The sequence below is a fragment of the Flavobacterium sp. PMTSA4 genome, from assembly GCF_032098525.1.
Lineage (GTDB): Bacteria > Bacteroidota > Bacteroidia > Flavobacteriales > Flavobacteriaceae > Flavobacterium > Flavobacterium capsici.
This window is the reverse complement of record NZ_CP134890.1, coordinates 1903159-1960829: the sequence shown is the minus strand read 5'-3', so window position 1 is coordinate 1960829 and position 57671 is coordinate 1903159. Positions and strand designations below refer to the sequence as shown.

The window sequence follows — 57671 nt, the reverse complement described above, 5'->3', positions numbered from 1 at the left end:
AACGGGTTTTCCAATAGAAGTTCCAGTAGAAACTTGCGAAACACCAGGAATGGTTGCCAAACCTTCTATTAATGTTGCGGTTCCTTTTTGTTGCAATGATTTGATACTTTCCAGTTCTACCTTCATTACGTTTTGCGATTGCAAACGCTTGAATACATTGGAAACAATTACTTCATCCATGTGTGTGATGGCTTCGTTTAATACAATAGAAAGTTGAATTTCGTTACCCGATAAAGAAATGGTTTGCGTTTGGGTTTCATAACCCATAAACGACACTAAGAGTTTGAAAGTTCCTTGTGGTATGTTGTTTAGCGTAAATTTTCCGTCTTTGTCGGTGCTGGTTTCTTTGTGAATTTCGGGTAAAGAAACCGTAGCGCTTGGAATGGGATTGTTATTGGAATCGGTTACGATTCCTGAGATTTTATTCTGTGCGTTTATCATCATAGTACAACCTACTATGAAGAATAGATATATGAATTTCATGAGTTATTTTATTGATAAATGAATAATTGTCCAAGGATTTTGGACAGCAAGATTTCGTTTAAGCAATAAAAAAAGGTGGCGCACGAAGCGAAAATAAACTTCCTTCGAAATTAGGTTTTATCGTTTCATAAAGGGAAACAATTTTTTGACTAGTATGGTTATAAGTACAAAAATCAAAAACTTCTTTTTTTAATGATGTGAATTGACTGAACGTAAAATCACAAAGTGAACATTTATCCAGGCCATGATGTTCGTGAGTAAAATTGGTTTTTGAATCAGTTTTCTCATGAACACAAGCTTTTTCGGTAACAATTTGATGTAAATGTTCAACCGAGTGAATAGACTGAAACAACAGCGCAAACGCCATTGCAAACACTACGATAAAATTGGTAAGGAGTAGTTTTCTATTCATCAGTACAAAGGTACTTTAATTGAAAAGAAAAACCGCTTGACTTTAACAAACTTTAAGATTTGTAAAATCAAGCGGAACTTTTATAATTTTAGTAAAAACGGATTAAATCAGGTTATTTTTTACTAAGTATTCAGCAATTTGAATAGTATTAGTTGCAGCGCCTTTTCTTAGGTTGTCAGCAACAATCCACATGTTTAATGCGTTTTCTCTGCTTTCGTCACGGCGAATTCTACCAACGAATACATCGTCTTTTCCTTGTGCGTATAACGGCATTGGGTAGGTAAATGTATCTAAGTTGTCCTGAACAGTTACACCATCGGTATTGTGAAGAATAGTGCGTACTTCGTTTACATCAAAGTCGTTTGAAAATTCAACATTAACCGCTTCACTGTGTCCACCAACTACTGGAATACGGATAGCCGTAGCTGTAACTGCAATGGTTTTGTCGCCAATGATTTTTTGTGTTTCGCGAACCAGTTTCATTTCCTCTTTGGTGTATCCGTTTTCTTCAAACACATCACATTGAGGAATTGCATTGCGGTGAATTTGGTATTTGTATGCCATTTCGCCTTTCACACCAGCATATTCGTTTTCTAATTGTTGTACTGCTTTTACTCCAGTTCCTGTAATGGACTGATAAGTAGAAACAATCACGCGCTTGATGTTGTATTTTTTATGTAAAGGTGCTAACACCATCACCATTTGAATGGTAGAACAGTTTGGGTTAGCAATGATTTTATCTTCTTTGGTTAATTCGTGTGCATTGATTTCTGGTACTACCAATTTTTTAGTTGGGTCCATTCTCCAAGCCGACGAATTATCGATAACGGTTGTTCCTGCTTCCGCAAATTTTGGTGCCCAGTCTAAAGAGGTTTGTCCACCAGCCGAAAATAGCGCTACATCCGCTTTCATATCCACTGCTGTTTGAAGACCTACGACCTTATACTTTTTTCCCTTGAATTCAATTTCTTTCCCAATCGATTTCTCAGAAGCCACAGGAATTAATTCGGTTACAGGAAAATTTCTTTCAGCTAACACTTGTAGCATTACTTCGCCAACCATACCGGTTGCACCAACAACAGCAACTTTCATATATACTATTTATTAAAGATTTTTGCCTTGCAAAAGTATATAGAAAAAAGGGTTTACGTTCTATTTTGAATTAAAAAATACGGAATTTTAAAAAGAAAAACCATCCGCCGTCGCGGATGGTTTAAGTTAGAATATGTAGTGTAGCGGATTATTTTTTTAATAAATCTCTGATTTGAGTTAATAATTCTTCTTGCGTTGGACCAGCAGGAGCAGCAGGAGCAGCTTCTTCTTTTTTCTTCATGCTGTTTAATCCTTTTACCATAAGGAAGATTACAAAAGCAATAACAAGGAAGCTAATTACGGCAGCAAGGAATTTACCATATAAAATTCCTCCGTCGGTTTTTAGTTCAGCAAGGTTTTCTACCTGAGCTGCTTTTAAAGCAGGATTTAATAATGCAGGTGTAATTACATCTGATACTAACGAGTTTACGATGGCACCAAATGCAGCACCAATAATAACTCCAACTGCTAAATCCATTGCGTTACCTTTTGCAATAAATTCTTTAAATTCTGAAATCATTCCCATATTTTATCGTTTTAAATGGTTAATAGTATTACGAATTTATATTAAATTTTTAACAATTTCAATTATTCTCTGTAAAATATTCGTTTTACTCTTTGGGAAATACTGGTTAGTATTTCATAGGGGATTGTGTTTAAAAGTTTTGCCAGTTCTTTGACGGTTGGTTTTTCGCCAAAGATGGTAACGGTGTTTCCTTCTTTGCAATCAATATTGGTTACGTCTACCATCAGCATGTCCATGCAAACACTGCCAACGATTGGCGCTTTTTGGTTGTTGACTAGAATATAGCCGTTTTCGTTTCCTAGTTGTCTTGAAATTCCATCGGCATAACCAATTGGAATGGTGGCAATCTTGGTTTCTTTTTTAGCCATAAATCGTCTGCCATAACCCACGCTTTCGCCTTCTTGAATGGTTCTGATTTGTGAGATGATGGATTTTAAAGTACCCACGTTTTGCAGATATTTTTGCTCGTCGTCGTCGTTAGAAATTCCGTATAAACCAATACCAAGGCGAACCATATCAAATTGGGCATCGGGGAAGTTTGAAATTCCGGATGTGTTTAAAATATGACGAATAGGGTTTATTTTTAAAGCCGATTTTAATTCTGTAGACAATTGGTCGAACAATTGAATTTGAGCGATTGAAAAATCTTTGTGCTCCAAGCTGTCGCTGGTTGCCATGTGTGACAAAATGCTTTTTACTTTTACCAAATCGGTATTGCGAAGTAGTTCAATAAGTTCGGGGATGTCATTTTCCTGGAAACCAAGACGATGCATTCCTGTATCCAGTTTTATGTGGATTGGATACTGACTTACTTTCTTTAACTCGGCAGTTTTTATGAATGATTTTAATCCTTTGATGGTATAAATTTCGGGTTCAAGGTTGTAATGAATGATGGCTTCAAAACTTGTTGATTCGGGATTTAAAACCATTATTGGAATTGTAATTCCGGCGTTTTTGAGTGCAATTCCTTCATCTGAAAAAGCCACACCAAGATAATCTACTTTGTGATGTTCGAGCAGTTTGGCAATTTCGAAACCGCCGTTTCCATAACCAAAAGCTTTTACCATGACCATTAATTTGGTTTTTGGGTTTAATTTTGATTTGTAAAAATTCAGGTTGTGACTCACGGCATTCAGGTTGATTTCTAAAACCGTTTCGTGTGTTTTTTGCTCTAGGAGCGAAACGATTTGTTCAAAGTGAAAATCGCGCGCACCTTTTACTAAAATGGTTTCGTTTTCAAATTCTAAAGTATCATAAGCCGCCATAAATTCATTGAGATTTGAAAATGAAATGCTGTTGATGAACTTTCGTTTGAATTTTGAAATGGTTTCTCCGATGGCAATTACTCTTGCTATTTTGTTGGAAATAATAAGTAACGAAACTTGAGAGTATAATTCTTCTTCCGACAAACCACTTTGGAAAATGTCTGAAAGAATGATGGTTTTCTTTTTGTGTTGTTTTTGATGTTCCAGAAAATCGAGCGCGATTTTGAGTGATTGAAAATCGGAGCTGTAACTGTCGTCAATGATGGTGCAGTTGTTGATTCCGGTTTTTACTTTCAAACGCATTTCCATTGGATACAGTTCTTTCATTCGGGAATGAATGATGGCTGGTTTGTATCCGAAATACAACATTAGCATCAAACAATGAACCGCATTTTCAACCGAAGCCTGGTCTTGGAACGGAATTTCGATGTCAAAGGTTTCTTCCTGATAGGTGCAATGAAGCATGGTTTTGCTTTCAATTTTTGAGGTGCTGATGAACACATCGGCACTTTTATCGTCGGAAGACCAAGTGAATTGCTTAATTTTTGGGTTGATGAAACACGAAATGGTTTTGTGTTTGTTGAGGATTAAAACATTTACGTTGGTAAAGAGTTTTAATTTTTCTTTAATCTTTTCACCAACATCCGAGAAACCTTCATCGTGAGCCGAACCGATATTGGTTAAAATTCCAATAGTAGGTTGAATGATTTTTTGAAGTTTTTCCATTTCGTTGGTCGTGGAAATTCCGGCTTCAAAAATTCCTAAGTTGTGTTTTTCTTTAATGCCAAGAATGGACAACGGCACACCTACCTGAGAGTTGTAACTTTTTGGACTGCGGATGATGTTATAATCTGGACTGAGCAGGAAATTGAGCCATTCTTTTACAATGGTTTTTCCGTTGCTGCCTGTGATTCCAATAATCGGGAAATCAAATTGGCTTCTATAATAGGCGGCAAATTTTTGAAACGACTCTAAGGTATTTTCAACTACCAGAAAATTGGCTTTGTCTTTTACATTTTCGGGAATGTAGTTGACCACAAAATGCTGTACGTTTTTGGCAATAAGTTCTTCAATGTAAACGTGCGCATCATGATTTGGACCAGTAAGCGCAAAAAATAAAGTATGAGAATCGTTTTGAAGCGAGCGACTATCGATAGAAATAGAATCGATAACCGCAATATCGTTTTTGCCCACCCAATTTGCTTTGAGTATTGAAATAATATTTCGAATGGCTATAGTCAATGTGGTTGTTTTTTATTCTTCGTCGCTCAGATGTTCTGCGTCTTTAACAATCATGTTTTCACGCATGGCATTAAAATAGGCAGCACGGCTCAGCGGTTCATATTCTTCGGTTTCTCCCAGCATTACCAATTTGTCGTTGTCGTTTTTTCTGAAACTGTAATGTGCCAAATTTCCGGTACGGGTACAAACGGCGTGTACTTTGGTAACATATTCGGCAGTAGCCATCAGCGCAGGCATTGGACCAAAAGGGTTTCCTTTGAAATCCATGTCTAAACCAGCTACAATTACACGAACTCCAGTATTGGCCAAGTCATTGCAAACGGCAATGATTTCGTCATCAAAAAACTGGGCTTCATCGATGCCTACCACATCGCAACCTTGTGCTAAAATTCGAATATTGGCTGCCGCAGGAACTGGCGTTGAACGGATTTCGTTTTTATTGTGAGACACTACCATTTCTTCATCATATCGTGTGTCGATGGCAGGTTTGAAAATTTCTACTTTTTGTTTGGCAAATTGAGCTCTTCGTAATCTTCGGATGAGTTCTTCTGTTTTTCCCGAAAACATCGAGCCACAGATTACTTCTATCCAACCAAATTGTTCTTTATGATTTACCGTATTTTCGAGAAACATTTTCTAATTTTCTTGTGCTTGAAATGAATAGTTTTTATTACTTTGTAACCAAAACATATCATTATAAATTTTATACATTTACACCGATTCAAATGTAGAAAAATTTATTCAAAGGAGTAAGTATTCTTTATTTAAAATATATTGTAAAATAATTAAAAACCATTTTGTCTTAGTATAATTTCTGGATTATGAAAAAAAGAGTAGAAGCAGAATTAATTAGCATTGCGCACCGAATTTTGAAATTAAAAAACAAGTCGGAAGTAGATCAATTGTATAAAGAAACCCAAAAATTATATGAAGCTTTAACGATACTAAAGTTTTATGGTGATAATTATGAAACGTTGAAAGAAGCTATTCCTGTAGATGAAATTGAAGAAAAAGTAGCGGCTTTTATTGATGCTAAAGAGGAAGAAGTGGCTGCACCAGTTGTTGTAGAAGAAGCAGTTGCAGTAGCAGAAGAAGTGGAAGAAACCGCAGTGGAAGAAGCGGAAGAAGAACCAGTTATCGTTGGTGAAGTTGTGGTTGAAGAAGATGAGGTTGAAGACGAGAGTTTTGAAGATAATGATAGTGAAGAAGAACCTGAAGTAGAAGATTTAGTTGGCGAAAAGGCAGATGAAGAAAATTTTATGCCATCTTTTGAGCTTTCGTTTGAGGAAGAAAAAGAAGAAGTAGCCGAAGCAAAACCTTCTAAACAAATTACGATGGATGAAGTGATGGGCGACCATTTTAGAGAACCGGTTTTTGTAAAACCAGACGAAGTAACCAAAGAGGAAACAAAAGCGGAAGTGAAAGAAACGCCTAAGGCGAAAGGAACTTCATTGAACGACTCGTTGTCTAGCACTATATCTATTGGTTTGAACGATAGAATTGGTTTTGTGAAACACTTGTTTAACGACAGCAACGAAGATTACAATAGAGTTTTATCGCAATTGAATACGTTTGACACTTTTGAAGAAGCCAAAAACTTCTTGAATGAAATGGTAATTCCTGATTATAACTACTGGGTTGGGAAAGAAGAATACTTAGAGCGTTTCATGGAGATTGTTGAAAAGAAATTCAAGTAAACTTAAAAGTCTGAATCAGCTTTATCATTTGAAAAGGTTCTCGATACATTCGCCTGCGGCGAACACTCGAACTGACGCAAGGAGTTTCTAATTAATATATTAAAATGGGTAAACTTTTCCTAGTTCCAACGCCGATAGGCAATCTTGATGACATGACTTTTAGAGCGATTCAGGTTTTAAAAGAAGTAGATTTAATATTAGCCGAAGACACGCGAACGAGCGGAAAACTCCTGAAACATTTTGACATCGCTACGCATATGCACAGCCATCATATGCACAATGAGCACAAAACCGTTGAGAACATTATCAAACGCCTGCAAGCCGGTGAAAACATTGCGCTGATTAGCGATGCGGGTACGCCTGCTATTTCCGATCCTGGATTTTTATTGACGCGTGCTTGTGTTGAGAGCAATATTGCGGTGGAATGCTTGCCTGGTGCTACGGCTTTTGTTCCGGCATTGGTGAACAGTGGTTTGCCTAACGACCGTTTTGTTTTTGAAGGTTTCCTGCCGGAGAAGAAAGGAAGACAAACCCGATTCTTAGCTTTAGCCGAAGAAACCCGAAGCATGATTTTTTATGTATCGCCACACAAACTGGTGAAGACTTTAGCGGAATACGTTCAGTATTTTGGTGAAGACCGACCGGTTTCGGTATCGCGGGAGTTATCCAAACTGCATGAAGAAACGGTGCGCGGTACTGCTGTCGAAGTTTTAAAACACTTTGAAGCAAAAGCTCCGAAAGGGGAAATTGTTGTGGTTGTTGGTGGGAAAAGTTTAAAATAAAAGGATGATAAGAGTTTTAGTAATAGTGATGGTTTTTATTTTTTGTTCTTCTTGTTCAGAAGACAGTAAATATGTGCCAATATCACAGGCAACTCCGATTATCTCACTTCCTGAAACGCCTTATGGTTATTCGAATGTAAACTTACCACCTCATTTCACTACCAATGATGGAGGCGCTTTTAACAGCTCGGTAAACGGTATTGATAATACGCCAAGCGATAATCCCATTACGGATGCTGGTGCTACTTTAGGGAGAGTTCTTTTTTATGATACTAATTTGAGTCAGAACAGAACTATTGCCTGCGGAAGTTGTCATCGTCAGGAGCTTGCTTTTACTGATTCTCCTGTTCGTAGTTTGGGTTTTAATCAAGTTCCTACCAGAAGGAATTCGATGCCATTGGTTAATCAAAAATTTTATAACCGCGGTCGCTTTTTTTGGGATGAAAGAGCTGTATCTCTTGAAGACCAAGTTTTACAACCTATTGTAGACCACAACGAAATGGGTTTAACAGAATCAGAGATTATTCAAAGAATTTCTGAACGACCATTTTATAGTAATTTATTTTTACAGGCATTTGGTTCTGTGGGAATAACCAATGACAGAATTTCAAAAGCATTGGCACAATTCATCAGAAGTATTGTCAGCACGCATAGCAAATATGACGATGGTAGAGCGCAAGTGACAACAAGGCTAATCCCATTTCCTAATTTTACGCCATCGGAAAATTTAGGAAAAGAATTGTTTCTGAAAACCGTTGCTCAAGGTGGTGCAGGTTGTATTAATTGTCATACCACAGAAGCTTTTGTGAGTGTTAATTCGGGACCAAAAAACAACGGATTGGATTTGGTTTCAACCGATGACTTTGGTGCTTTTGAAACATTTCCTGCGAATAACAATCTGAACGGCGCTTTTAAAATTCCAACGTTGCGGAATATTTCTTTGGGAAGTCCTTATATGCATGATGGACGATTTCAAACGTTACTGCAAGTTGTGGAACATTATAACAGCGGTGTCAAAAACCATCAAAATTTATCGCCTTTTTTGAAAGGACTCGATGGGAATCCGCAGCAGTTAAATTTAACTCAGGAACAAAAAGCCGCTTTGGTAGCTTTTCTTTATACACTAACCGACCCCAATATTTTGAGTAACAGTAAGTGGTCTGATCCTTTTATAAACCAGCATCTTTAACGTTAGTTTACTTCCAAATCTGTAAACGCGAAGCTTTTTCCGCTGAACAATCCTTTATCCGAAAGTTTCAAATCAGGAATTACGAGTAATGCCATGAAGGAAAGTGTCATGAAGGGTGCTTTTAGTGTGCTGCCTAATTCTTTTGCCATGGCGTCGATTTCCTGATAGAGTTTTCCGGTTTCCCAACCGTTTTTGTCGCTCATGATTCCGGCTACGGGTAAGGCCAATGCTTTTTGTTCGTTGCCGTTTACGGCACAGATGCCGCCAGTGTTTTCGATGATGCGGTTCACCGCGTTGCAAATTTCCTCGTCGGATGTTCCTACTACAACTATGTTATGGCAATCGTGGGCTACCGAACTGGCGATGGCGCCTTTTTTTAATCCAAAGTTTTTGATGAAGGCAACGGCAGGTTTCGTATCGGCGTATCGGTTGACTACTGCCATTTTCAACACATCGTTTTCGGTATCGGAAACTAAGTTGCCGTTATTGATTTTGGGTTGGCAATGGATTTCGTTGGTGATGAGTTGTCCTTCCAACGCTTCAATGACTCTTATTTTGGTGGCTGTGCTTGGTATGGCAAAATCGCTGACTTCTTTTTTGGAAGTTTTGAAATTGTTTGGCGTTTCAAAATTAACGTGTTTTACGAAGGATTGACCATTTTCCGCAACCCGTTCGCCGTTGATGTAGGTTTGCAGTACGTTGAAGTTTTTTAAATCTTCAACTACGATGAAATCGGCGGTGTCGTTTTGTTGGAGCAAACCAATGTTCATGTTGTAGTGTTTCACCGGATTGACGCACGCCATTTGCAATACTTTGAAAACATCAAACCCTTTTGCCACCGCACGCGCGCATAGCAAATTGATGTGTCCTACAATCAAATCGTCGGGATGTTTATCGTCTGAACAGAACATCATGTTTTCGTAGTGTTCGGGGAGCAGGTCGATGAGTGCTTCGAAGTTTTTGGCGGCGCTGCCTTCGCGGATGATGACTTTCATGCCTAGAGACAACTTTTCGGCTGCTTCGTCGTAGGTGAAACATTCGTGGTCGGTAGAAATGCCTGCCGCGATGTATTTTTTAATTGGTTCGCCGCGCAATCCCGGTGCATGACCGTCTACCGGTTTGTTATAATGTTTTGCCCACGCTATTTTTTTCAGTACTTCTTCGTCGTCAAACAACACGCCGGGATAGTTCATCATTTCGGACAGGTAATAAATGTCGTCCATCGCTATGAGTTCTTTGATTTGCTCGGAATCAATCACGGCGCCAGCGGTTTCAAAAAACGTTGCCGGCACACAGGACGGTGCTCCAAAATGGAACTTAAGCGGTACTTTCTTTCCGTTTTCAATCATGTAGTGCACGCCGTCTTTGCCCAGCACGTTGGCAATTTCGTGTGGGTCAGATATAGTGCCGACGGTTCCATGCAACACAGCAATTTTGGCAAACTCCGACGGAACGAGCATGGAGCTTTCGATGTGAATGTGTGCATCGATGAAACCGGGAAGGATGTAGTTTTTGTTGTCGTGTTGCTTCTCGCTGATGGAAACGATTTTTCCGTTCTCTACGGTGATTTCACCAGAGTAGATGCGTTTATTTTGGATGTCGACGATTTGACCTTGTAGTTGCATTTTATTGGTTTTGGGTTTTATAATGTCGTCAGTTCGAGTGTTCGCCAAAGGCGAATGTATCGAGAACTTTTTATTAATTTTTTAACGACTGAAATTGAAATTCAAAAATAATTAATTTATTTTTCAACTAGGGTTTATCTCTCCATTTAAAGAAATTGAAAATATATTTTATTTTCGATTTTTCTTCATACTCTGATAATTTTTCAAAATTTTCGTTAGGATATAAAGTTTTAAAATTATTAAACCTTTTATTTCTGTAATATTGTATTACACATATTCCTAAGAATATGAAGAAAAAGGGAGATTTTATAAGATTTAACAAAGTTTCCATAATATTAATTTTTAATATTTTTTCAAATTTCAATATTCATTTTTTTATTTCGTGTGACATGACGCCGCATGTCTCAATTATTTCTTTTCAAAGGTATTCTTCAACAATTTTTTTTTAAGCATTTGATAAATTTAATTTTAATGTTCAAAAATATATTTTTGGTATATTAAAAAATAGGACAGTAAAATCAGGAGTGTAAATATTTAATTTTCAATAACTTAAAAATTTAATTCATTACGCAATGCTTTTTGATTTAAAATCAAATCAAATAAAAACCCCTCCTTTGGAGGGGTGGTTCGCTTTAGCGAATCGGGGAGGCAAATACCATACTTTTAATCACAAAAAAAACCCAACGGGACAGCACATACCGTTGGGAATTTCACTAACAATCTAACATACAACAAAACAGTCGTATTCTTTTATGCCTTCTTCTAAACTTTAAACTTTTTTTTGTCATTCCGTAGGAATCTCTTCCAATTCCAATGAACATCTTAGAAAAAAATCCGCCTCAATCCGCGTTCCCATCAACCATCAACTACAAACAACAAACAACAAACCACAAACAAAAATCTACATCGCCTCCTTCTCCAGCAAAACCTGCCGTTTCAACACCACATGCTGTTCCTGTCGGCTCTGAGGCACAAACGCCATATAAATCGTAACACTTTCAAATCCCGGTCGGCTAAACGTCACTGGCCAAACACCACTCGGCACGCGCCTGAAAAGAAAATTACCCTTTTCACCCGTTTGAGTTTCAATAATAGTATGACTCGCAATGCTTATTTTCGCTTTACTCAGCGCTTCGCCTTGCTCATTCACTACCGAACCTTGCAGCGCAACCTTGCGCGTACCACGAGTAATAATTTTTCGGTTATCAAAATACAAATCACAAAAACCTTTATTCAAAATTCGATACGCTCTAACCACAACATCCATATCAGCAATAACAACATCAAGAGCCTTTAGCAAGTCTTTAATGCTTCTCGTACTCTGCATTTTGTTCGTAATCTCAAGTCGGCTCTTCGGAATCATAGAACGATACTCAACAATAGCATCTTCAAAATCGGCAAGCAAAGCCGCAGTAATTCCATAAGGTGATAGTTCCGCCAGCAAACCATTCGCTCTTTTACGAATAAATTTACCAACGCTTACTACTTCATGCTCTCTAAGTTTATCAATTTTATAACCTTTAAGGTCAACCTCATTTTTTAAAACAACATCTTTCACATTCACAGCGTACGCCTTCAAACAATAAGCAACATCAAGAATCATTGCCGTAAGCTCACCGCGCATTCTAACCTTTTCAACACGAAAACCCGTAGTATTGCGGTTTTGGTTTTGATTTTCAACACTCACAGTAGCAAGCAATCCTTCCATTTCATCAATCAAACCAGCCATACCAGGCATTTGGGCAATAACAGCAACATCCGTATCTTTCAAGTAATCATACACTACTTGAAGCATCATATATTTATCAGTTTGTCTTCCGGTCATAATAGTATTGTTATAAGTAACCTATTGATTATAATCAAATTACAGTTGCAATAACAAACCTAAATAATATTTTGGCTCGAAATAAATAAAACCCCGATTATTTACATATTTTATCGATGAAATACACTTTTAATATAAATTATAGTATAATTATCTTACTGAAATAGAGATAAAAAGACAAGAAACAGATAATTATTTTCTGGAAATAGCATCTTGCAACGTCAAAAATCCATCTTGCACTATAGAAAATCCATCTCGCTAGTTAGAAATACTATCTTTCATTTTGGAAAACTCATCTTGCAGAGTAGAAAACACATCTCTCACATTAGAAAATCCATCTTGCACACTAGAAAACCCATCTAACACATCCCGAAAAACAACACATGCATTCCGCAACCAAATTTTAATCCAAGTAAAAAAAACTCCAAAACCAGTAACCCAAAAATCCAAACAATATTTTCATACTTTTATACACCCAATTTAAAATTCAAAATTCTAAACTCTAAATTCAAAATTAGAAATGCGTTGGAACGTCAAACCAAAACCTGATGCCGAAAGAGTAAACCACTTAATGGAGGTGTTAAAAGTAGATGAAATCATTGCAACGCTGTTGGTGCAACGAGGTATTGAGACGTATGAGCAGGCACGTGCGTTTTTCAGGCCAAGTTTAGACGATTTGCACAATCCGTATTTGATGAAAGATATGGACAAAGCGGTTTCGCGCATTGAACAGGCGATTGAAAACGAGGAAAACATATTGGTCTTTGGGGATTATGATGTTGATGGAACAACGGCGGTTTCGCTGGTGTCGGGTTATTTGAAAAGTTTTTATCCCAATGTGGCAACTTATATTCCCGACCGATATGATGAAGGGTATGGGATATCCTATAAAGGAATTGATTTTGCGGAAGACAACGGATTTTCGTTAATCATTGCACTCGATTGTGGTATTAAATCGATTGAGCATATCGATTATGCTACAGCAAAAAACATTGATTTTATTATTTGCGACCATCACCGACCGGGCGATGTTTTGCCGAATGCGGTGGCGGTATTGGACCCAAAACGGGAAGATTGCACCTATCCGTATGATGAGCTGTGTGGTTGTGGTGTTGGGTTTAAGTTGGTTCAGGCATTGGCGCAGCATCGAAATCAAACGATAGACGATTTGATGGTTTATCTGGACTTGGTGGCAACGGCGATTGCGGCAGATATTGTTCCGATGACGGGAGAAAATCGGGTTTTGGCAAAGTTTGGATTGGACGTTATCAACAGCAATCCGCGACCGGGAATTAAAGCGTTAATCCAAAATGTAAAAAAGAAAGTACTGACGATAACGGATGTTGTTTTTATTATTGCGCCGAGAATTAATGCGGCGGGAAGGATAAAACACGGTAACGAAGCCGTGGCGCTACTTACCGAATATGATTTAGACCAAGCAGCACAGTTTGCGGCAGAGATAGAACAACATAACAGCGACCGAAAGGATTTGGACAAACAAATCACGGTGGAAGCGCTGGCACAAATAACACAAAACAACGAAACGAACCGCTTTACTACTGTGGTGTATCAGGAAGACTGGCACAAAGGCGTGATTGGTATTGTGGCTTCGCGATTGATTGAAACCCATTATCGACCAACGATAGTGTTTACTAAAAGCGGTGACAAGTTGGCGGCTTCGGCACGGTCGGTGAAGGATTTTGATATTTATAATGCTTTGGAAGCGGTTTCGGAGCATTTGGAGCAATTTGGTGGCCATATGTATGCGGCAGGAATGACTTTGAAAGAGGAAAATTATCCTGCCTTCAAAGAAGCATTTGAAAAAGTAGTGGAACAAACCATTCATCCTGATTTATTGATTCCGGAGGTTTCGATAGATGCTGAAATTAATTTTACAGATATTAATGAACGATTGATGCGGTTGTTAAACCAATTTGAGCCTTTTGGACCGCAAAACATGACGCCAGTTTTTATGACCAAGAATGTGATTGATACTGGTTATGGGAAAACGATTGGTCAGGATGATGAGCATTTAAAGCTTTTTGTGAAGCAAAACAACTCGGAAGGAATTGGGGTTATTGGTTTTGGATTTGGAAATCAATTGCCTATCACCAAAAACCATCAACCGATAGCAATTTGTTATTGTATTGATGAAAATGAATTTAATGGAACCGTATCTTTGCAACTGCGATTGAAAGATATTAAGCCCAATTAGATGAAAAAAAACGATCCTTACGAAGCGCTACGGTATAGAGAATTCAATCTTTTTTTGTTAATGCGATTTGCCATGGTTTTTGCATGGTCGATGCAGTTTGTTATCATCGAATGGGAAGTGTATAGCCTGACCAAAGATCCGTTATCGCTTGGTATCATTGGATTGATGGAGATTATTCCTGCGGTTGGGATGGCATTGTTTGCCGGACACGTGGTTGACCAAAAGGAGAAGAAAAGCTTATTAGTGAAATGTATACTGGCGTTTTCGGTGGTGAGTTTGGGGTTGTTTTTAATTACGGTTCCCAGTATTACTAAGGATTTGTCGCTGCAAACCATCTTATATGTAGTTTATGGTTTGGTTTTTTTAGGTGGATTGGTCAGAGCATTTATCAGCCCAACGATATTTTCGTTACTTTCTTTGGTTGTTCCTAAAAAAGCCTACCCGAATGCTTCTACCTGGAGCAGCTCGATATGGCAAATGGCGGCAATGTTTGGTCCTGCGATTGCGGGATTTGCTATCAGCTTAATTGGTGTCCATTGGTCGATGTGCTTAGTATTAGGGTTTTCGCTGTTTGCTTTGTTGGTTTTAACCAAGATAGAGCGCAAACCAATTATGAACCCAAAAATTGGTGAACCAATATTTCAGAGTTTGGCAGAAGGCGTGAAGTTTGTGTTTAAAAATAAAACGATACTTGGCGCGATTTCGCTGGATATGATTGCGGTGCTTTTTGGTGGTGCAATGGCTTTACTGCCGATATTTGCTCAGGATATTTTAAAAGTTGGTTCGGAAGGATTTGGAATTCTTAGAGCTGCGCCGGCTGTTGGTTCGATTATTACGATGATACTGTCGGCTTATATTTCGTTGAATCGAAAAGCAGGAATGAAACTGCTGACCGCGATATTTATGTTTGGTGTTTGTATTATTGTTTTTGGGTTATCGACTATTTTCTGGGTTTCGGTTTTGGCGATGTTTTTCAGTGGTGTGTTTGATGGTGTTTCGGTGGTTATCAGAAATACGATTTTGCAATTGCATACGCCTGATAATATGCGTGGAAGAGTAGCTTCGGTGAATTCTATCTTTGTGGGTTCGTCGAACGAATTGGGTGCTTTTGAAAGTGGATTGACCGCTAAACTGATGGGAACGGTTACTGCAGTAGTTTTTGGAGGAACTATGACTTTGATAACGGTTGCTTTTACGGGAATTGTTTCGCCATCGTTTAGAAACCTGGATTTGGAGAAAGACGTGGAAGCTTTGCAGAATGGGGATTAATACTCTTTCAACTCCAACTTTTCTCCATCAAAAACGCCATAGGTAAAATAACCAATCCAATCACCAAGGTTGACGTATTCTGAATTTTCGCCTACTTCAAGAATCATTGGTAGATGACGGTGACCGAAAACCAAATAATTGTAATGCTTGGTTTCGAGCTTGCGTTTTGAGTATTGCACTAACCATTCTTTGTCTTCGCCTAAGAATTTTACATCGGCTTCGCCAGAAATCAATTTGTTTTTAACGGAAAGGTATTGTGCCAGTCTCACGCCGATATCGGGATGCAACCAACGGAACAACCATTTTGAAAACGGATTGGTGAAGACTTTTTTCATTCGTTTGTAGCCTTTGTCACCCGGACCTTTTCCGTCACCGTGACCAATAAGAAATGTTTTTCCGTTAAAGGTATATTCCTGATTGTCGTGATAAACCGGAATGTTGAGTTCTTTTTCAAAATAATCGTGCATCCACAAATCGTGATTGCCCACGAAGAAATAAATTGGGATACCGCTGTCGCGAATTTCGGCTAGCTTACCTAATACACGAACGAAACCTTTAGGCACTACGGTTTTGTATTCGAACCAAAAATCGAATAAATCGCCCAAGAGGAAAATGCATTCTGCATCTTTTTTTACTTCATCCAACCAAGCGACAAACTTTTGCTCGCGCGGAAAACTCGCTTCGGGCGTTGGCGCACCAAAGTGTTGGTCGGAAGCAAAGTATATTTTTTTATTGGGAGAAATGTTCATCAAGGAATAAAATTATTGATTATCGGAAGCATACCATTCGGCAAAAGAGCTTTCGGTTTCTTGTAATTTTAAGGAATGGAGTTGAATGTCTTTGGGTAAACGACTTTTTATTTTTTGAGCAAAATCAATCACCATGTTTTCGCTTGTTGGCTGGTAATCTACCAAGATTACATGATGACCGCGTTCTTTCAGTTCGTTGGCCAATTCAACATGAGGTGTGTTTTTGTTGAAAACGGTAGCGTGATCAAAAACATCTACAATTTCTTCGCGAACAATGGTTTTCAGGTCAGAGAAATCGATAACCATACCGTATTTTACATTAGAAGTATCTGAAATTGGTTTTCCGATTACAGTTACTGATAATTTGTAACTATGACCGTGAACGTTTTTACATTTTCCATCGTAACCATAGAGTGCATGACCGGTTTCGAAAGAAAACTGTTTGGTAATTCGGATGTTGCTCATAAACTGATTTTGAACTACAAATTTAGTAAATTGAATGTAAGTATTGGGGATTTTATTTTTTCTCTTATTTGAAATGGAAAAAGAGTATATTTGCTTTCCACATTTGGGGATGTAGCTCAGTTGGTTAGAGTGCTTGACTGGCAGTCAAGAGGTCGTGGGTTCGAATCCCATCTTCTCCACAAAAAAAGCGAAGTAGAAAAACTTCGCTTTTTTATTTTTTTATGTTAGTTTGTTTTGCGTTTTATAAACTCACCATTGGATGCAATAACAATTTTTTGAACTTGATTGTTTTTTTCTAATAGCACATCATAGTGTTTTTTAGTTACATCACCTTCTTCTTGTGAATAAGAATATCGGTCTTTAATTATTCTCCAATTAGGGTATTCTTTTAGTATTTTATTCAATACGATGTTGGGTAATCTAACATTATCATATTTTTCAACCACTTTAATAAGTTTCCCTTTTTCGTTATAAGTTGCTACCAAAGATGCATCTTTAATATCCATATAAACTAAAAAATTATCATAGCCTTCAAGATCTTTACCCAAATCGTACGCTATGAATGTATTTTGGATATAATTTATTTTACTGTCTTGATTTTCAATTTCGGGAAGATATACACTGAAATCTTCGCCTACTTTTTTGATTACTACCGCTGGTAACTTAATGTTTTTAGAAGTATCATCAAATTTACCAGTATAATTCGTTTCTTGACTAAAAGTTGGGATAGCAAATGCTAACACAACTAATACACTAATAATTGACTTCATGTTTTTTAAAATTTTAAAATTAATAAAATGAAATAGCAATTATTAAAAAGATAAGGTTTGTTGATTTTCTTCCCCTTTTTGTTGTTTTTTTTTAAAATTGAGCTACTTCGAAATTACAGCATCAGTAGATGTAAAGTTTAAAAAAAGCAGAAGTTTTAAGTTGCTCTAATTTAGTCAATTAATTAGTTAGGCAATGTTAAAAAAAGGAGTTGTTTTTAACAAAAATGAATTAAAAAATAGTAACAATAGATAGCGATTCGAAGGTTTGATATTATTTAACGTGTTAAATTTATCGGGATTATTTTCCGTCTTTTAAATCTTCGGCTACTTTTTCAAGGTCTGCATACCATGATTCTCCAAAACGTCTAATCAAAGCTTCTTTTACAAATTTATAAACAGGAACTTCGAGTTCTTTTCCTAATGAACATGCAGGATTGCAAATGTCCCAACGGTCATAATTGACCGCAGCAAACTCGGTGAAGTCTTTTACTCTGATAGGATATAAATGGCAAGAAACTGGTTTTTTCCAATCAATTATTCCTTGGTTATACGCCTGTTCAATGCCACAAAGTGCTGTTTTGCCATCAAAAATAACATAGGCACAATCTTTATTATCGATTAGAGGAGTTTCTAAATCTTGCTCGGTACCAACAACCCAAGTTCCTAATCGTTCTATAGCTTCAATGCCTTCTTTTCTTAAAAAGGGTTTTACTTTTGGATAGATTTCTTCCAGAATTTTAGTTTCTTCTTTGGTCAAAGGTGCGCCAGCATCGCCATCAACACAACATGCGCCATGACAAGCCGAGAGATTGCACACAAAATCTTTTTCTAAAATATCTTCCGAAACGATGGTTTTACCTAATTGAAACATGAAACTCGAGTTTTCTGAGTTGCAAAAATAGCCATTTTACAAATGCTAAATCTATTTTTCCTTTTTTGAAATGATTACTTTTGCAAAAAGTTTTACAATGAATATAGATTTTAGAGAAATAGTGACGGCAACAATGGTACTTTTTGCTGTGATTGATATTATTGGAAGTATTCCGATTATTATAGATTTGAGGTCAAAATTTGGACATATTCAATCAGAGAAAGCGTCTTTAGTTTCAGCCGGAATTATGATTGCTTTTTTGTTTGTTGGTGAAGAAATATTAAAACTTATTGGAATTGATGTCAATTCGTTTGCGGTTGCTGGTTCTTTTGTTTTGTTTTTTCTTGCTTTAGAAATGATACTTGGTATTCGTTTATATAGAGATGAACAAGCCAGTTCGGCTTCTATTGTGCCGATTGCTTTTCCTTTGATTGCTGGTGCAGGAACAATGACTACTTTGCTTTCGCTACGTGCCGAATTTCAGTCGGTGAATATTATTATTGCCATTCTTTTGAATATTATTTTGGTTTATGCCGTTTTAAAATCATCGTCTAAAATTGAACGCATGTTGAGTAAAAACGGAATAGCCATCATCAGAAAAGTGTTTGGTGTGGTTCTTTTGGCAATTGCTGTTAAATTATTTGCCGCTAATGTTAAAGGTCTGTTCATATAGTCCTAATTTTTATATTTTTGTTCCATAATACTGTCAAATGAAATTATTTACAAACATATTAATCATACTTGCTATAGGATTAATTATATTCAACGTTACCTTGTTGGATTTTCAAAAACCATTTGAAGGCGATAGTGCTGTAGCTTTAATTGGAATTGCTGCTGCTTTTTGTGCCGTTTTAATTCTTCTAATTTTTAGAATGTCTAAAAAGATAGAAGACAAAATGAAAAACTAATCTATGTTTGATGTTCTAATTATTGGCGGCGGAGTTTCGGGTATGTCGTGTGCTTTGATTCTTGGTTCTGCCAAAAACAAACCTTTTGCTTCAGACAAAAAGATTGGAATTATTGCTCATCAAAAGGCTTCTTCACTTCAAAATGCGGTGTTCAATAATGCTTATGGAATTACTCCAGGAAAACGAGGTTCTGAATTACTTGATTTTAGTATAGAACATTTGACTAATCAATATGGACATGTTAGTCAAATTACAAATGAAAAAGTAATGAAAATTGAAGGTAAAGCAGGAAGTTTTACAATTATTACCAATAAACAAACCTATATTTCCAAAATAATTGTGATTGCCATTGGCGCATCCAATCCTTTTACAATTGAAGGTTTAGAAAACTATATTATTCCACATAAAAAGTCAAATCCAGAGAAAAACAAAATTCAATTGGTGAACGATGACCATTTGGTTACCGAAGGAATTTATGTTTGTGGAACTTTGGCTGGACATCGTAGTCAGTTTTCAATTGCTGCAGGAAGCGGTGCAGCTGTTGCCACCGATATTTTAACTCTTTGGAACAACGGAATTCATGTTCAGGTGCATGATTCGGTTGGGAAATAATCTCAAGAACACATTGCTTTAAGTAAAAAACTTCATCATTGAGGTTCAAAGCTACTTGGTTTAAGAAAAAAACCTTTTCGATGAAGTTCAAAACTGTTTTGTTCGAGTAATTAACCTCGTAGATTAAGTAAATATCTTCTTTGATGAAGTTAAAAACTCTTTTGTTCAAGTTAATAACCTCTTTGTTGAGGTTTAAAACTGCTTTTAAGAAGTAAATAACCTCAAATTAAGAGCAGACAGGCTTAATTAAGAAGTAAAAGCTTAATTTAAGGAATTCATGCTTAATTAAGGTTATGATGCTTAATTTTTTCACGAAAACTTTAAAGATAAAATACTCTGGATTATTACTTTAGAATAGCTTTTATCATCGCATCATCTTTCAAAAACACTTGATAATACTGAGTTTCTCCAAATAATTGACGCGCAAATTCGGCAACAATATATTTTTTGACATACTCTTTATTGTTGCTTAAATCAACATCAAAACCTGTATCAGACATGTATTTTTCAAACTTTGAAACCAAAGTAGTATCGTCTTTGGCAACTTTCAGGTATTGGTCTAACGAAAGATTAGCATATTTTTTTCGGTCTTTGTCTAATTGTTCGAAAACAAAATGTCCGATAACACCAGTATTCATCAAATAGGCAACGCCTTCTTCACCTTTTTTAACTTCTAAAGGCACAAAAATATCAGGAACAATTCCGCCGCCGCCATATACAATTCTGCCTTTTTTGGTTTTGAACTTTAATGAATCGGCAATTTTGATTTTATCTTTTTCATACAATTCACCGCTTTCAAAACGAGTGTCAAATTCGTGATTGTATTTTTCGCCTTCACCTTTTGTATAGGGTTTTTGAATGGAACGACCACTTGGCGTATAATATCTTGCCGTTGTTAAACGAACCGCCGAACCATCATCAAAATCCATTTCGCGTTGTACTAATCCTTTTCCAAACGAACGACGACCAACAATGGTTCCACGGTCATTATCCTGAATAGCGCCAGCTAAAATTTCACTTGCAGATGCTGAGTTTTCGTCAATTAAAACATAGACTTTACCTGTTTCAAAAATTCCATTTTCGGTAGCAAAGGTTTTGTCAATATTTCCTTTTTTGTTTTTGGTAAAAACAATTAAATCGTCGTCTTTAAGTAATTCATCTGCAATGTCAACAGCGCGTTCTAAATATCCGCCGCCATTATTTCGTAAATCGATGATTAAAGTTGTAATTCCTTTTTTCTTCAAATCGGATAACCCTTTGTAGAATTCCTCATAGGTGGTTTCAGCAAATCGATTGATTTTGATGTAGCCAGTAGTTGGATTTATGGTTGTAGCAACGTCAACACTTTTGATGGCAACAGTTTCGCGAATGACGTTAACTTTTAATTTTTTATTACTGTTTTTTCTAAAAATGGTTAATGCAACACTAGAACCTTCATTGCCTTTCAATTTATTGTATAAACTATCGGAAGGAAGATTTCTACCAAATAATTTTGTTTTATCGGCATATAAAATTCGGTCGCCAGCTTTGATACCTGCTTTTTCCGCTGGACCATTTGGCAACGGGCTAACCACTGCAACAGTATCATTGTGCATGTAAAAATTGATTCCAATACCAACAAAGTCGCCTTTCATGATTTCAGCTTCCGAAGATTGAATGCTTGGCGGAATATAAATGGAATGTGGGTCAAGTTTTTCGAGAATGCTGTTTACGGTTAAATCAACTATAGAATCTGAATTGACATCGTCAACATATTCGTTGTCAATAAAATTGATTAATCGGTTTAGTTTTGCCTGACTGGCATTTTTTGGAGAAAGTTTTCGGTTAGGAAAATTAAGCATACCACCAATCATTATCCCAAAAGCGATGCAGGAAAACAATAAAATTGGTAAATATTTTTCTTTCGATTTCATTTTTTAAACTTCTAAACTTTCAATTTGTTCAACAACAACACCTGCTTTTCTTAAAAAGTCTAAACCTGAATCATCGCGATATCCATTTTTAAAAACAACTCTTTTTATTCCCGATTGATGAATGAGTTTGCTGCATTCTTTGCACGGAGAAAGTGTGATGTATAATGTTGCATTTTCGCTAGATTGCGAACTTTGAGCTAGTTTAGAAATAGCATTAGCTTCAGCATGCAAAACATACCATTTTGTTAAACCTTCATCATCTTCGCAGCAATTTTCAAAACCGCTTGGTGTTCCGTTATAACCATCAGAAATTATCATTCGGTCTTTAACAATTATAGCACCAACTTGTTTTCGCTTGCAATAGGATAATTTACTCCATTCGGATGCTATTCTAAGATAAGCAACATCATATTTGTGTTGTTTTTTTTCTTTCATTTTTATCGAAAATAATTCAAATGTAATTATTATAAAGCAAAGATACCGAAAGGATTTGCTCTTAAAAAAGATTTAAGATAATTTAAGAAAAAATTAGTTTCCCCAAATTTCATTTTGCAAAATCATTGGTACTACAACGCCAATAATGAATGCTGAAACTATTAGAATCCAATCGCGTTTAGAGAATTTCAATATCGTTTGAACGACGTATGCCAAAAGTAATGCTGATACTACAACTATAATTTGAGCCGCTTCAATACCAAGAGCAAATTCACAAAGCGGTAACAGTTTGTCGCTAGGTTTTCCTGAAACCATCACATTAAAATAATTTGAAAATCCTAATCCGTGGATGATTCCAAAGAAAATAGTAACGAAGGCAATGAAAGTTAGATTGTCTTTTTTAAATGATTTTCCTGAAGCAATAATGTTGTAAAGTGCAGCAATCAATATGGTTATAGGAATCAAAAACTCAACATATTGTGATTTTACAGAAACAACATTAAAAACTGAAAGGAATAATGCCAAAGTATGACCAAGAGTAAAAGTGGAGACTAAAATCAATAGTCGTTTCCAATTTTTAAACTCATAGGAAACTGTAAGCGCTAATAAAAAAAGCACATGATCGTAGGCAGAAATCGATAAAACGTGTTTCAAACCAATGTTGAAGTATATCCAAAAATCAGACATAAGTAGATAAAAAAGTAGTTTAGGTTAGGTAAACTTACGATTTATTTTAAAATGATTAAAAATTAGGACTTAAAAATTATTTCAAACCTTAAAAATCGTTTCCTTTACAGTAGAATTTGAATTATATTTGCAGAAATAAAACCATAATTATTATGTCATTTTCAGATTTATTTGATAGCGAGTTTAAAGCAAGAAATAAAGGTCATTTTTCTGCCATTGTTAGAGTAGCAATTGCTGATGGTGATTTGAGCAAAGAAGAAAAAGAGTTTTTGGATAAACTTGCAGTAAGATTAGAAATTTCAGCAGCTGAGTATGAGGAAATTTTGGAAAACCCAATGAAATATCCAATTAATCCGCCTTATTTACATACGCAACGTTTAGAGCGTTTGTATGATTTATCAAGAATGGTTTATGCCGATCATATACTTGGACCAAAGCAAAAAGAAATTTTAACTAAGTTTGCTTTAGCATTAGGATTCACGCCAGGAAACGTTCCTTTCATTATTGATAAAGCGTTGTCACTTTTAGTTATGAATGTTGACTTGGATACATTTGTTTACGAAATGACACACATGAATAAATAATAAAAAAACTCCCGAAATTTTCGGGAGTTTTTGTTTACTTATATTTTGCCATAAATTCTTCGGCTTTTTCTACCATATTATAACTTCCGCAGAAAAAAGGAACTCGTTGATGTAATTCTTTTGGTTCAATTTCCATGATTCTTCCAAAACCATCAGAAGCTTTTCCGCCAGCTTGTTCTGCTATAAACGCCATTGGATTACATTCGTATAGCAAACGTAATTTTCCAGTTTGAGCTTTAGAACTTGTTGGATAAAGATAAATTCCACCTTTTATCATGTTTCGGTGAATATCAGAAACCAAACTTCCGATGTATCTCGAAGTATAAGGTCTGTCTTCTTCTTCTGTTTGACAATATTTAATATAATCTTTTACTCCTTGAGGAAAATGAACATAATTACCTTCGTTTATAGAATAGATATTTCCATCTTTTGGAAATTGCATGTTCGGATGCGATAAATAAAATGTTCCAATAGCTGGATTAAGCGTAAATCCGTTTACTCCATGACCAGTTGTATAAACAATCATAGTTGAAGTACCATAAATCACATAACCCGCAGCTACTTGTTGCGTTCCTGGTTGCAGAAAATCTTTAATAGAAACGGGTGTTCCAACTGGAGTAACACGTCTGTAAACCGAAAAAATAGTCCCAACAGAAACATTTACATCAATGTTTGATGAACCATCAAGCGGATCAATTAATACAACATATTTGTTGCTGTGACTTTTATCAGAACCAGCAACAGTTATAAAATCATCATTTTCTTCTGAAGCAATTCCGCAAACAATTTCACGGTTGATTAAAGTTTGAATAAAAATTTCATTGGCATAAACATCCAATTTTTGTTGGTCTTCGCCTTGAATATTTTGATCGCCTGCAGCTCCAATGATATCAACTAAACCCGCTTTATTAACTTTGTAGTTTACTACTTTTGCAGCTAATCTAATTGAGTTAAAAATTCGAGATAATTCTCCTGAAGAATATTGAAAAGCATTTTGATTTTCGATGATAAACTCACCTAAGGTTGTATTACGTTCTTCCATTACGACATCGTTGTAGTTATGTGCTGCAAATATCGTTAAAATCCCCAAAGAAAAAATCTATTTCTAAAAGAAATTATAAATCGTACTTTTGCGTAAATTTTCCAAAATGATTATCCGTAAAGCAAAAAAAGAAGATATGAAATCGGTTCTTGAACTCATTCAAGAATTGGCTCATTTTGAGAAAGAACCTGAAGCTGTTGTGGTTACGGTTGATGATTTAATTCGTGATGGTTTTGGCTCAACTCCTTTGTTTCATTGCTTTGTGGCAGAATTGAATGAAGAAATTGTTGGTATGGCATTGTATTATTATCGCTATTCAACTTGGAAAGGAAAAACCATTCATTTAGAAGATTTAATTGTCAAAGAAAAAATGCGTGGTTCAGGACTTGGATTCGCTTTGTATTCAAAAATTATTAAGCAAGGAAAAATAGATAATGTTCGCAGAATTGAATGGGCAGTTTTGGACTGGAATACGCCAGCAATCGAGTTTTATAAAAAATCAGGCGCAAAAGTTTTTGACGATTGGCGAATTGCTCAAATGGATGAACAAGGAATCAATAATTTTTTGGAAATAAACAGAAATAAGTAATACAGTTTTATAAATTTTAATAGAAAAATGAGAATTTTCAAATTTGGTGGAGCATCAGTTAAAGATGCTGATGGAATAAAAAATGTGTACAGTGTTTTAGAAAAAGTAGGTCATGAGGACACACTTTTAGTAATTTCTGCAATGGGAAAAACAACTAATGCTTTGGAAGTTGTTATCAAAAATTATTTTGATAAATCTCCAGAATTACATTCTTCATTACAAGAAGTTAAAAAGTACCATAACCAAATTTTAATGGATTTGTTTGACGATGAAGATCACGAAGTTTTCTATGCAGTAAATAGTCATTTTGCCGATTTAGAATATTTTATCAGAAGTAATAAATCGCCAAATTATAATTTTGTTTACGACCAAGTTGTGAGTTATGGAGAAATTATTTCAACCACAATTGTAAGTCATTATTTTAATCATACAGGTTTGAAAAACAATTGGATTGATGTTAGAAATTTTATCAAAACAGACAACAACTATCGTGATGCAACCGTTGATTGGGATAAAACACAAGGTTACATTTCTAAAGGAGTAAAGAAAAAAGCCTTGAATATTACGCAAGGATTTTTAGGTTCTGATGAAAATAATTTCACTACAACCTTAGGTCGTGAAGGTTCCGATTATACGGCGGCAATTTTTGCATATTGCCTAAATGCTGAAAGTGTAACTATTTGGAAAGATGTTCCGGGAGTGATGAATGCCGATCCACGATTTTTTGAAAATGCTACTTTGCTTAATCAAATTTCGTATCGCGAAGCTATTGAGTTAGCGTTTTATGGTGCAACAGTAATTCACCCAAAAACATTACAACCATTACAAAGAAAAGAAATTCCATTATTCGTAAAATCGTTTATCAATCCGCTATTGCCGGGAACAAGTGTTTCAAAAGGAGCCGATTTAGAACCGCATACACCTTGTTTTATTTTAAAGAAAAATCAATTATTGATTTCACTTTCATCTATTGATTTTTCATTCATCATGGAAGAAAATATCAGTGAGATTTTTAAATTATTTCACGATTATAAAATAAAGGTAAATTTGATTCAAAACACAGCCATTAGTTTTTCGGTTTGCGTTGAAGATAAATTTGGAAATTTTGATGAATTGAAAACTATTTTGTCCAAAAAATTCAAAGTTTCGTATAATGAAAACATGTCGCTTTATACTATCAGACATTTTGATGAAAAAGCAGCAAAAATGGTTGAAAAGGACAAAACAGTTTTACTAAAACAAATTTCTAGAGAAACTTTGCAGTTGGTTACTAAAGAGTAAATCATACTTAACTTGACTTTTTTTCGTTTATAATATGTATGCAGAAAAAGATTTTCTATTGGTTTCTTTTAATAAATTGTTTCCAGCTTTCGGCTCAGGAAATCAATTCATTATATAAAACCAAGAAAATAGCTGTTTCGCAGGATACAATTGAAATCGAAAAAGTAAGTATCAATCCAGAGTTTTTTAAATTAGAAACTAAAAATGGCGTTGCTTTAGACAGTATTTTTTATAAAATTGATTTCCAAACTGGTAAAATTATTTTAAATAAAAATGCTCCAGTTTCAGATACAATAATTGTTCGTTATCTAAAATACCCTGATTTTTTAACAAAAACATATAGTGTTTACGATGACAATTTAATTGTTCCAAATGAAGACGGAACACTTTATAAAGTCAATCGTGAGGTTAAAAAATTCATTCCTTTTGATGGATTGAATACATCGGGAAGCATAACTCGTGGTGTTACCGTAGGGAATAATCAAAACACATCGGTTTCATCAAATCTCGATTTACAAATCACAGGAAAAATATCCGATAAAGTTTCGCTTCGTGCTTCTATTCAAGACAGCAATATTCCTTTGCAAGATGGCGGTTATTCTCAAAAATTAGATGAATTTGACCAAATTTTCATCGAACTTTTTACAGATAAATGGAACATTCGTGCTGGAGATTTATTTCTTGAAAACAGACAGTCACGCTTTTTAAATTTCAACAAAAAAGTGCAAGGACTTTCTACTCATTTTACTTTTGGTGGCGAAGAAAATAAAACTGATGTTTTTGCTGCTGCGGCTATAGTTCGCGGACAATATGCTAGAAGTTCATTTACTGGTCAAGAAGGAAATCAAGGTCCTTATAAATTGCGAGGAAACAATGGCGAATTATATGTTTTGGTGATTTCGGGTTCAGAGCGAGTTTATGTTAATGGAATTTTGAAACAACGTGGCGAAAACAATGATTATGTTATCGATTATAATGCGGGTGAAGTAACGTTCACATCTTTATTTCCAATAACTTCTGAAATGCGTATTGTGATTGAATATCAATATTCCGATAGAAGTTATACTCGTTTTGTAACGTATGCTGGAGCAAATCATGAAGCTAAAAAATGGAGTTTAGGCGGTTATTTGTATTCTGAAAATGATGTAAAAAACCAACCGTTACAACAAAATCTTTCCGCCGAACAAGTGCAGGTTTTGCAAAATGCTGGTGATGATGTAAACTTGATGAATGCGCCATCAGCTTATTTAGACACTTATTCCGAAAATAAAATTCTATATAAAAAAGTTATTATTAATGGTGTTGAGGTTTTTGAGTATTCCAACAATCCAGATGACGAATTGTATAATGTTAAGTTTTTATTGATTGGAAATAATCTTGGTAATTATATACTTTCGAATTCGGCATCTATTGGTAAAATTTTTCAATATGTAGAACCGATTAATGGCGTTCCACAAGGAAATTATGAACCCGTAGTTCGATTAGTAGCGCCAACAAAAATTCAAATAGCAACGGTTTTGGGTAAATTTAATCCAAACGAAAAAACACTAGTAGATTTTGAAGTTGGTGTTAGTAATAATGATTTGAATTTGTTTTCAAATATTGATGATGATAATAACAAAGGTTTAGCAGGAAAGTTGAATTTCAAACAACGATTATTAACCAAAAAATGGAATATCGATGCTTTTGGAAATTATCAATTCATTCAAAAAGATTTCCGAACCATAGAACGATTATTTAATATTGAGTTTAATCGTGATTGGAATTTGACCACGTTTTCGGGGAATCAAAGTTTGCTAGTCAATGGTTTGGATTTTATTCTTCCAGAAAAAGGGAAATTGACGTATCAATATGAAAACCTCAATTTTAGCAACAGTTTTTCTGGAAATAGACATAGCGTTAATGGGTTTTTTAAGTTAAATAATTGGAATATTTCTCAAAATGGAAGTTACTTAAAAAGTAGTGGAACGATAGCTAATTCTACTTTTGCTCGAAATCAATCGCAAGCCAGATACCATTTTAAAAAGAATTGGATTGGCGGAGTTTTCAATTTGGAAGACAATCAGGAAAAGAATAAAATTACCAACCAACTTTCGGCATTAAGTCAACGTTTTTCTGAATATGGAGCGTTTGTTGGTCGTGGCGACAGTACTAAAGTTTTTGTAGAATTGGGTTATCTACATCGTGTAAACGATAGTTTGCAAAATGGTTATCTACGAAAAGTAAATCATTCGGATTCCTATTATTTAAAATCAAAATTAATTCAAACCGATAAAAGTGATTTGTCTGTTTTTGTGAATTATAGAAACTTAAAATATACAGATGAAACAAGGTCAAATGAACCGTCATTAAATTCAAGAATTTTGTATAACGACCGATTTTTTAATCAGTTTTTGCAAACTACAACAGCATATGAAACTACTTCAGGAACAATTCCTCAACAAGAATTCACCTATTTAGAAGTCGAACCAGGACAAGGAGTTTACACTTGGAACGATTATAATGTCAACGGAATTCAGGAACTAGAAGAATTTGAAGTAGCGCCATTTTCTGACCAGGCAAAGTACGTCAGAGTGTTTTTGCCAAATCAAATTTTCTTGCGAACACATCAAAATAAATTTTCTCAATCATTAACCATTAATCCAAATATTTGGCAAAATGAAACGGGTTTCAAGAAAATTGCTTCTTATTTCTACAATCAAACATCCTTTTTAATAGAAAGAAAAATTCAACGTAATGGAAGCAATTTCGATTTAAATCCATTTTCAAATTCTGATGAAGATTTGCTAGGATTAAACACAAGTTTTAGAAATAGTTTGTTTTACAACAGAGGAAAACAAAGACATTCAACAACTTATACGTTTATTTCCAACAGAGTGAAAAGTTTGCTTTCTGTTGGTTCACAAGAAAGCGAAAATAACTCGCATCAGCTTCAATACAATCATTTGGTTAAGAAAACATGGTTGTTTTCATTTTCAACAAAAAGAACAGAAACTTTATTAACTTCTGAGAATTATTCAAGTAGAAATTTTGAGGTTTTAGCATATCAAATCAATCCAAAAGTTTCCTATTTGTTCAATAATAATGCGAGTTGGGATATTTTTTATGAATATCAAAACAAAGAAAATCAAATTGGAAATCTGGATAAGTTGAATCAAAGTCGATTTGGAACTTCCTTTTCATATGCAAGCGACAAACGTTTTACAGTTAATGGAGAAATTTCTATTTATCAAAATCAATTTACTGGCGATGCGTTATCGCCTGTTGCTTTTCAAATGCTTGAAGGATTGCAACCAGGCAAAAACACCACTTGGCGTTTGTTACTTCAAAAGAATTTGACACAGTTTTTAGATGTAAATGTCAACTATCAAGGAAGAAAAACCGAAACCAGTCAAACCATTCATACAGGAAATATTCAGTTGAGAGCTTATTTTTAGCTTAATTTGATTCAGGGTTGGTTTTTGTAAAAGATAAATTATTACTTTTAATCAAGTAAAACTTTTAATTATGAAAAAACTAATTTTAATGTGTGTGGTATTTGTGTTTTCAAATGCCGTTTTTGCTCAAACTGCAAAAGAAAAAGTTGCAAAAGAAAAAGCTAAAACTGAAAAAAAGATTGAAAAAGCGAAAGAAGATCAGGAAAAAAAGGTCACTAAAGCTCAAAAAGATCAAGACAAAAAAGTAAAAGAAGCAAAAGAAGAAATTTCCAAAGCAAAAAAAGAAACCGATAAAAAAGTTTCTAAAGCTAGAAAAGAAGTCAAGTCTAATAATGCTTCAGCGACTGGACAAGTAAACTCTGCAGAAGGAAAAGCTAAAGCTGCAGCTAACAAAGTTGAAGCTAAAACTAAGGTTAAAAAATCGGAAGCTGAAGAAAAAGAGGATTTAAAAGAAACTGTTTTGTCAAAAGCTACCGAGAAAAAAGTAAAGGATAAAGTAACTGGAACTTATAAAGGTAAGAAAGTTTACACAGGTCCAAAAGGTGGAAAATATTACATAAATAAAAACGGAAATAAAACGTATTTACCAAACGATTAATTATTTTCAAATTAATTTTAAGTGCAAAGTTCAATTTTGGATTTTGCACTTTTTTTATGTTTTCAAAAATCAGTTTTTGAATCACAAAAAGTGTTAAAATTTCATCGAAAGGATTTTCTTATTTACCTTTGTTTTAGCGGTTTAAGGGAGTTTTTTATTTTGTAAAATATTGAATATCAATAAATTATGATTTTGTAATTTTTAACCAAAAAACAGGTGATTTGTTAAAAACTAAGTCGATTTGTGAATAAGTTTGACTTTCATTTTACGTTTCAAATAACAATCTTTGTAACACACAGAATTTAAAAAATCACCCAAATAAAATTAGAAAAGATGACGTCAGTTGAGCCAATTTTACAAGAAAACAAAAATCGTTTCGTAATATTTCCAATAAAACACCACGATATTTGGGATTGGTACAAAAAAATGGAAGCAAGTTTTTGGACTGCTGAAGAAATTGATTTACATCAAGATTTATCAGATTGGAACAACAAACTAAGTGCTGACGAAAAGTTTTTCATTAAGCATATTTTGGCATTTTTTGCAGCTTCAGACGGAATTGTAAATGAAAATTTAGCAGAGAATTTTGTAAATGAAGTTCAATATCCAGAAGCAAAATTCTTCTATGGTTTTCAAATCATGATGGAAAACATTCATAGCGAAACCTATTCGTTATTGATTGATACTTACGTAAAAGACGAAGCTGAAAAAGCTGAACTTTTCAATGCTTTAGAAGTTTTTCCAGCTATTAAAAAGAAAGCGGATTGGGCTTTACGTTGGATAGGTTCAGATTCTTTTGCTGAAAGATTAATTGCTTTTGCAGCGGTGGAAGGAATCTTTTTTTCAGGAGCATTTTGTTCTATTTTCTGGTTGAAAAAACGTGGTTTAATGCCAGGATTAACTTTTTCTAACGAATTAATTTCTCGTGATGAAGGCGTTCACTGTGATTTTGCGGTTCATTTACACAACCATCATTTGGTAAATAAAGTGTCAAAAGAAAGAATCAGAGAAATTATTGTTGACGCTTTAAACATCGAAAGAGAGTTTATTACTGAGTCGCTTCCTGTGAGTTTGATTGGTATGAACGCTGCCTTGATGACACAATATTTAGAATTTGTTGCAGACAGATTACTTGTTGAGTTGGGTTGCAACAGAGAATACAATGCATCCAATCCTTTTGATTTCATGGATATGATTTCGCTGCAAGGGAAAACAAATTTCTTTGAAAAACGTGTTGCTGAATATCAAAAAGCTGGCGTTATGTCAAAAGATACGGATGACCAAAAAATTAGTTTCGACGCCGATTTTTAATTATTTCAATTTTTAGATTTTTTATGAGGCGAAAGCTTCATAAAGTTAAGGGATTAACAAAAACAAAACACTAACTCGAAAATAGAGAAGGGATTTTCTATTTTCAAAAAACCAAAATTATGTACGTAATAAAAAGAGATGGACACAAAGAACCCGTAATGTTCGACAAAATCACAGACAGAATTAAAAAACTGTGCTATGGTTTAAATGAAATGGTTGATGCAGTAAAAGTAGCCATGAAAGTAATCGAAGGATTGTATGATGGTGTAACTACTTCTGAATTGGATAATCTTGCGGCTGAAACAGCTGCTTCTATGACAGTTTCTCACCCAGATTATGCACAACTTGCGGCTCGAATAGCTATTTCTAATTTGCATAAAAACACCAACAAATCATTCTCTGAAACGATGGATGAAATGTTTCATTATGTTAACCCAAGAACGAATTTGAAAGCGCCTTTGCTTTCGGAAGAAGTCCACAAAGTAATTCAAGAAAATGCAGAATTTTTAGATTCACATATTATATATACCAGAGATTTTAATTATGATTATTTCGGGTTTAAAACCTTAGAGCGTTCGTATTTGTTAAAAATCAATGGAAAAATTGTTGAACGTCCACAACATATGTTGATGCGTGTTTCGGTTGGAATTCACTTGAATGATTTAGATGCTGTTTTAGAAACCTATGACTTGATGTCTAAAAAATTCTTTACACACGCAACGCCAACATTATTCAACGCAGGAACACCAAAACCACAAATGTCATCTTGTTTCTTATTGTCAATGAAAGATGATAGTATTGATGGAATTTATGACACGTTAAAATCAACAGCAAAAATTTCGCAATCAGCTGGAGGAATTGGATTATCAATTCACAATGTTCGTGCAACAGGTTCATACATTCGTGGAACAAATGGAACTTCTAACGGAATTGTTCCAATGTTGAGAGTTTTCAATGATACTGCTCGTTATGTTGATCAAGGTGGTGGAAAACGTAAAGGAAGTTTTGCGGTTTATATTGAAACTTGGCATGCAGATATTTTTGATTTCTTAGACTTAAAAAAGAATACCGGAAAAGAAGAAATGCGTGCGCGTGATTTATTTTATGCCATGTGGACATCCGATTTGTTCATGAAACGTGTTGAAGAAGATACTACTTGGACGTTGATGTGTCCTAACGAATGTCCAGGATTGTATGATGTTTATGGTGATGAATTTGAAGCACTTTATACTTCATATGAGGCGCAAGGAAAAGGAAGAAAAACTATTCGTGCTCGTGAACTTTGGGAAAAAATTCTTGAATCGCAAATCGAAACAGGAACGCCATACATGTTGTATAAAGATGCAGCAAATAGAAAATCGAACCAAAAGAATTTAGGAACCATTCGTTCTTCAAATTTGTGTACCGAAATCATGGAATATACTTCTGAAGATGAAATTGCAGTATGTAATTTGGCTTCGATTTCGTTACCAATGTTTGTAGAAGATGGAAAATTTGACCACGAATTGCTATATAATGTTACTAAACGAGTAACGCGTAACTTGAATAAAGTTATCGATAGAAATTACTATCCAGTAAAAGAAGCTGAGAATTCAAATTTACGTCATCGTCCAGTTGGATTAGGCGTTCAAGGTTTGGCAGATGCTTTTATCATGATGAGAATGCCATTTACAAGCGATGAAGCAAAACAATTGAATCAAGAAATTTTTGAAACAATTTATTTTGCAGCGGTAACAGCTTCGATGGAATTGGCAAAAGAAGAAGGACCATATTCTACCTTTGAAGGTTCACCAATTTCACAAGGTGAATTCCAATACAATCTTTGGGGATTAAAAGACGAAGATTTATCCGGTCGTTGGGATTGGGCAAGTTTACGTAAAGAAGTAATGAAAAATGGTGTTAGAAACTCGTTATTATTAGCGCCAATGCCAACTGCTTCAACATCTCAAATTCTTGGAAATAATGAAGCGTTTGAACCATATACTTCAAATATTTATACTCGTCGTGTATTATCAGGGGAATTTATTGTGGTAAACAAACATTTGTTATACGATTTAGTGGAAAGAGGTTTGTGGAACGAAACGTTGAAGCAAGAAATCATGCGTCATAATGGTTCGGTTCAAAATATCGACCAAATTCCTGATGATTTGAAAGAATTGTACAAAACAGTTTGGGAAATGTCAATGAAAGATATTATTGATATGTCGCGTCATAGAGGATATTTTATTGACCAATCGCAATCGTTAAACTTGTTTATGCAAGATGCTAACTATGCAAAATTAACATCAATGCATTTCTATGCTTGGAAATCGGGCTTAAAAACAGGTATGTATTACTTGAGAACGAAAGCAGCGGTTGATGCTATTAAATTTACATTAAACAATGATAAAAAAGCAGAACCAATCGCAGAAAAACCTGAAGCAGTTGCTGTAGAAGTTGTTGCACCGGTTGAAAATGGAGAAATGACTGCTGAAGATTTTGCTGCAATGATAGAAAGAGCAAGAAATGCAGCCGGAACCGGTGGCGATGATTGTGAAATGTGTGGCTCATAATTAGAAATGAATAAAAATAAGTAATAAAGAAAACAGCTATCATTAAGGATGGCTGTTTTCATTTAATTACCTTTGGCATAAATAGAAAAAAATGGCAAAAGAAAAAAAAGGAGTTTATACTGGAATTATTGAAAAAGACGAACACGGCAATTATTTTTGCGGTGAATATTTGTTGGATTATCAATATACCATAAAAAACTTTAAGCTTGGCGATGAAGTAAACATCAAATCGGTGATTGAAAACCCAAGTGATAAAAGCTATAATTTATATCCTAAGAAATCCAAAAACTTCTTTTTGTCAAACGATAAGGAATAAAAATGTTTTCGCTAAAAAGAACCACTTCTGATAATTCTGATTTTAATGCATTAGTTGCACAATTAGATGCTTATTTAGCTATTCTTGACGGTGAAGACCATGCTTTTTATGCACAATTTAATAAGTCTAGTTTATTAAAAAATGCTTTGGTTTGTTATGAAAATACTATTCCCGTAGGCATTGGCGCTTATAAAGAATATGATGCAAATACCGTTGAAATAAAAAGAATGTTCACTTTGCCAGAAGCTAGAGGAAAAGGAATTGGTTTTAAAATTCTAAATGAATTGGAAAATTGGGCAATAGAAGAAGGTTATACAATAGCAATTCTTGAAACAGGACATTTGCAAAAAGACGCTATTCATCTATATCAAAAATCGGGTTATGAAATAATTGAAAATTATGGTCAATACATTGGAGTAGAAAATAGCGTTTGCATGAAGAAATCGTTAAAATAAACTACTTTAACATTTAACATCTAATATCTGAAATCTAATATTTATGATGAACTGGGAACAACTTTTATCTTTAAAACGTCAAGGCGACAAAGGAAAACGTTTACGAATAGAGCAAGACGACACACGTTTAGGTTTTGAAGTAGATTACGACCGAATTATTTTTTCGTCACCATTTAGAAGTTTACAAGATAAAACACAAGTCATTCCGTTATCAAAAACCGATTTTGTGCACACACGTTTAACGCATAGTTTAGAAGTTTCAGTTGTTGGTCGTTCAATAGGACGATTAGTTGGTAAAAAAATCATTGAGAAATATCCACATTTACACGATGTTCACGGTTTTCAAGCGAATGATTTTGGTGCAATTGTTGCCGCGGCATGTTTAGCACATGACATAGGAAATCCGCCTTTTGGACATTCGGGAGAAAAAGCCATTGGCGAATATTTTTCCATTGGAAAAGGACAACAGTTTAAAAGTCAGTTAACCGATAAACAGTGGCAAGATTTGATTGATTTTGAAGGAAATGCAAACGGTTTTTCAGTTTTGACAAGTTCACGACCAGGAATTGACGGAAGTTTGCGTTTAACTTATGCAGTTCTGGGTGCTTTTATGAAATATCCGAAAGAAAGTTTGCCAAAAAAACCAACTAAAAATATTTCAGATAAAAAATATGGTTTCTTTCAAAGTGATGCCGTTTTTTTCAAAGAAGTTGCTGAAGAATTAGGTTTAATTCGAAATAAAACAGGAAACGATATTGGTTTTGAACGTCATCCGTTGGCTTTTTTAGTAGAAGCTGCCGATGATATTTGTTACACTATTATCGATTTTGAAGATGGAATTAACCTTGGTTTAGTTTCCGAAGATTATGCTTTGGAATATTTAATAAAATTAGTAAAAGACACCATTGATACAAAGAAATACCAAACCTTAACAACCAAAGAAGATCGAATTAGTTATTTGCGTGCTTTGGCAATTGGAAACTTAATTAACGATGCCGTTCGTGTTTTTCTAGAAAATGAGGAAGCAATTATGCAAGGTAAATTTCACTTTGCATTGACGGATAAAAGCAAATACAAGGCACAAATGGATGATATTATTAAATTGAGCGTAAAAAACATTTATCAAAGTAGAGAAGTGATTGAAAAAGAGCTTTCGGGCTACCAAATCATAAATAATTTATTGGATAAATTCATTACTGCTTACAATAATAATCACGAAGGAAAATCTACGAACTACGACAAATTATTATTAAAAATTCTTCCAGAAAAACATCATCTCGAGAAAGATAATCTTTATGAGCGATTGCTTCACATTTGTCATTATATTTCGTTGTTAACAGATGGGAAAGCCTTGGAATTGAATAAAATAGTTACGGCTTAAAAATCGTAAACTAAACCAACGCCAAGCATTTGTTTTAATTGAATTTTTGGACCAATAGTAATTTGTTCGCCATTCAGTTCTTCTGTTGCTTTAATATCATCGTCATAAATAATATGAGCTCCAATATTGGCTTTTACATATTCGTTTACCACTAAATCAAATTTGAATTGCCAATCAACATCAATATTTCCAAATTTATTGATGTAATCAGAATAAAGACTAACTCTATTTTCCCAAATGATGTTTTTGAAAACTTCTTTTTTGTATTGACTAGTTACCAAAAAACCAAGTTCCATTCGGTATAATTCACCTTCAGTCAGCAAATTTCCGTCAACATCATAAGTTGCTTTTTTAACTCCAAACGCTCCTTGATTGGCTAATTTTTGGTCTAAAACTAAAGTGGTTTTCATAGTCAAAGGCGAAATATATACAGAGAATTTTTCAGCTTTATTGTTGTATTCAGAACCAGTACCTAAGAAAAAATATGCCGGAGCAAAAGGTTTTGAAATTGCATTTGTAGTGTTTGGATATGCATAACCATTTGTAAATTGAGTACTAAAATTAAATTTAGCAGTTGTATACCAATGAGTCAAAGTATCTTTTCTGTATCCCAAAGTTGAGTTGAATTTTATAGCATCATCAGTTTTTCTGAGTTCAATTCCATCTTGTTTATTAACTCCGTATCTAATGATTAATTCGTTTACCCATTTTAGATTATTCTTATTGTATTTTCTAATAAAATCGCCTTTTAATAAACCCGAAATTGAACTCACACCTCCAGCATTCCAATTTACAAAAGCAATTTGTGAAATGTCTAAACCAACGGTATTTTTTTGTTTCCAAAACGAGATGGAATCTTTTTTTGGAATAGTTTGTTCTTGAGAAAAAGTTGTAGATGAAATGATTAAAATTAGGAGAAATAAACTTGACTTAAAAAATTTCATTGCGCTAATACTTAAATTTTTGGCAAAAATCGGTTTTTCAATATTTAGAAAAAAGTAATTCTAAACTTTTAACGTCAATTTTACATATTTTTTGCAATTCTTCTATAGTTCCGTGTTCAATAAAAGCATCGGAAATACCCAGATTTTTGATAGAATTTGTATAATTATTAGCTATTGCAAACTCACAAATGGCAGAACCAAATCCGCCTTTTACAACACCATCTTCTATTGTAATAATATGATGGAAATTTCCAAAAATTTCATGTAAAAGCATTTCGTCCAATGGTTTTACAAAACTAAAATCATAATGGGCAAAATCATTTTTATTTGAAAGATTTTCAATAGCTTGTGATGCATTAGTTCCAATAAAACCATTAGACAAAACAGCAACTTTAGTTCCTTTTTTCAATAAATGTGCTTTACCTATTTCTATTTTTTGAAATTTTGATTTTGAAATTTTAAAGTTTGGAATTTTTCCTCTACCACGAGGATAACGAATTGCTATTGGATGATTTAATCCTAATGAAGCTGTGTAAAGTATATTTTGTAAATCTAATTCGTCTTTTGGTGCATAAATAATCATGTTAGGAATGCATCTCAAATAAGCCAAATCAAAAACACCATGATGAGTTGCACCATCTTCACCAACAATTCCAGCTCTGTCTAAACAGAAAATAACAGGAAGATTTTGTAATGCTACATCATGAATTACTTGGTCATAAGCACGTTGTAAAAAAGTGGAATAGATGTTACAAAAAACAATCATACCTTGAGTTGCCATTCCTGCGGCTAATGTTACCGCATGTTGTTCGGCAATGCCAACATCAAAAGCTCTATCTGGAAAAGCATCCATCATAAACTTCATCGAACTTCCGCTTGGCATTGCGGGTGTAATTCCGACGATGTTTTTATTTTTTTTGGCTAACTCAACTAAGGTTAACCCAAAAACATCTTGAAATTTCATTGGTAGATTTTCTTCCGATTTTGGAATAATTTCACCTGTTATGGCATCAAATTTTCCTGGAGCATGGTATTTTACTTGATCTTTTTCGGCTTGTTGTAAACCTTTCCCTTTGGTAGTAATAATGTGCAAAAATTTTGGGCCTTTTACTTTTTTCAATCGTTCCAATTCAGAAATCAAAGCATCAAAATCATGACCGTCGATTGGACCAGAATAATCAAAATTCAAAGATTTAATCATATTATTCTGTTTCGGATTTTTACCTTCTTTAACTGAAGTTAAATAGTTTTTCAAAGCACCAACACTTGGATCAATTCCAATGGCATTATCATTTAAAATTACCAGCAAATTAGCATCAGTAACACCAGCATGATTCAATCCTTCAAAAGCCATTCCGCTGGCAATGGAAGCATCACCGATAACCGCAATATGATTTCTTTTTTCACCTTTCAATTTTGAAGCAATTGCCATTCCTAAAGCAGCAGAAATTGAAGTAGAAGAATGACCAACGCCAAATGTGTCATAAATACTTTCACCACGTTTAGGAAAACCTGAAATTCCGCCTAATTGTCTGTTAGTATGAAATCGTTCTTTTCGTCTGGTTAAAATTTTATGTCCATAGGCTTGATGACCAACATCCCAAACCAATAAATCATTTGGGGTATTAAAAACATAATGCAAAGCAATTGTTAGTTCAACAACTCCTAAACTCGCACCAAGATGACCTTCTTTTACCGAAACAACATCAATAATAAAATCGCGTAATTCCTTTGCTAATTCAGGCAATTGAACAGTTTCCAATTTTCGTAAATCGGATGGATTATTGATGCTTTCAAGTAATTTTTTTGACATGAGACAAATGTACGAATTGAAATCGTATTTTTGTTTTATGGAAAATCCTTTTACAGACGAATATTTTATGAAAAAAGCGTTGCAAGAAGCCGAAATCGCTTTTGAAAAAGGAGAAATTCCTGTTGGTGCTGTAATTGTAATTGATAATAAAATCATAGCAAGAACTCATAATTTAACCGAATTATTGAATGACGTTACGGCACATGCTGAAATGCAAGCCATAACTTCAGCGGCAAATTTTATTGGCGGAAAGTATTTAAAAGGTTGTACACTTTTTGTGACTCTTGAACCTTGCCAAATGTGTGCTGGTGCTTTGTATTGGAGTCAAATTTCTAAAATTGTTTTTGGCGCTCGAGATGAACAACGCGGATTCATGAGTTTAGGAACGCAATTACATCCAAAAACAGAAGTAAAACAAGGTGTTTTGGCAGAACAAGCTTCTGAATTAATGATAAAATTTTTTGCGTCAAGAAGGAAATAATTTAGACAGAATTTTTTTCTTAAAATAAAATCTTTTCGATATACTTTTTTTCTACTTTTAACGTTATGTATTTAATTGAGGGAAAGTTACTCAAGAAAAAGTTCTAATCATTAATTCTCTATTTTAACCATGAAAAACTGTAAAGTGTTCTGCTTGTTGATTGCACTTGTTATGTGGCAATCCTGTTCCAAAAAATCAGCTGCTGATTTTGATTCCGATTTCGCTCTTTTCAAAGAATACATCACAGGTTTTTCTTCAGGTTATGTCTCGGTTCATTCTGATTTTAGAGTACAATTGGCGTTCAATAAATCCGATTGGAAACCTAATCAGGAGTTAGATGACGATTTATTCGAAATTTCTCCAAGTGTTAGCGGAAAAGTAGTTGCGCTTTCGAGTAATACTATTGCTTTTGTTCCAAAAGAGAAGTTAGAACAAAATACTTTGTATCAAATCACCTTAAAGCTTTCAAAAATCACTAATAAAGTTCCAAAAGAATTATCCAATTTTAATTTTTCTGTAAAAACCATCAAGCAAGATTTTATTGTTAACACATTGGATTTACAATCCTACAATAATGACACCTATTACCTGAATGGTGTTATAAAAACAGCGGATAAATTGAGTTTTGAAGAAGCTCAAAAACTATTAAATGTTACTCAAAATGGTGAAAAGCTGAAAATCACTTTTGACAAACCGGCAAGTTCAGATATGGAGTTCAAGTTTACTATCGAAAACATCAAACGCTTTGATGATGATAGTAAAATTAATATTGCTTGGAATGGTGATGATGTAGATATTGACCAAAAAGGCGAAGTTGATTTTCTGATTCCAGGTAAAAATCAATTCAAAGTCTTAAAGATTGATATTGGCGATGCTAATAATCAATCGATTTTAATAAATTTTTCGGATCCATTAAAAAAAGATCAAGATTTTAAAGGTTTAGTAGCGATAGAAAATACCAATAATTTGAAGTTTTCAACTATGGGTAACGTATTGAAAGTTTTCTTCAATAATGAACCAGAAAAATCAAATGTTGATAAATCATCTTCTAAAAATACTGTCGAAGTAGTTGCAGATTCTGCAGCGGTAGATACTGCGGTTGCATATGTTGAAAATTATGAAGAAGAAACAGAAGAAAAATCGTTTTCTGGAAGCAGATTGGTTGAAGTTTTTCAAGGAATTGAAAATATTGATGGTTATAAAATGAAACAGAACTATTCTGAGAATATTCTTTTTGAGCAAATAAAACCAGGCGTTAAATTTTTGAATAGCGGTTCAATTTTGCCTAGTTCAAATAATTTGAAGATTAATTTTGAAGCGGCAAATTTGAATGCAATTGATGTAAAAGTTTATAAAATATATAAAAATAACATCTTACAGTTTCTTCAGGATAACGAATTAAACGGAACTAGAAATTTGAAACAAGTAAGTCAACCTGTTGCAAAGAAAACCATTCTGTTGAAACAAAACAACCTTTTAGATTATACTAAATGGAATACTTATGCACTTGATCTTTCAAAAATAATAAAGCCTGAACCCGGAGCAATTTATCGAGTTGAATTTTCTTTTAAAAAGAAATATTCCATGTATAAGTGCGGAAATGGTTCAAGCGAATCGAGCAATGAACGCGAAAGCGATTATGAAGAAGAAGATGAAAATGATGTCAATTACAGCTATAACAATTATGATTACTATTATGAAGAAGATTATGAATGGCGAGAAAGTTTAGATCCATGTGAGGATTATTATTTTTTCAGCAACACAAAAGTTGGATTAAATGTTTTAGCATCAGATATTGGAGTTATTGCAAAACGTGGAACGGATAAATCAATTGCAATCGCTGTTAGTAATATTGTTACCACTGAACTAATTTCGGGAGCAACTGTCGATTTATATAATTACCAACAGCAAAAAATTGGTAGCAGTAATACAGATTCTGATGGTTTTGCTTCTTTTCAGTTGGATAAATACGCCTATTTTGCTGTAGTTACAAAAGGAGAAAACAGTACTTATCTGAAATTAGATGATGAATTATCTTTATCGGTAAGTAATTTTGATGTAGCTGGTGAAACACTTCAAAAAGGATTGAAAGGATACATTTATGGCGAACGTGGCGTTTGGCGACCAGGTGACACGCTGCACTTGGCGTTTATTTTAAATGATAATGCCAATAAACTGCCTTCAAAACATCCGGTAAAATTAAAATTGAATGATCCAAGAGGAAAAACTACGTTCCAAAAAGTTGTTCCTATGAATTCTATGAATCATTACAAATTTACAGTTCCAACAGAATCTAGTGCACCAACAGGAAGTTGGGAAGCTGTTGTAAGCGTTGGTGGAGCAAGATTTTACAAAAATATCAAAATTGAAACAATCAAACCAAATCGTTTAAAAATTAAAAACAGTTTCAATGAACCAATTCTTTCTGCTTCAAAAGAAAATACAAATACGATACAAGTTTTGTGGCTTCACGGTGCTGTAGCTAAAGATTTAAAAACGGAAGTTCAAGCCAAATTTTCGCAGCAAGTAACTTCGTTTAAAGGTTTTTCGAATTATGTTTTTGATGATCCAACACGACAATTTTCGACTGAAGAAATTAATATTTTTTCAGGAAAAGTTAATGATAAAGGTCAAGCAATTGTTCCAATAAAACCGAATATTAAAGAACAAGCTCCAGGAATGCTTAAGGCAGCTTTTATAACTAAAGTTTATGAAAACGGTGGCGATGTTAGTACTGATGTCGCTTCAACAAATTATTCTCCATACGTTACATATGTTGGAATAAAATCTCCACAAGAGAACCGATATGGAATGTTAGAAACTGACAAAAACAATCGTTTTGATATCGTTACGGTTGATGAAAAAGGAAAACCAAAAGCGGGTTCTAATTTAGATATTAGAATTTATCGTTTACAATCACGTTGGTGGTGGGATGCTTCAAATGATAATTTATCAAATTATAGCACTTCAAATTCAACATTAGCATATAAAAATTTTAAAATCAACACCAATAGCACTGGAAAAGGTAGTGTAGCTTTTTCAATTCCCGAAAATGATTGGGGAAGTTATTTAATTAGAGTTTTAGATTCTAATGATGGTCACGCAACAGGAATTCGGTTTTATATTGATTCGCCTTATTGGAGTGCAAGATCAAGAAATTTGGATGGAGAATCGGCTACAATGTTGCGTTTTTCAACAGATAAAACAAATTATAATGTTGGTGAAAAAGCTAAAATATTTTTCCCATCAAGCGAAGGTGGAAGAGCTTTAATTTCTATTGAAAACGGAACAAAAGTGCTTAAAACACTTTGGGCGAAAACAAATAAAGGAGAAACATCAGTAGAATTACCAATTACAGGTGATATGGCGCCAAATGTTTATATCAATATCACTCTTTTACAACCTCACGCTTCTTTAAAAAATGATTCACCAATAAGAATGTATGGAGTCGTTCCAATAGAAGTAGTGGATAAAAACACTGTTTTAGAACCACAAATTTCAATGCCAGAAGTTTTAAGACCTGAACAAACAATTGCTGTAAAAGTTTCTGAGAAAAACAAAAAAGCAATGTCCTATACCATTGCAATTGTAGATGATGGTTTGTTGGATTTAACCCGATTTAAAACACCAAACGCATGGGATAATTTCTATACTCGTGAAGCTTTAGGTGTTCGTACTTGGGATATTTTTGATGATGTGATTGGAGCATATGGTGGAAAAGTGAGTCAAGTTTTTAGCATTGGTGGTGATGCCGATTTAGGTGGTGGAAAAGCCAAAAAAGCCAACCGTTTTCAACCTGTTGTGATGTATTTTGGACCTTTTGAATTAGGTAAAGGTGAAACGAAAACTACTAAAATTAAAATTCCAAAATATATTGGTTCTGTGCGAACAATGGTTGTTGCTGCAGATTCTAAAACAAGTGCTTATGGAAAAGCAGAAAAAACAACTCCAGTTCGCAGTCCATTGATGGTTTTAGCATCGTTACCTAGAAAAATTTCACCATCCGAAAAAGTAACTATTCCAGTAACGCTATTTGCAACAGAAAAACAAATTAAAATGGTTTCATTGCAAATAAAAACCAACAATGCAGTTAAAGTGGTTGGGAAAACGAATCAAGTTGTGACTTTTTCTGAACCTGATGAAAAAATGGCCTATTTCAATTTGGAAGTTGGAAATGCTACCGGAATTGGAAAAATTCAAATTATTGCTACTTCTGGTAAAGAAAAAGCGAGTTATGATGTAGAAATTGATGTCACCAATCCAAATCCAGTTACAACTGATTTTAAAGACGTTATTGTAGAAGCCAATAGTTCAAAAACTATTTCTTGGGAAAGTTTTGGTGTTGCAGGAAGCAATCAAGCAAAGTTGGAAATTTCTTCAATGCCAACTATTGATTTTGGGCGAAGAATGCAATATTTAATTCAATATCCACATGGTTGTGTAGAGCAAACAACATCATCTGTATTTCCTCAACTATATTTGAATGATGTTTTGGATTTAGACAGTTCACGAAAATTTGCAATTCAAAAAAACATCACTGCAGGCATTCAACGATTGAGTAATTTTCAATTACCAAATGGAGGTTTCTCTTATTGGCCAGGAAATTCAGAAGCAGATGATTGGGGAAGTTCATATGCCGGACATTTCTTGATAGAAGCAGAGAAAAAAGGGTATGTGATGCCAATTAATTTTAAAAACAAATGGATTTCATACCAACAACGAATGGCAAAACAATGGAGATTTGACAAGCAATATGGCAATGATTTAGCGCAAGCCTATCGTTTATATACTTTGGCAGTTGCTGGTTCACCCGATTTAGCATCCATGAATAGATTGCGAGAAACAGTTGGAATTTCTAACGAAAGTAAATTACGTTTGGCAGCAACTTATGCTTTAATTAAACAAGATTCAGCTGGATTAGCTTTGTTAAGTAAATCATTTATTGATGAACAAACCGACGAATATTATTATTCCTATTATGGCTCAAGAGAACGAAACCGTGCGATGGCTTTAGAAACTTTGATTTTATTAGGTCAAAAACAGAAAGCCTTTGAAATGGCAACTAAATTGGCAAAAAGTCTTTCGAGTAATCAATGGATGAGTACGCAAACTACGGCTTATGGACTATTTGCTATGTCGAAATTTGCTTTGAATAATGGTACAAAAGGAATTATTGCACAATATACCAATGGAGGAAAAACAGTAGAAATTAATACCCAAAAAACGATTTCTCAACGTGATTTAGTTGTAATATCATCCAAAAATTCTGTTACGATTAAAAACAAAAAGAATAATACTTTGTTCGTTAGAGTTTTGAATAGCGGAATACTTCCTTTTGGAAAAGAGCAAGTTATACAAAATAATGTTAAAGCTAGTGTTGCTTTTGTAGACAGAAAAGGGAATTCAGTTTCTGTTTCTAAAATAAAACAAGGCACAGAATTCATAGCTGAGGTTACGATTTATAATCAAAAAAATGAAAGAGTTGATAATATAGCTTTAACGCAAATTTTGCCTTCTGGTTTTGAAATTGTCAATACACGTTACACCGAATTTGGTGAAGCAACTACCAATAATGCCGATTATATTGACATTCGTGACGATAGAGCGAATTATTATTTTGGTTTAAAAGCTTATGAAACACGTAAGTTTAAAATACTATTGAATGCGTCTTATTTAGGAAATTATTATTTACCAGGTTTACAATGCGAAGCCATGTATGATAATACGTTTTTAGCTAGAAGCAAAGGTCAATGGATTGAAGTAGTAAAATAAAAAATTAAAAACCCTTTCGGAGTATTCCGAAAGGGTTAATTTACTAGAAATGAAAACCAAAATCAGTACTTTTTGGAATAAAATAAAAGTTTACTTCAAAAACAATCCTAAGAAATGCATCGCTGTTATTCTTTTGTTGTTGGGTTACTATTTTTCGTTGCCAAGAACACTTTTTGAAGAACCTTATTCAACTGTAATTGAAAGTAACGAAGGCGAATTATTAGCGGCAAAAATTGCTCGTGATGGTCAATGGCGATTTCCTGCAAAAGATAGTATTCCAGATAAGTTTAAAAAATGTATTGTTTATTTTGAAGACGAACATTTTTATCATCATTCTGGGTTTAATCCTGTTGCAATGGCCAAAGCTATTCAGCAAAACAGAAAAGCAGGGAAAGTTGTTCGTGGCGGAAGTACATTAACCCAACAAGTTATTCGTTTGGCAAGAAAAAATAAGAAGCGAACTTATTTTGAAAAAGCTATCGAAATTATTTTGTCAACACGATTTGAACTTCGTTGTTCAAAGGAAGAAATTTTGAATTTATATGCAGCTCATGCACCATTTGGTGGAAATGTAGTAGGTTTAGAAATGGCGTCTTGGCGTTATTTTGGGGTACAATCACATCAATTATCCTGGGCAGAAACCGCAACTTTAGCAGTTTTACCTAATGCACCAAGTTTAATTTATCCGGGTAAAAATCAAATAAAATTGCAGAAAAAGAGAAATGCGCTTTTAAAGAAATTATTTGATGAAAAAGTTATCGATAAACTAACGTATGAGCTTTCCATTCAAGAACCATTGCCGCAAAAACCATATGATGTTCCGCAGATAGCCCAACATTTATTGCAAAAAGTAGCCAAAACCAATGAAGGGAAACGAATAAAAACTACAATTTCTTATTCAATTCAAAATAGAGCAAATCAAATAGCACAATACTATTACAATCAATACAAACAAAACGAAGTTCATAATTTAGCTATTTTAGTTATTGATGTTAAAAACAGAAATATTGTAAGTTATGTTGGAAATTCGCCAACGGATAATGAACATAATAAAGATGTTGATATTATCAGTGCACCAAGAAGTACGGGAAGTATTTTGAAACCCTTTTTATTTGCTTCTATGATTGATGATGGGGAATTGTTGCCTAATACTTTGGTTGCAGATATACCAACACAAATTTCAGGTTATACACCGCAGAATTTCAATAATTCTTTTGATGGTGCAGTTCCAGCGCAACGTGCTTTGGCACGTTCACTAAATATTCCAGCGGTTTTAATGTTGCAAGAACATGGTGTAAATAAATTCTATGAATTATTGCAACAATTCAAGCTTCGAAACATTAATAAATTGCCCGATCATTATGGCTTATCTTTAATTCTTGGTGGTGCAGAAAGTAATCTTTGGGATTTATGTCGAACTTATTCTAATCTAACAGGAACGTTAAATTATTTCAATCAATCGAATGGGAAATATCGAAGTAATGAATTTGTAGAATTGAATTATAGAAATGGTTTTAAGCAAGATTTCGGAACTTCTGGTTTTCAAAAAGAGATATTAAGTGCTGGTTCTATTTATTTAACTTATAATGCCATGAAAGAAGTTAATCGACCTGAAGGCGATGAAGCATGGAAGTTTTATGATTCGGCTTTGCAGATTGCATGGAAAACTGGAACAAGTTTTGGAAATCGCGATGCTTGGGCAATCGGGACCAATTCAAGATATGTTGTTGGCGTTTGGGTAGGAAATGCCAATGGCGAAGGAAGACCAGAATTGACTGGAGTTACTAATGCTGCGCCAATACTTTTTGATGTTTTTAATTTATTACCTAGAAAAAATTGGTTTCAAGCACCATTAAACGATTTAGAATCTGCCGAAGTATGTAAACAAAGTGGTTATTTAGCACAAGATGATTGTCCGAAAATGAAACAATTAATTACAAAAGTTGGTAAAAAAACAGCCATTTGTCCTTATCATAAATGGGTTCATTTGGACAAATCGGAACAATTTAGAGTAAATAGTGATTGTGAATCAGTAGAAAATATGGTCAATAAAAAATGGTTTATTCTTCCGCCTGTAATGGAATGGTATTATAAATCGCAACATATTGATTATAAAACGTTACCACCATATCGTTATGATTGTCAACAATACCAACAAGCATCGATGGATTTTATTTATCCGAAACCGAATAGTAAAATTTATTTGGCAAAAGATTTTTATGGAAAAATTCAACCTGTTATTCTCAAAATTGCACATTCTAATAGAGAATCAAAATTATTCTGGTCATTAGACAATCAGTTTTTGGGCGAAACACAAACGTTTCATGAAATGCCAATAAAACCCGAAACAGGAATACATTACATCACCGTTACAGATGAATTTGGGAATGAAATCAAACGAAAAATTGAAATTATTAACGAGTAATTTTTGTTAAGTTCTGTTGTTTAGAGAAATTGTTCTTTACTTCAGAGAATTGGTTTCCTTTTTTAGAGAATTAGTTCCCTTATTTAGAGAACTCACGTCGTTAATTAGAGAACTAATTCGTTTCGGAAGAGAACTAACTTCTTAATTTAAGAGAACTACTTTCCTTAATTAGAGAATTACTTCCCTTTTTTAATAAACTAGTTTCGTAAGTAAGAGAACAAGTTCTCTTCGGAAGAGATGTTGTCTTTTTATTAAAAAATAGGCACAAAAAAACCGCCAATCTTTCGAAAAGCGGTTTTTATTTTTTCTATATTTTCTTTCCTTCTTCGTCGAAGAAATGATATTCTAGATACGTGTAAGCGTCACGAGGTATGATTTTCACCCATTTTTTATGTTCAAAAAGCCATTTTGAACGTAAAGATGGAAAACCTTTTTTAAGGTATGCTGCCACAAAAGGATGCACATTTAGTTTTATCTTTTTATGGTCTTTAATAATTTTTTCAAGATCAGAAGTAATGTTATCAATTATCGAAATCGGTGCTTCCACATCACTCGATAGATTGTTTGGGTTTTCTTCTCTTGTTTCAATATTGACTTCTGGTCTTACGCGTTGACGTGTTATTTGAACTAATCCAAATTTACTTGGCGGTAAGATTTTATGTTTGGCTTTATCGTCATCCATTTCTAGTTTCAAGAAATCATACAACACTTTTCGATTGTCTGGATTTTGCATATCGATAAAATCGACAACAATAATTCCACCCATATCTCGAAGTCGTAGTTGGCGAGCAATTTCTGCTGCTGCAATCATATTAACTTCTAAAGCTGTGTCTTCTTGGTTAGAAGCTTTGTTTGAGCGATTTCCACTATTTACGTCAATAACGTGAAGAGCTTCAGTGTGTTCTATAATTAGATACGCACCTTTGCTCATGGAAACAGTTCTTCCAAAGGATGTTTTTATTTGTCGCTCAATGTGATATTTTTCAAAAAGCGGAACATCTTTGGATTGATAAAGTTTAACTATTTTTTGTTTCTCCGGAGCTATTTCGGCTAAATAGTCCTTTGTTTCTTGGTACAACTCCTGATCGTCTGTTAATATACTAGTAAAAGTATCATTAAAAACATCTCTTAATATTGAAGAAGCTTTGTTTAACTCTCCTAATACTTTTGACGGATGATGAGCAGTTGGTAATTTTTTACACATTGCAGTCCATCTATTCATTAATGACTGCAAATCTTTTTCTAATTCGGCTATACTTTTGCCTTCGGCTACTGTTCTCACAATAACCCCAAATCCTTTTTGTTTAATTGATTGAACTAGTTTTTTCAAACGGTCTTTTTCTTCTTTTGATTCTATTTTTTGAGAAACAGAAACTCTATCCGAAAAAGGAACCAATACTACATATCGACCAGCAAAGGAAAGTTCTGCACTTATCCTTGGACCTTTTGTAGAAATAGGTTCTTTGACCACTTGAACTAAAACTGATTGGTTTGCACTGATTAAATCAGCAATAGAACCATTTTTATCAATCTCTTTTTCAAATTGGAAATTTTTTAGGGAGAAATCTTTTAGTTTACCTGCGCTTACAAGTTTTATGAATTTCATATAAGAATTGAAACTTGGACCTAAATCATGATAGTGTAAAAAGGCATCTTTTTCGTAGCCAACATTTACAAAAGCAGCATTTAATCCGGCAACTGGTTTCCTTATTTTGGCAATAAAAATATCGCCAACTAAGAAGTTGCTTGTTTCTTGTTCTTTATGTAATTCAATGAGTTTTCCATCTTTTAATAAGGCAAAATCTACAGCACCTTCACTAGATCTAATAATTAGTTCTTTATTCACGGTGTAAATTTTAATCTGCAATGTCAGTTGTTAATTGTTAGCTGAAATAAATTTCAACTTTCAACTTCCAGCTTATTTTACAGATGGATTAAACATTTTTAAACAGGTATTATTACCCGATAGGAAAATTAAATTCCAATTTTTAAAACATTTTTTCAACTCATTTGATAAGTTGATACATTCTGTTTTAGCAATAGGAGGTTTTGAAATTTTCCAAATTTCAATGAACGGTTTTAAAAAAAGAAAAGTAGTTAGAGAACTACTTTTTCTTTTTGTGACGGTTAGCTCTCGCTCTCTTTTTACGTTTGTGAGTAGCTACTTTATGTCTTTTTCTTTTTTTACCACTTGGCATACAATGTAGTTTTTGTGATTAATAAATATGTTATACTGCGATTTCAGTATTTGTTTTTACAGACTCTACAAATACTTTAGCAGGTTTAAATGCTGGAATATTGTGTGCAGGGATTTTGATTGTGGTGTTTTTAGAAATGTTTCTTCCTGTTTTTTCTGCTCTAGTTTTGATAATAAAGCTTCCGAAACCTCTTAAATAAACATTATCTCCAGTTTCTAAAGAGTTTTTTACCTCTTCCATAAATGCTTCAACTGTTGCTTGAACATCACCTTTTTCAAGACCTAATTTTTCTGAAATCTTAGCTACGATATCTGCTTTCGTCATTTTTCTTTCGTATTTAAATATTATGTGAAATTTTTTGAGGTTGCAAATATATGAATTAAAAAAACAATATTTCAAGCATAATCTATTAAAATTTAATCAGATAAAGAATTATTTTTGCTAACCACATTTTAAGTATGAATTTTTCTAACACTTTAATACATTGGTATTTACAAAACAAACGCGATTTGCCATGGAGAAATACGGTTAATCCTTATCAAATTTGGCTGTCAGAAATCATGCTTCAACAAACGCGAGTTGCTCAAGGATTGCCCTATTTTTTAAAATTTATTGATCGTTTTCCAACCGTTTTTGATTTAGCAAATGCTGATGAACAAGAAGTGTTAAAACTTTGGCAAGGATTAGGGTATTATTCCAGAGCAAGAAATTTGCATAAAACGTCTCAAATAGTGGCTCTAAATTTTGAAGGTAAATTTCCGGATAATTATAATGACTTATTAGAATTAAAAGGAATTGGCGAATATACAGCTGCAGCTATTGCTTCTTTTGCATACAATGAAAACGTTCCTGTGGTTGATGGAAATGTTTTTCGTGTTTTGTCTCGTTACTTTAATATTGAAACTGATATTGCTTCTTCTGGAGCAAAAAAAGAATTCACAGCTTTAGCCAAAGAATTATTACCCGATGGAAAAACAAATTTATTCAATCAAGCAATAATGGAATTTGGAGCTTTACAATGTGTTCCAAAAAATCCAAATTGTGAAAATTGTGTTTTGAATTCTAGTTGTTTGGCTTTGAAGTTTAAAAAAGTATCCGATTTGCCCATTAAATTAAAGAAAACAAAAGTCCAAAAGCGTTTCTTTAATTATTTGATTTTTAAAGATGCGATTGGAAATACAATACTTCAAAAAAGAACTCAAAAAGGAATTTGGCATAATCTATATGAGTTTTCTTTGATTGAAACACTTGATGAGACAAGTGATTTGGAAGTAATGGAATTAATAGAAAGACAAAATTTTATCAAAAATCAAATTGAAAATATAAAGTTGTTGAATCCCATAAAAATAAATCATAAGCTTTCTCACCAACATTTATCTGTTTCATTTTGGGAAGTTCAAGTTGAAGGGAAAATTGAAAACGGAATTGACTACAAATCAGCGCTAAACTTTCCGTTTCCAATAGTCATTTATAATTTTATTTCAAAAAATTGGAAATAAATCTCAAAAAAAGTATTAAATTTGAGAGTATAATGTCTGTATAATGAGTAGTGGAACCTTGAATAAAGTAATGCTAATTGGTCATCTTGGTGACGAAATTAAGATGCACTATTTTGAAGGAGGAAATTGCATTGGAAGATTTCCTTTGGCTACTAATGAAGTTTACATTAACAAACAAACCAATGAAAAAATAACTTCTACCGAATGGCACAATTTGGTAGTAAGAAATAAAGCTGCTGAAATTTGTGAAAAATATTTATCAAAAGGTGATAAAATTTATGTAGAAGGAAGAATTAAATCGAGACAATGGCAAGCTGAAGATGGAACAACAAAATATACAACAGAAATTCAAGTAACTGAATTTACTTTTTTGACAACCAAAAAAGAGATTGAAGGTTCAAAAAATAATCAAAACATTGAGTCAAAAAACACTACTTTTGACACACCAAATCCCGAAAACGATTTACCATTTTAAAATATGTCTAACTAATATTTGTCTTATTGGATCCGGAACCCAGTCTTAGTTATATGCAAAGCATTGACACTAATTTAATTTTAGGAATTATTGGTGTTTTAATTTTATTATTTCTTTCTGCAATGATTTCGGCAGCCGAAGTAGCTTTGTTTTCTCTCAGTCCAAACGACATGAATAAATTATTTGATGAAAATCCCAGAAAAGGTGATTTGGTTTCAAATTTAATTCAAAAGCCCAAAAAACTCCTAGCAACATTACTTTTAGCAAATAATTTTCTCAACATTGGCGTTGTAATATTATTTTCTATGGTTGGAGATTCGCTTTTTGTCGGAATCGCTTCGCCAATTATAAAGTTTATAGTTGAAGTAATTTTGATTACTTTTTTAATATTGCTTTTCGGAGAAGTATTGCCAAAAATTTATGCTAGTAGAAATAACGTGAAATTTTCGGTTAAATTAGCAACACCATTATTTATATTAGATAAAGCGTTATCGCCAATAAGTTTACCAATGAGAAACATTACTGTTTTTTTGCACAACAAGTTTGGCAATCAAAAAGGCAGTATTTCGGTGGATCAATTATCACAAGCATTAGAGTTAACCTCGGACGATGATACAACTCAAGAAGAGCAAAAAATTCTAGAAGGAATCGTTTCTTTTGGTAATACCGATACCAAGCAAGTAATGAGCCCAAGAATTGATATATTTGGTTTGGATATTGAAGAAACTTTTGCTGAAATTTATCCAAAAATTGTTGAAAAAGGGTATTCTAGAATTCCAGTTTTTAATGAAAATATAGATGATATAAAAGGAGTTCTTTTTGTTAAAGATTTGATTCCACATATTCATAAAAAAGAGTTTGACTGGAAAAGTTTGATTAGAGAACCATTTTTTGTTCCAGAAAATAAAAAATTAGATGATTTGCTTAAAGATTTTCAATCAATGAAAAGTCACTTAGCAATTGTTGTAGATGAATATGGAGGAACTTCTGGACTGGTTTCATTAGAAGATATTATTGAGGAAATAGTAGGAGATATTTCAGATGAGTTTGATGATGAAAACATCAATTTTTCTCAAATTGATGATAAAAATTATCTTTTTGAAGGAAAGATTACACTGAAAGACTTTTATAGAATTATTGATGTAGATGAAGATTTATTTGAAAGTAAAAAAGGTGAAGCAGAAACTTTAGCAGGCTTTATTTTGGAGAATCTTGGAAATTTTCCAAGAAAAGGTCAAAAAATTCATTTTTCAAATCTTTATTTTACCATTGAAACAGTTGATAAAAGAAGAATAAAACAAATAAAAGTAACGTTAGAATAATGAAGATACAATTTAAATACATTTCGCTGATAATAATTACTTTTCTTTTCTGCAGTTGTAAAGATGAAGTATTGCCAAAACCAGCAAGTCAATTAAGATTGGATTATCCAATGGCTCAATATTCAATGTATGAAGATAATTGTCCATTTATTTTTGATGTTAACGATGATGTTGATGTAGAAGAAGATAAAAATTGTGGTTTTAGCATCAATTATCCTAAAATGAAAGCTACAATTTATTTGACCTATAAACCTGTAAACGGAAATATCAATAAGTTGCTACGCGATGCACAAAAATTAACTTTTGAGCATGTAATTAAAGCGGATGATATTCTAGAGCAACCATTTATAAATCAAGAGAAAAAAGTTTACGGAATGTTTTATAGAGTAAACGGAAACGCCGCTACAAATGCACAATTTTATGTAACTGATAGCATTCATCATTTTGTAACTGGTTCAGTTTATTTTAAAGCAAAACCTAATTTTGATTCAATAATGCCTGCAACAAGTTATGTTCGTGATGACATGCAACACTTAATGGAATCATTACAATGGAAATAAAAAAAAATCCAGCTAATTGCTGGATTTTTTATTTATGCTTTTACTTTTAAATCGGAGACTTTGTATGTCTTACCGTCAGCAGTTTTTTCGACTATTTCTTGAAGTTTTTCTGGTGATACAACCGCTGCATCAAAACTAACAGTAGCTTCTTTTTTTTCAAAATCTACATTAGCTTCTTGAACACCTTCAGTTTTGTTTAATTTCTTTTCTATGGTTTTGGCACAACCAATAGCACAACTCATTCCATCAATTTTAAAAGTAGCTACTTCAGGTTTTGCTACAACATTTGGTTTGCTAGATTCAGTTACTGAAGCTGTGTTTGTTTCAATTTCTGCTTTATTGCCAGTTTCTTTACAGCTTATTAATAAAAATGAACTTAAAGCTAAAGTAACCAATGAACTTGTTAATTTCATAAAAATAATATTTTTAGTATTTGTCTTTGTAAATTTTAGGACAGTACAAAAATAATTAAAAATTAAAGTTATTATTCTTAAAATAATTACAAAATTTGAAACTTGAAAATAAAACAATGAAATCACTACAATTAAAATGGGTTTATTTAATAGTTTTAGCTCTTATTTGGGGAAGTTCATTCATACTTATTAAAAAAGGATTAATTGAGTTAACTCCGTTTGAATTAGGTTCGCTTCGAATTATTTTTTCGGCAATATTTTTATTAATTGTAGGATTTAAAAGTTTGCCATCAATTCCTTTACACAAATGGAAGTATATTGCTTTAACTTCAATGCTTGGAACATTTTTTCCCGCTTATTTGTTTGCAATTGCACAAACGCAAATAAGCAGTTCAGTTAGTTCTATTTTAAATTCATTAACTCCATTAAACACTTTAATTCTTGGCGGAATAGCTTTTGGAGTTAATTTTAAAAGAACTCAAATTTTTGGAGTTTTTATAGGTTTATGCGGAACATTACTTTTGATATTAAACGGAGCAGTGCATCATCCAAATCAGAATTATTTTTATACTATTTTGGTTATTGTTGCTTCAATTTGTTATGCAACAAATGTTAATCTGATAAAAAAACATTTATCAGATGTAAAACCTTTAGCAATTACTACAGGCAATTTTTGTGTTTTACTAGTTCCTTCTTCTATTGTATTGTTTTTTACAAATTATCAGGATATTGTCAGTAATGTTGAGGTTCAAAAAGCAACACTTTATATCGTTATCTTAGGAATTATTGGAACCGGTATTGCAAATATTGTTTTTTACAAGCTAATTCAAATTTCTTCGCCAGTTTTTGCAACTTCTGTAACTTATTTAATTCCTGTTGTGGCTTTCTTTTGGGGTTTGTTAGACGGTGAATTTTTAACCCCAATACAAGTTTTAGGTGCTTTCATCATCTTGATTGGAGTTTATCTTTCTAGTAAAAAATAAAAAAAGCCGTATCAATGGATACGGCTTTTTTTAAATTCTATATTTTTTATTATTTGAAATCTTCGTCTGTAACACCTTCGTTAACTTTAACGTCAGTCAATACAAAGTTTAATTCAAATCCTTGGTTCATAGTTATAGAGTATGGGATTTTAACTCCTTTTACATCTTTATAATCACCAAAGTTAGTAGTAACAGTCATCTTTTTATCGCCTCTTTCAACTGTTTTAGCTTCTGCAACTTTTAAACCTGATTTTACATCATAGTAGTATGAAGTATTACCATCTTTAACAATGTAAGCATCACTTCCGTTGTATGGTTCAATTCCATCAAGAACTAGAGTTGTTTTTTTCATTAAAGCCAACTCATCAAAAGTTCCTGCAGTTGCTTTTTCTTCTGCATATTCTTCAGTTGTCATTTCTTTTCTTTGACCTTGTTGAACAGAATATCCGCCTTTTTCATTCACAACTTGTTTTGATAATTCACCCATTCCATCCATAGAAATTGCCATAGACGAATTTCCTTTTGCATCTTTTTTAGAAACCATTTTGATTGGCGCTGGTGCTTGAGGAATTGAAGCTGAACCTGTCATTGATAATGTTTTAACAGCAGCAACAGCTTTATCACCACCAATTGCTTTGATATAATTGTCTAAAACTGTTTTTACAGTTACTCCAGCTGGAGCAGATTTTTTCATTGCAGGTTTTTCGGTTGGATTTCCATATTTATCAAAATAGAAAATTGGAATTTTTAATTTTTCTAAAGCAGGTAATACTTCTGTTGCTTTACCAACAACTAATATTCTTAAGTTGTCTTCTAACATATATTTTTTAGCAACTCTTAAAACATCATCTGCAGTAACTGCATTAATGTTTTTAATATAGTTTTCATAAAAATCAGCAGGTAAACCTTGAGTTTGAATGTTTAAAGCGTAACGTGCAACAGTTGCAGGTTTTTCAACTTGCATAACAAATCTTCCTATGTATCCAGCTTTTACATTTTTCAAAACATCATCTGCAACTTTTTCAGTTCTAAAACGTTTTAATTCTTTTAACGCTTCAACTATTGCGCTATCAGTAACAGCGTTTCTTACTTGAGTGCTTGCTACAAATTTTCCATCATAATATTTCTCTGCATTAACAGAAGAACGTGCGCCATAAGTCCAACCATGAGCTTCTCTTAAATTCATGTTTAAATAACTATTAAAGTCACCACCATAAATTTGATTTGCAACAATTACCGGGAAATAATCAGCATCAGAAACTTTTAAACTAACTGTATTTACAATTGCTAATTCTGATTGAACAGCATTTGGCATGTCAACAAAGTTGATTTGCGTGTATTGAACATTTTTTGGATTAGAATATGTTAATGCTGGAGCAGTAGCTTTTACCCATGAACTAAATAGTTTTTCAACTTGTTTTTTAATTTCTTTAGGGTTTACATCTCCAACAATTACTAGATAAGCTTTTTCAGGAACAAAATAAGTTCTGTAGTTATCTTTTACATCAGCAAGAGAAACATTGTTGATTGTTTCTTCAGATAAATATTCTCCAGCTGGATGATCTTTACCATAAACTAAAACATCTTCTACTCGGTTTGCAACAGCAGAAACGCTTTTCTCTTGAGTTTTTAATCCTTCAATTAATTTGTCTTTTTCTTTGTCAAATTCTTCTTGAGTAAAATTAGGCATTAAAGCACCTTCAGCCATCAACTCTAAAATTCTTTTAGAATGTTTAGATAAACCACTAGCAGATGCACCAGAAGAAAAGAAGTTGATGTTAGCACCTAAAAAGTCAATTTCTTCATTGAATTTATCTTTAGGCGTTTTTGTTGAACCGTTACCAAGTAAACTGCTTGTTAAATTGTCAACACCTTTTTTATTACCTTCAGCATATGGTGAGTTGTCTATAGTTAAACTATAAGAAACTCTAGGTAATTTGTGGTTTTCTACAATTAATACTTTTAAACCATTTGGTAGTGAGAAAGTCTCAGGTTTTTTAATATTAATTTTTGGAGAAGGACCAGGTTTCGGCTGTGTTCTGTCTTGTGCTTGCATAGTTATTGTTAAAAACAAGCTTGATAATATAATTGCTATTTTTTTCATAATAATTTTGGTCTTAGTTTTGAGCTTTGTCTTTTGCTGGAACATAATCCAAAATCAATCTCTGATTAGGATTTAAATATTTTCTGGCTACGTCTCTAATTTCT

49 protein-coding genes and 1 tRNA gene (2 of these 50 only partly in view) are annotated in these 57671 nt (G+C 33.6%); 27 read left to right on the top strand and 23 right to left on the bottom strand.

The window, feature by feature from the left end:
- From RN605_RS09085 to RN605_RS09060, 6 genes are all read right to left on the bottom strand, one after another.
- Positions 1-483, bottom strand: partial view of a TonB-dependent receptor gene (locus RN605_RS09085; protein WP_313324341.1) — the beginning only. 1725 nt of this gene lie to the left of the window's left edge; only the first 483 of its 2208 coding nucleotides appear in the window; it begins with the start codon at positions 481-483; the stop codon falls past the left edge of the window.
- Positions 484-541: 58 nt separating this feature from the next.
- Positions 542-895, bottom strand: a complete 354-nt coding sequence (locus tag RN605_RS09080) for a hypothetical protein (RefSeq protein ID WP_313324340.1) — start codon at positions 893-895, stop codon at positions 542-544.
- Between the two features lie 102 nt (positions 896-997).
- Positions 998-1987, bottom strand: coding sequence for an aspartate-semialdehyde dehydrogenase (locus tag RN605_RS09075; protein WP_313324339.1), 990 nt, complete (start codon positions 1985-1987; stop codon positions 998-1000).
- A 148-nt stretch (positions 1988-2135) separates the two neighbouring features.
- Positions 2136-2513, bottom strand: coding sequence for a large conductance mechanosensitive channel protein MscL (gene mscL / locus RN605_RS09070; RefSeq protein WP_313324338.1), 378 nt, complete (start codon positions 2511-2513; stop codon positions 2136-2138).
- A gap of 62 nt (positions 2514-2575) precedes the next feature.
- A complete protein-coding gene (locus tag RN605_RS09065; protein ID WP_313324337.1) occupies positions 2576-5020 on the bottom strand; it encodes a bifunctional UDP-N-acetylmuramoyl-tripeptide:D-alanyl-D-alanine ligase/alanine racemase in 2445 nt (814 codons plus the stop codon).
- A gap of 12 nt (positions 5021-5032) precedes the next feature.
- A complete protein-coding gene (locus RN605_RS09060; RefSeq protein WP_313324336.1) occupies positions 5033-5653 on the bottom strand; it encodes a thymidine kinase in 621 nt (206 codons plus the stop codon).
- Positions 5654-5841: 188 nt separating this feature from the next.
- On the opposite strand from RN605_RS09060, the gene RN605_RS09055 reads away from it, so the two are divergent.
- From RN605_RS09055 to RN605_RS09045, 3 genes are all read left to right on the top strand, one after another.
- Positions 5842-6717 carry a hypothetical protein gene (locus RN605_RS09055; protein ID WP_313324335.1) on the top strand — a complete coding sequence of 292 codons (876 nt, stop codon included), beginning with the start codon at positions 5842-5844 and terminating at the stop codon, positions 6715-6717.
- 104 nt (positions 6718-6821) lie between these two features.
- The gene (gene rsmI, locus RN605_RS09050) at positions 6822-7499 is read left to right on the top strand and encodes a 16S rRNA (cytidine(1402)-2'-O)-methyltransferase (RefSeq protein WP_313324334.1); all 678 of its coding nucleotides are present in this window, start codon (positions 6822-6824) and stop codon (positions 7497-7499) included.
- Between the two features lie 4 nt (positions 7500-7503).
- Positions 7504-8688 (top strand): cytochrome-c peroxidase, encoded by a 1185-nt coding sequence (locus tag RN605_RS09045; RefSeq protein WP_313324333.1) that lies wholly within the window; start codon positions 7504-7506, stop codon positions 8686-8688.
- 2 nt (positions 8689-8690) lie between these two features.
- Here the strand turns inward: RN605_RS09045 and ade are convergent, their stop codons facing one another.
- Both ade and RN605_RS09035 read right to left on the bottom strand, forming a co-directional pair.
- Positions 8691-10313: an adenine deaminase gene (gene ade / locus RN605_RS09040; RefSeq protein WP_313324332.1), complete on the bottom strand. Its 1623-nt coding sequence runs from the start codon at positions 10311-10313 to the stop codon at positions 8691-8693.
- A 901-nt stretch (positions 10314-11214) separates the two neighbouring features.
- On the bottom strand, positions 11215-12138 hold the full coding sequence (locus RN605_RS09035; RefSeq protein ID WP_313324331.1) for a carboxypeptidase-like regulatory domain-containing protein: 924 nt from the start codon (positions 12136-12138) through the stop codon (positions 11215-11217).
- A 520-nt stretch (positions 12139-12658) separates the two neighbouring features.
- Here RN605_RS09035 and recJ point away from each other — a divergent pair.
- Both recJ and RN605_RS09025 read left to right on the top strand, forming a co-directional pair.
- The gene (gene recJ, locus RN605_RS09030) at positions 12659-14353 is read left to right on the top strand and encodes a single-stranded-DNA-specific exonuclease RecJ (protein WP_313324330.1); all 1695 of its coding nucleotides are present in this window, start codon (positions 12659-12661) and stop codon (positions 14351-14353) included.
- A complete protein-coding gene (locus tag RN605_RS09025) occupies positions 14354-15622 on the top strand; it encodes an MFS transporter (protein WP_313324329.1) in 1269 nt (422 codons plus the stop codon).
- Here RN605_RS09025 and RN605_RS09020 read toward each other — a convergent pair.
- A complete protein-coding gene (locus RN605_RS09020) occupies positions 15619-16371 on the bottom strand; it encodes a UDP-2,3-diacylglucosamine diphosphatase (protein WP_313324328.1) in 753 nt (250 codons plus the stop codon). The two genes, RN605_RS09025 and RN605_RS09020, sit on opposite strands and share 4 nt — an antisense overlap.
- Before the next feature lie 12 nt (positions 16372-16383).
- Complete coding sequence (locus RN605_RS09015) at positions 16384-16836, bottom strand: 6-pyruvoyl trahydropterin synthase family protein (RefSeq protein ID WP_313324327.1); 453 nt, start codon at positions 16834-16836, stop codon at positions 16384-16386.
- Positions 16837-16941: 105 nt separating this feature from the next.
- Here RN605_RS09015 and RN605_RS09010 point away from each other — a divergent pair.
- Positions 16942-17015: transfer RNA gene (locus RN605_RS09010), tRNA-Ala, on the top strand.
- 45 nt (positions 17016-17060) lie between these two features.
- Here the strand turns inward: RN605_RS09010 and RN605_RS09005 are convergent.
- Positions 17061-17606 (bottom strand): hypothetical protein, encoded by a 546-nt coding sequence (locus tag RN605_RS09005; protein WP_313324326.1) that lies wholly within the window; start codon positions 17604-17606, stop codon positions 17061-17063.
- A 298-nt stretch (positions 17607-17904) separates the two neighbouring features.
- Entirely contained in the window at positions 17905-18477 is a 573-nt protein-coding gene (locus RN605_RS09000; protein ID WP_313324325.1) for a DUF3109 family protein, read from the bottom strand.
- Between the two features lie 97 nt (positions 18478-18574).
- Between RN605_RS09000 and RN605_RS08995 the strand changes: the two genes are divergently transcribed.
- From RN605_RS08995 to RN605_RS08985, 3 genes are read left to right on the top strand one after another with little or no spacing between them, the layout of a single operon-like run.
- Entirely contained in the window at positions 18575-19150 is a 576-nt protein-coding gene (locus RN605_RS08995) for a MarC family protein (protein ID WP_313324324.1), read from the top strand.
- Between the two features lie 37 nt (positions 19151-19187).
- On the top strand, positions 19188-19385 hold the full coding sequence (locus RN605_RS08990) for a hypothetical protein (RefSeq protein ID WP_313324323.1): 198 nt from the start codon (positions 19188-19190) through the stop codon (positions 19383-19385).
- A 3-nt stretch (positions 19386-19388) separates the two neighbouring features.
- Positions 19389-19997: an FAD-dependent oxidoreductase gene (locus RN605_RS08985; RefSeq protein WP_313324322.1), complete on the top strand. Its 609-nt coding sequence runs from the start codon at positions 19389-19391 to the stop codon at positions 19995-19997.
- A gap of 344 nt (positions 19998-20341) precedes the next feature.
- On the opposite strand, the gene RN605_RS08980 is transcribed toward RN605_RS08985, so the two are convergent.
- From RN605_RS08980 to RN605_RS08970, 3 genes are all read right to left on the bottom strand, one after another.
- A complete protein-coding gene (locus RN605_RS08980) occupies positions 20342-21910 on the bottom strand; it encodes a S41 family peptidase (RefSeq protein ID WP_313324321.1) in 1569 nt (522 codons plus the stop codon).
- A gap of 3 nt (positions 21911-21913) precedes the next feature.
- Positions 21914-22345: a deoxycytidylate deaminase gene (locus tag RN605_RS08975; protein ID WP_313324320.1), complete on the bottom strand. Its 432-nt coding sequence runs from the start codon at positions 22343-22345 to the stop codon at positions 21914-21916.
- A 93-nt stretch (positions 22346-22438) separates the two neighbouring features.
- A complete protein-coding gene (locus RN605_RS08970) occupies positions 22439-23032 on the bottom strand; it encodes a HupE/UreJ family protein (RefSeq protein WP_313324319.1) in 594 nt (197 codons plus the stop codon).
- Between the two features lie 152 nt (positions 23033-23184).
- On the opposite strand from RN605_RS08970, the gene RN605_RS08965 reads away from it, so the two are divergent.
- The gene (locus tag RN605_RS08965) at positions 23185-23616 is read left to right on the top strand and encodes a tellurite resistance TerB family protein (RefSeq protein WP_313324318.1); all 432 of its coding nucleotides are present in this window, start codon (positions 23185-23187) and stop codon (positions 23614-23616) included.
- Between the two features lie 34 nt (positions 23617-23650).
- On the opposite strand, the gene fbp is transcribed toward RN605_RS08965, so the two are convergent.
- A complete protein-coding gene (gene fbp, locus RN605_RS08960; RefSeq protein ID WP_313324317.1) occupies positions 23651-24658 on the bottom strand; it encodes a class 1 fructose-bisphosphatase in 1008 nt (335 codons plus the stop codon).
- A gap of 106 nt (positions 24659-24764) precedes the next feature.
- Here fbp and RN605_RS08955 point away from each other — a divergent pair, with 106 nt between their 5' ends.
- The 9 genes from RN605_RS08955 (at position 24765) to RN605_RS08915 (ending at position 36578) form a co-directional block, all read left to right on the top strand.
- Positions 24765-25247: a GNAT family N-acetyltransferase gene (locus tag RN605_RS08955; protein ID WP_313324316.1), complete on the top strand. Its 483-nt coding sequence runs from the start codon at positions 24765-24767 to the stop codon at positions 25245-25247.
- A 27-nt stretch (positions 25248-25274) separates the two neighbouring features.
- Positions 25275-26528 (top strand): aspartate kinase, encoded by a 1254-nt coding sequence (locus RN605_RS08950; protein WP_313324315.1) that lies wholly within the window; start codon positions 25275-25277, stop codon positions 26526-26528.
- A gap of 38 nt (positions 26529-26566) precedes the next feature.
- The gene (locus RN605_RS08945) at positions 26567-29965 is read left to right on the top strand and encodes a hypothetical protein (RefSeq protein ID WP_313324314.1); all 3399 of its coding nucleotides are present in this window, start codon (positions 26567-26569) and stop codon (positions 29963-29965) included.
- Between the two features lie 70 nt (positions 29966-30035).
- The gene (locus RN605_RS08940) at positions 30036-30563 is read left to right on the top strand and encodes a hypothetical protein (protein ID WP_313324313.1); all 528 of its coding nucleotides are present in this window, start codon (positions 30036-30038) and stop codon (positions 30561-30563) included.
- Between the two features lie 333 nt (positions 30564-30896).
- On the top strand, positions 30897-31874 hold the full coding sequence (locus RN605_RS08935; protein WP_313324312.1) for a ribonucleotide-diphosphate reductase subunit beta: 978 nt from the start codon (positions 30897-30899) through the stop codon (positions 31872-31874).
- A gap of 119 nt (positions 31875-31993) precedes the next feature.
- Positions 31994-34426, top strand: a complete 2433-nt coding sequence (locus tag RN605_RS08930) for a ribonucleoside-diphosphate reductase subunit alpha (RefSeq protein ID WP_313324311.1) — start codon at positions 31994-31996, stop codon at positions 34424-34426.
- 91 nt (positions 34427-34517) lie between these two features.
- Positions 34518-34742, top strand: a complete 225-nt coding sequence (locus RN605_RS08925) for a hypothetical protein (RefSeq protein ID WP_313324310.1) — start codon at positions 34518-34520, stop codon at positions 34740-34742.
- Between the two features lie 2 nt (positions 34743-34744).
- Positions 34745-35197: a GNAT family N-acetyltransferase gene (locus tag RN605_RS08920; RefSeq protein ID WP_313324309.1), complete on the top strand. Its 453-nt coding sequence runs from the start codon at positions 34745-34747 to the stop codon at positions 35195-35197.
- Positions 35198-35243: 46 nt separating this feature from the next.
- Complete coding sequence (locus RN605_RS08915; RefSeq protein WP_313325817.1) at positions 35244-36578, top strand: deoxyguanosinetriphosphate triphosphohydrolase; 1335 nt, start codon at positions 35244-35246, stop codon at positions 36576-36578.
- On the opposite strand, the gene RN605_RS08910 is transcribed toward RN605_RS08915, so the two are convergent.
- Positions 36575-37522, bottom strand: coding sequence for a DUF3078 domain-containing protein (locus RN605_RS08910; RefSeq protein ID WP_313324308.1), 948 nt, complete (start codon positions 37520-37522; stop codon positions 36575-36577). The genes RN605_RS08915 and RN605_RS08910 overlap by 4 nt on opposite strands.
- Before the next feature lie 37 nt (positions 37523-37559).
- Positions 37560-39335 carry a 1-deoxy-D-xylulose-5-phosphate synthase gene (locus RN605_RS08905; protein ID WP_313324307.1) on the bottom strand — a complete coding sequence of 592 codons (1776 nt, stop codon included), beginning with the start codon at positions 39333-39335 and terminating at the stop codon, positions 37560-37562.
- 37 nt (positions 39336-39372) lie between these two features.
- On the opposite strand from RN605_RS08905, the gene RN605_RS08900 reads away from it, so the two are divergent.
- The 3 genes from RN605_RS08900 to pbpC all read left to right on the top strand — a co-directional run bounded on the left by RN605_RS08900 (position 39373) and on the right by pbpC (position 48013).
- Entirely contained in the window at positions 39373-39816 is a 444-nt protein-coding gene (locus tag RN605_RS08900; protein ID WP_313324306.1) for a nucleoside deaminase, read from the top strand.
- 129 nt (positions 39817-39945) lie between these two features.
- Entirely contained in the window at positions 39946-45588 is a 5643-nt protein-coding gene (locus RN605_RS08895) for an alpha-2-macroglobulin family protein (protein ID WP_313324305.1), read from the top strand.
- A 49-nt stretch (positions 45589-45637) separates the two neighbouring features.
- Positions 45638-48013, top strand: coding sequence for a penicillin-binding protein 1C (gene pbpC, locus RN605_RS08890; RefSeq protein ID WP_313324304.1), 2376 nt, complete (start codon positions 45638-45640; stop codon positions 48011-48013).
- Between the two features lie 307 nt (positions 48014-48320).
- On the opposite strand, the gene RN605_RS08885 is transcribed toward pbpC, so the two are convergent.
- Both RN605_RS08885 and RN605_RS08880 read right to left on the bottom strand, forming a co-directional pair.
- Positions 48321-49859 carry a ribonuclease E/G gene (locus RN605_RS08885; RefSeq protein ID WP_313324303.1) on the bottom strand — a complete coding sequence of 513 codons (1539 nt, stop codon included), beginning with the start codon at positions 49857-49859 and terminating at the stop codon, positions 48321-48323.
- A 382-nt stretch (positions 49860-50241) separates the two neighbouring features.
- Complete coding sequence (locus RN605_RS08880; protein WP_313356403.1) at positions 50242-50559, bottom strand: HU family DNA-binding protein; 318 nt, start codon at positions 50557-50559, stop codon at positions 50242-50244.
- Between the two features lie 110 nt (positions 50560-50669).
- Here RN605_RS08880 and mutY point away from each other — a divergent pair, with 110 nt between their 5' ends.
- The 4 genes from mutY to gldD are packed head-to-tail and all read left to right on the top strand — an operon-like array spanning position 50670 to position 54067.
- On the top strand, positions 50670-51710 hold the full coding sequence (mutY, locus tag RN605_RS08875) for an A/G-specific adenine glycosylase (RefSeq protein ID WP_313324301.1): 1041 nt from the start codon (positions 50670-50672) through the stop codon (positions 51708-51710).
- Between the two features lie 43 nt (positions 51711-51753).
- Positions 51754-52185, top strand: a complete 432-nt coding sequence (locus tag RN605_RS08870; RefSeq protein WP_313324300.1) for a single-stranded DNA-binding protein — start codon at positions 51754-51756, stop codon at positions 52183-52185.
- Between the two features lie 26 nt (positions 52186-52211).
- Complete coding sequence (locus RN605_RS08865) at positions 52212-53507, top strand: gliding motility-associated protein GldE (protein ID WP_313324299.1); 1296 nt, start codon at positions 52212-52214, stop codon at positions 53505-53507.
- Positions 53507-54067 (top strand): gliding motility lipoprotein GldD, encoded by a 561-nt coding sequence (gene gldD / locus RN605_RS08860; protein WP_313324298.1) that lies wholly within the window; start codon positions 53507-53509, stop codon positions 54065-54067. The genes RN605_RS08865 and gldD overlap by 1 nt, the downstream gene beginning before the upstream one ends.
- 32 nt (positions 54068-54099) lie before the next feature.
- Here the strand turns inward: gldD and RN605_RS08855 are convergent, their stop codons facing one another.
- Complete coding sequence (locus RN605_RS08855; protein ID WP_313324297.1) at positions 54100-54480, bottom strand: heavy-metal-associated domain-containing protein; 381 nt, start codon at positions 54478-54480, stop codon at positions 54100-54102.
- A 116-nt stretch (positions 54481-54596) separates the two neighbouring features.
- Here RN605_RS08855 and RN605_RS08850 point away from each other — a divergent pair, with 116 nt between their 5' ends.
- Positions 54597-55463, top strand: coding sequence for a DMT family transporter (locus RN605_RS08850; protein ID WP_313324296.1), 867 nt, complete (start codon positions 54597-54599; stop codon positions 55461-55463).
- Between the two features lie 49 nt (positions 55464-55512).
- Here RN605_RS08850 and RN605_RS08845 read toward each other — a convergent pair whose 3' ends face one another.
- Positions 55513-57567: a M16 family metallopeptidase gene (locus RN605_RS08845; protein ID WP_313324295.1), complete on the bottom strand. Its 2055-nt coding sequence runs from the start codon at positions 57565-57567 to the stop codon at positions 55513-55515.
- A gap of 13 nt (positions 57568-57580) precedes the next feature.
- Positions 57581-57671 carry the end of a M16 family metallopeptidase gene (locus RN605_RS08840; protein ID WP_313324294.1) on the bottom strand. 1235 nt of this gene lie beyond the right edge of the window, so only the last 91 of its 1326 coding nucleotides appear in the window; the start codon falls outside the window, past its right edge — the gene reads right to left on this strand; its stop codon occupies positions 57581-57583.

Excerpts from the sequence above, each read along its gene's own strand:
- RN605_RS08980 (WP_313324321.1), bottom strand. The coding sequence starts at position 21,910 with ATGAAATCGAAAGAAAAATATTTACCAATTTTATTGTTTTCCTGCATC.
- RN605_RS08910 (WP_313324308.1), bottom strand. The coding sequence starts at position 37,522 with ATGAAATTTTTTAAGTCAAGTTTATTTCTCCTAATTTTAATCATTTCA.
- RN605_RS09080 (WP_313324340.1), bottom strand. The coding sequence starts at position 895 with ATGAATAGAAAACTACTCCTTACCAATTTTATCGTAGTGTTTGCAATG.
- RN605_RS08995 (WP_313324324.1), top strand. The coding sequence starts at position 18,575 with ATGAATATAGATTTTAGAGAAATAGTGACGGCAACAATGGTACTTTTT.
- RN605_RS09025 (WP_313324329.1), top strand. The coding sequence starts at position 14,354 with ATGAAAAAAAACGATCCTTACGAAGCGCTACGGTATAGAGAATTCAAT.
- RN605_RS08945 (WP_313324314.1), top strand. The coding sequence starts at position 26,567 with ATGCAGAAAAAGATTTTCTATTGGTTTCTTTTAATAAATTGTTTCCAG.
- RN605_RS08985 (WP_313324322.1), top strand. The coding sequence starts at position 19,389 with ATGTTTGATGTTCTAATTATTGGCGGCGGAGTTTCGGGTATGTCGTGT.
- rsmI (WP_313324334.1), top strand. The coding sequence starts at position 6,822 with ATGGGTAAACTTTTCCTAGTTCCAACGCCGATAGGCAATCTTGATGAC.
- RN605_RS08970 (WP_313324319.1), bottom strand. The coding sequence starts at position 23,032 with ATGTCTGATTTTTGGATATACTTCAACATTGGTTTGAAACACGTTTTA.
- pbpC (WP_313324304.1), top strand. The coding sequence starts at position 45,638 with ATGAAAACCAAAATCAGTACTTTTTGGAATAAAATAAAAGTTTACTTC.
- RN605_RS08975 (WP_313324320.1), bottom strand. The coding sequence starts at position 22,345 with ATGAAAGAAAAAAAACAACACAAATATGATGTTGCTTATCTTAGAATA.
- RN605_RS08900 (WP_313324306.1), top strand. The coding sequence starts at position 39,373 with ATGGAAAATCCTTTTACAGACGAATATTTTATGAAAAAAGCGTTGCAA.
- RN605_RS08955 (WP_313324316.1), top strand. The coding sequence starts at position 24,765 with ATGATTATCCGTAAAGCAAAAAAAGAAGATATGAAATCGGTTCTTGAA.
- RN605_RS08990 (WP_313324323.1), top strand. The coding sequence starts at position 19,188 with ATGAAATTATTTACAAACATATTAATCATACTTGCTATAGGATTAATT.
- RN605_RS08870 (WP_313324300.1), top strand. The coding sequence starts at position 51,754 with ATGAGTAGTGGAACCTTGAATAAAGTAATGCTAATTGGTCATCTTGGT.
- RN605_RS08925 (WP_313324310.1), top strand. The coding sequence starts at position 34,518 with ATGGCAAAAGAAAAAAAAGGAGTTTATACTGGAATTATTGAAAAAGAC.
- RN605_RS09045 (WP_313324333.1), top strand. The coding sequence starts at position 7,504 with ATGATAAGAGTTTTAGTAATAGTGATGGTTTTTATTTTTTGTTCTTCT.
- RN605_RS09000 (WP_313324325.1), bottom strand. The coding sequence starts at position 18,477 with ATGTTTCAATTAGGTAAAACCATCGTTTCGGAAGATATTTTAGAAAAA.
- RN605_RS08965 (WP_313324318.1), top strand. The coding sequence starts at position 23,185 with ATGTCATTTTCAGATTTATTTGATAGCGAGTTTAAAGCAAGAAATAAA.
- RN605_RS08935 (WP_313324312.1), top strand. The coding sequence starts at position 30,897 with ATGACGTCAGTTGAGCCAATTTTACAAGAAAACAAAAATCGTTTCGTA.
- RN605_RS08855 (WP_313324297.1), bottom strand. The coding sequence starts at position 54,480 with ATGAAATTAACAAGTTCATTGGTTACTTTAGCTTTAAGTTCATTTTTA.
- recJ (WP_313324330.1), top strand. The coding sequence starts at position 12,659 with ATGCGTTGGAACGTCAAACCAAAACCTGATGCCGAAAGAGTAAACCAC.
- RN605_RS08915 (WP_313325817.1), top strand. The coding sequence starts at position 35,244 with ATGAACTGGGAACAACTTTTATCTTTAAAACGTCAAGGCGACAAAGGA.
- RN605_RS08940 (WP_313324313.1), top strand. The coding sequence starts at position 30,036 with ATGAAAAAACTAATTTTAATGTGTGTGGTATTTGTGTTTTCAAATGCC.
- RN605_RS08920 (WP_313324309.1), top strand. The coding sequence starts at position 34,745 with ATGTTTTCGCTAAAAAGAACCACTTCTGATAATTCTGATTTTAATGCA.
- RN605_RS09005 (WP_313324326.1), bottom strand. The coding sequence starts at position 17,606 with ATGAAGTCAATTATTAGTGTATTAGTTGTGTTAGCATTTGCTATCCCA.
- RN605_RS08930 (WP_313324311.1), top strand. The coding sequence starts at position 31,994 with ATGTACGTAATAAAAAGAGATGGACACAAAGAACCCGTAATGTTCGAC.
- RN605_RS08905 (WP_313324307.1), bottom strand. The coding sequence starts at position 39,335 with ATGTCAAAAAAATTACTTGAAAGCATCAATAATCCATCCGATTTACGA.
- RN605_RS09020 (WP_313324328.1), bottom strand. The coding sequence starts at position 16,371 with ATGAACATTTCTCCCAATAAAAAAATATACTTTGCTTCCGACCAACAC.
- fbp (WP_313324317.1), bottom strand. The coding sequence starts at position 24,658 with ATGGAAGAACGTAATACAACCTTAGGTGAGTTTATCATCGAAAATCAA.
- mutY (WP_313324301.1), top strand. The coding sequence starts at position 50,670 with ATGAATTTTTCTAACACTTTAATACATTGGTATTTACAAAACAAACGC.
- RN605_RS08845 (WP_313324295.1), bottom strand. The coding sequence starts at position 57,567 with ATGAAAAAAATAGCAATTATATTATCAAGCTTGTTTTTAACAATAACT.
- RN605_RS09075 (WP_313324339.1), bottom strand. The coding sequence starts at position 1,987 with ATGAAAGTTGCTGTTGTTGGTGCAACCGGTATGGTTGGCGAAGTAATG.
- ade (WP_313324332.1), bottom strand. The coding sequence starts at position 10,313 with ATGCAACTACAAGGTCAAATCGTCGACATCCAAAATAAACGCATCTAC.
- RN605_RS08950 (WP_313324315.1), top strand. The coding sequence starts at position 25,275 with ATGAGAATTTTCAAATTTGGTGGAGCATCAGTTAAAGATGCTGATGGA.
- RN605_RS08895 (WP_313324305.1), top strand. The coding sequence starts at position 39,946 with ATGAAAAACTGTAAAGTGTTCTGCTTGTTGATTGCACTTGTTATGTGG.
- RN605_RS09055 (WP_313324335.1), top strand. The coding sequence starts at position 5,842 with ATGAAAAAAAGAGTAGAAGCAGAATTAATTAGCATTGCGCACCGAATT.
- mscL (WP_313324338.1), bottom strand. The coding sequence starts at position 2,513 with ATGGGAATGATTTCAGAATTTAAAGAATTTATTGCAAAAGGTAACGCA.
- RN605_RS09035 (WP_313324331.1), bottom strand. The coding sequence starts at position 12,138 with ATGACCGGAAGACAAACTGATAAATATATGATGCTTCAAGTAGTGTAT.
- gldD (WP_313324298.1), top strand. The coding sequence starts at position 53,507 with ATGAAGATACAATTTAAATACATTTCGCTGATAATAATTACTTTTCTT.
- RN605_RS09015 (WP_313324327.1), bottom strand. The coding sequence starts at position 16,836 with ATGAGCAACATCCGAATTACCAAACAGTTTTCTTTCGAAACCGGTCAT.
- RN605_RS08850 (WP_313324296.1), top strand. The coding sequence starts at position 54,597 with ATGAAATCACTACAATTAAAATGGGTTTATTTAATAGTTTTAGCTCTT.
- RN605_RS09060 (WP_313324336.1), bottom strand. The coding sequence starts at position 5,653 with ATGTTTCTCGAAAATACGGTAAATCATAAAGAACAATTTGGTTGGATA.